The 57,671-nt window shown below is 30.5% G+C and carries 52 protein-coding genes; 43 read left to right on the top strand and 9 right to left on the bottom strand.

The features are described 5' to 3' along the window. Positions 1-100: 100 nt before the first annotated feature. From dnaA to ABXG81_RS00060, 12 genes are all read left to right on the top strand, one after another. Positions 101-1,501: a chromosomal replication initiator protein DnaA gene (dnaA, locus tag ABXG81_RS00005; RefSeq protein ID WP_209814290.1), complete on the top strand. Its 1,401-nt coding sequence runs from the start codon at positions 101-103 to the stop codon at positions 1,499-1,501. Positions 1,502-1,725: 224 nt separating this feature from the next. Further along, a complete protein-coding gene (gene dnaN, locus ABXG81_RS00010) occupies positions 1,726-2,838 on the top strand; it encodes a DNA polymerase III subunit beta (RefSeq protein WP_117520580.1) in 1,113 nt (370 codons plus the stop codon). 11 nt (positions 2,839-2,849) lie between these two features. Continuing rightward, the gene (locus ABXG81_RS00015; RefSeq protein ID WP_117520582.1) at positions 2,850-3,056 is read left to right on the top strand and encodes an RNA-binding S4 domain-containing protein; all 207 of its coding nucleotides are present in this window, start codon (positions 2,850-2,852) and stop codon (positions 3,054-3,056) included. 5 nt (positions 3,057-3,061) lie between these two features. Beyond that, on the top strand, positions 3,062-4,141 hold the full coding sequence (gene recF, locus ABXG81_RS00020; RefSeq protein WP_117520584.1) for a DNA replication/repair protein RecF: 1,080 nt from the start codon (positions 3,062-3,064) through the stop codon (positions 4,139-4,141). Between the two features lie 45 nt (positions 4,142-4,186). Next, positions 4,187-6,088, top strand: coding sequence for a DNA topoisomerase (ATP-hydrolyzing) subunit B (gene gyrB, locus ABXG81_RS00025; RefSeq protein WP_353528834.1), 1,902 nt, complete (start codon positions 4,187-4,189; stop codon positions 6,086-6,088). Positions 6,089-6,096: 8 nt separating this feature from the next. Further along, positions 6,097-8,559, top strand: coding sequence for a DNA gyrase subunit A (gene gyrA, locus ABXG81_RS00030; RefSeq protein WP_209814288.1), 2,463 nt, complete (start codon positions 6,097-6,099; stop codon positions 8,557-8,559). Further along, on the top strand, positions 8,552-8,854 hold the full coding sequence (locus tag ABXG81_RS00035; RefSeq protein ID WP_117520590.1) for an STAS domain-containing protein: 303 nt from the start codon (positions 8,552-8,554) through the stop codon (positions 8,852-8,854). Before gyrA ends, ABXG81_RS00035 begins: the two co-directional genes overlap by 8 nt. A gap of 3 nt (positions 8,855-8,857) precedes the next feature. Beyond that, positions 8,858-9,190 carry an anti-sigma regulatory factor gene (locus ABXG81_RS00040; protein WP_117520592.1) on the top strand — a complete coding sequence of 111 codons (333 nt, stop codon included), beginning with the start codon at positions 8,858-8,860 and terminating at the stop codon, positions 9,188-9,190. A gap of 2 nt (positions 9,191-9,192) precedes the next feature. Continuing rightward, on the top strand, positions 9,193-9,981 hold the full coding sequence (locus ABXG81_RS00045) for a SigB/SigF/SigG family RNA polymerase sigma factor (RefSeq protein WP_117520594.1): 789 nt from the start codon (positions 9,193-9,195) through the stop codon (positions 9,979-9,981). A 344-nt stretch (positions 9,982-10,325) separates the two neighbouring features. Next, positions 10,326-10,421, top strand: coding sequence for a hypothetical protein (locus ABXG81_RS00050; RefSeq protein ID WP_288222942.1), 96 nt, complete (start codon positions 10,326-10,328; stop codon positions 10,419-10,421). A gap of 191 nt (positions 10,422-10,612) precedes the next feature. Continuing rightward, a complete protein-coding gene (locus ABXG81_RS00055) occupies positions 10,613-11,002 on the top strand; it encodes a cytidine deaminase (protein ID WP_117521919.1) in 390 nt (129 codons plus the stop codon). 95 nt (positions 11,003-11,097) lie between these two features. Then, positions 11,098-11,682 carry an MBL fold metallo-hydrolase gene (locus ABXG81_RS00060; RefSeq protein ID WP_353529257.1) on the top strand — a complete coding sequence of 195 codons (585 nt, stop codon included), beginning with the start codon at positions 11,098-11,100 and terminating at the stop codon, positions 11,680-11,682. Positions 11,683-11,854: 172 nt separating this feature from the next. Here ABXG81_RS00060 and ABXG81_RS00065 read toward each other — a convergent pair whose 3' ends face one another. The 3 genes from ABXG81_RS00065 to ABXG81_RS00075 are packed head-to-tail and all read right to left on the bottom strand — an operon-like array spanning position 11,855 to position 12,599. Continuing rightward, positions 11,855-12,031: a hypothetical protein gene (locus ABXG81_RS00065; protein WP_209814284.1), complete on the bottom strand. Its 177-nt coding sequence runs from the start codon at positions 12,029-12,031 to the stop codon at positions 11,855-11,857. Between the two features lie 13 nt (positions 12,032-12,044). Continuing rightward, positions 12,045-12,179: a hypothetical protein gene (locus ABXG81_RS00070; RefSeq protein ID WP_281063103.1), complete on the bottom strand. Its 135-nt coding sequence runs from the start codon at positions 12,177-12,179 to the stop codon at positions 12,045-12,047. 18 nt (positions 12,180-12,197) lie between these two features. Next, entirely contained in the window at positions 12,198-12,599 is a 402-nt protein-coding gene (locus tag ABXG81_RS00075) for a hypothetical protein (protein WP_353528835.1), read from the bottom strand. A 980-nt stretch (positions 12,600-13,579) separates the two neighbouring features. Between ABXG81_RS00075 and ABXG81_RS00080 the strand changes: the two genes are divergently transcribed. The 12 genes from ABXG81_RS00080 (at position 13,580) to ABXG81_RS00135 (ending at position 26,187) form a co-directional block, all read left to right on the top strand. Next, the gene (locus ABXG81_RS00080; protein WP_147318535.1) at positions 13,580-13,708 is read left to right on the top strand and encodes a DUF1343 domain-containing protein; all 129 of its coding nucleotides are present in this window, start codon (positions 13,580-13,582) and stop codon (positions 13,706-13,708) included. Between the two features lie 92 nt (positions 13,709-13,800). Continuing rightward, positions 13,801-14,397 carry a hypothetical protein gene (locus ABXG81_RS00085; RefSeq protein ID WP_353528836.1) on the top strand — a complete coding sequence of 199 codons (597 nt, stop codon included), beginning with the start codon at positions 13,801-13,803 and terminating at the stop codon, positions 14,395-14,397. Next, entirely contained in the window at positions 14,381-15,319 is a 939-nt protein-coding gene (locus ABXG81_RS00090) for a hypothetical protein (RefSeq protein ID WP_353528837.1), read from the top strand. Before ABXG81_RS00085 ends, ABXG81_RS00090 begins: the two co-directional genes overlap by 17 nt. 236 nt (positions 15,320-15,555) lie before the next feature. Next, on the top strand, positions 15,556-15,918 hold the full coding sequence (locus tag ABXG81_RS00095) for a hypothetical protein (protein ID WP_353528838.1): 363 nt from the start codon (positions 15,556-15,558) through the stop codon (positions 15,916-15,918). After that, complete coding sequence (locus ABXG81_RS00100) at positions 15,890-16,561, top strand: ATP-binding cassette domain-containing protein (RefSeq protein ID WP_353528839.1); 672 nt, start codon at positions 15,890-15,892, stop codon at positions 16,559-16,561. The genes ABXG81_RS00095 and ABXG81_RS00100 overlap by 29 nt, the downstream gene beginning before the upstream one ends. Positions 16,562-17,136: 575 nt before the next feature. Then, positions 17,137-18,036, top strand: coding sequence for a helix-turn-helix domain-containing protein (locus ABXG81_RS00105; RefSeq protein ID WP_117521924.1), 900 nt, complete (start codon positions 17,137-17,139; stop codon positions 18,034-18,036). Positions 18,037-18,104: 68 nt separating this feature from the next. Further along, entirely contained in the window at positions 18,105-18,281 is a 177-nt protein-coding gene (locus tag ABXG81_RS00110) for a hypothetical protein (RefSeq protein WP_181965144.1), read from the top strand. Between the two features lie 262 nt (positions 18,282-18,543). Continuing rightward, positions 18,544-21,369, top strand: coding sequence for a lectin like domain-containing protein (locus ABXG81_RS00115; RefSeq protein ID WP_117521925.1), 2,826 nt, complete (start codon positions 18,544-18,546; stop codon positions 21,367-21,369). Between the two features lie 56 nt (positions 21,370-21,425). Beyond that, positions 21,426-23,189: a CAMP factor family pore-forming toxin gene (locus ABXG81_RS00120; RefSeq protein WP_117521926.1), complete on the top strand. Its 1,764-nt coding sequence runs from the start codon at positions 21,426-21,428 to the stop codon at positions 23,187-23,189. Positions 23,190-23,200: 11 nt separating this feature from the next. Further along, positions 23,201-24,166 carry a CAMP factor family pore-forming toxin gene (locus ABXG81_RS00125; protein WP_117521927.1) on the top strand — a complete coding sequence of 322 codons (966 nt, stop codon included), beginning with the start codon at positions 23,201-23,203 and terminating at the stop codon, positions 24,164-24,166. A 234-nt stretch (positions 24,167-24,400) separates the two neighbouring features. Further along, a complete protein-coding gene (locus ABXG81_RS00130; protein WP_353528840.1) occupies positions 24,401-25,873 on the top strand; it encodes an aldehyde dehydrogenase family protein in 1,473 nt (490 codons plus the stop codon). 149 nt (positions 25,874-26,022) lie between these two features. Further along, positions 26,023-26,187 (top strand): hypothetical protein, encoded by a 165-nt coding sequence (locus ABXG81_RS00135; protein ID WP_209814275.1) that lies wholly within the window; start codon positions 26,023-26,025, stop codon positions 26,185-26,187. A gap of 76 nt (positions 26,188-26,263) precedes the next feature. On the opposite strand, the gene ABXG81_RS00140 is transcribed toward ABXG81_RS00135, so the two are convergent. Continuing rightward, a complete protein-coding gene (locus ABXG81_RS00140) occupies positions 26,264-27,265 on the bottom strand; it encodes a hypothetical protein (RefSeq protein ID WP_117521929.1) in 1,002 nt (333 codons plus the stop codon). A gap of 225 nt (positions 27,266-27,490) precedes the next feature. On the opposite strand from ABXG81_RS00140, the gene ABXG81_RS00145 reads away from it, so the two are divergent. From ABXG81_RS00145 to ABXG81_RS00210, 14 genes are all read left to right on the top strand, one after another. Continuing rightward, positions 27,491-29,656 carry a peptidoglycan amidohydrolase family protein gene (locus ABXG81_RS00145; protein ID WP_316115736.1) on the top strand — a complete coding sequence of 722 codons (2,166 nt, stop codon included), beginning with the start codon at positions 27,491-27,493 and terminating at the stop codon, positions 29,654-29,656. A 270-nt stretch (positions 29,657-29,926) separates the two neighbouring features. Beyond that, complete coding sequence (locus ABXG81_RS00150) at positions 29,927-32,134, top strand: ABC transporter substrate-binding protein (RefSeq protein ID WP_316115735.1); 2,208 nt, start codon at positions 29,927-29,929, stop codon at positions 32,132-32,134. Positions 32,135-32,427: 293 nt separating this feature from the next. Then, on the top strand, positions 32,428-34,650 hold the full coding sequence (locus ABXG81_RS00155; RefSeq protein WP_353528841.1) for an ABC transporter substrate-binding protein: 2,223 nt from the start codon (positions 32,428-32,430) through the stop codon (positions 34,648-34,650). 272 nt (positions 34,651-34,922) lie between these two features. After that, positions 34,923-35,885 (top strand): ABC transporter permease, encoded by a 963-nt coding sequence (locus ABXG81_RS00160; protein ID WP_316115733.1) that lies wholly within the window; start codon positions 34,923-34,925, stop codon positions 35,883-35,885. Between the two features lie 9 nt (positions 35,886-35,894). Beyond that, the gene (locus ABXG81_RS00165) at positions 35,895-37,847 is read left to right on the top strand and encodes an ABC transporter permease subunit (RefSeq protein ID WP_316115732.1); all 1,953 of its coding nucleotides are present in this window, start codon (positions 35,895-35,897) and stop codon (positions 37,845-37,847) included. A 6-nt stretch (positions 37,848-37,853) separates the two neighbouring features. Then, complete coding sequence (locus ABXG81_RS00170; protein WP_353528842.1) at positions 37,854-38,861, top strand: ABC transporter ATP-binding protein; 1,008 nt, start codon at positions 37,854-37,856, stop codon at positions 38,859-38,861. After that, positions 38,842-40,461 (top strand): oligopeptide/dipeptide ABC transporter ATP-binding protein, encoded by a 1,620-nt coding sequence (locus ABXG81_RS00175; protein ID WP_353528843.1) that lies wholly within the window; start codon positions 38,842-38,844, stop codon positions 40,459-40,461. Before ABXG81_RS00170 ends, ABXG81_RS00175 begins: the two co-directional genes overlap by 20 nt. Continuing rightward, positions 40,458-40,646 carry a hypothetical protein gene (locus tag ABXG81_RS00180; protein WP_117521937.1) on the top strand — a complete coding sequence of 63 codons (189 nt, stop codon included), beginning with the start codon at positions 40,458-40,460 and terminating at the stop codon, positions 40,644-40,646. The genes ABXG81_RS00175 and ABXG81_RS00180 overlap by 4 nt, the downstream gene beginning before the upstream one ends. Positions 40,647-40,979: 333 nt before the next feature. Next, positions 40,980-44,198 (top strand): carbamoyl-phosphate synthase large subunit, encoded by a 3,219-nt coding sequence (carB, locus tag ABXG81_RS00185; protein ID WP_316122263.1) that lies wholly within the window; start codon positions 40,980-40,982, stop codon positions 44,196-44,198. A gap of 55 nt (positions 44,199-44,253) precedes the next feature. Beyond that, positions 44,254-44,469 (top strand): hypothetical protein, encoded by a 216-nt coding sequence (locus tag ABXG81_RS00190; RefSeq protein WP_353528844.1) that lies wholly within the window; start codon positions 44,254-44,256, stop codon positions 44,467-44,469. Positions 44,470-44,813: 344 nt separating this feature from the next. Next, positions 44,814-45,401 carry a hypothetical protein gene (locus ABXG81_RS00195; protein ID WP_353528845.1) on the top strand — a complete coding sequence of 196 codons (588 nt, stop codon included), beginning with the start codon at positions 44,814-44,816 and terminating at the stop codon, positions 45,399-45,401. A 180-nt stretch (positions 45,402-45,581) separates the two neighbouring features. Next, positions 45,582-46,466, top strand: coding sequence for a hypothetical protein (locus ABXG81_RS00200; RefSeq protein ID WP_353528846.1), 885 nt, complete (start codon positions 45,582-45,584; stop codon positions 46,464-46,466). Then, entirely contained in the window at positions 46,450-47,058 is a 609-nt protein-coding gene (locus tag ABXG81_RS00205; RefSeq protein WP_353528847.1) for an ATP-binding cassette domain-containing protein, read from the top strand. The genes ABXG81_RS00200 and ABXG81_RS00205 overlap by 17 nt, the downstream gene beginning before the upstream one ends. Continuing rightward, positions 47,048-48,193: a hypothetical protein gene (locus ABXG81_RS00210; protein ID WP_117521941.1), complete on the top strand. Its 1,146-nt coding sequence runs from the start codon at positions 47,048-47,050 to the stop codon at positions 48,191-48,193. Before ABXG81_RS00205 ends, ABXG81_RS00210 begins: the two co-directional genes overlap by 11 nt. Positions 48,194-48,412: 219 nt before the next feature. Here the strand turns inward: ABXG81_RS00210 and ABXG81_RS00215 are convergent, their stop codons facing one another. The 3 genes from ABXG81_RS00215 to ABXG81_RS00225 are packed head-to-tail and all read right to left on the bottom strand — an operon-like array spanning position 48,413 to position 50,846. Further along, on the bottom strand, positions 48,413-48,868 hold the full coding sequence (locus ABXG81_RS00215) for a hypothetical protein (protein WP_117521942.1): 456 nt from the start codon (positions 48,866-48,868) through the stop codon (positions 48,413-48,415). Then, positions 48,849-49,658 carry a DUF3100 domain-containing protein gene (locus ABXG81_RS00220; protein WP_117521943.1) on the bottom strand — a complete coding sequence of 270 codons (810 nt, stop codon included), beginning with the start codon at positions 49,656-49,658 and terminating at the stop codon, positions 48,849-48,851. Before ABXG81_RS00220 ends, ABXG81_RS00215 begins: the two co-directional genes overlap by 20 nt. A 9-nt stretch (positions 49,659-49,667) precedes the next feature. Further along, positions 49,668-50,846 carry a M20 family metallopeptidase gene (locus tag ABXG81_RS00225; RefSeq protein ID WP_316112024.1) on the bottom strand — a complete coding sequence of 393 codons (1,179 nt, stop codon included), beginning with the start codon at positions 50,844-50,846 and terminating at the stop codon, positions 49,668-49,670. Between the two features lie 157 nt (positions 50,847-51,003). Between ABXG81_RS00225 and ABXG81_RS00230 the strand changes: the two genes are divergently transcribed. Continuing rightward, positions 51,004-51,276 carry a glutaredoxin gene (locus ABXG81_RS00230; RefSeq protein WP_209814257.1) on the top strand — a complete coding sequence of 91 codons (273 nt, stop codon included), beginning with the start codon at positions 51,004-51,006 and terminating at the stop codon, positions 51,274-51,276. A gap of 197 nt (positions 51,277-51,473) precedes the next feature. Next, positions 51,474-52,856 (top strand): Na+/H+ antiporter NhaC family protein, encoded by a 1,383-nt coding sequence (locus ABXG81_RS00235; protein ID WP_353529259.1) that lies wholly within the window; start codon positions 51,474-51,476, stop codon positions 52,854-52,856. Here the strand turns inward: ABXG81_RS00235 and ABXG81_RS00240 are convergent. Continuing rightward, complete coding sequence (locus ABXG81_RS00240; RefSeq protein WP_353528848.1) at positions 52,819-53,751, bottom strand: LysR family transcriptional regulator; 933 nt, start codon at positions 53,749-53,751, stop codon at positions 52,819-52,821. The genes ABXG81_RS00235 and ABXG81_RS00240 overlap by 38 nt on opposite strands. 76 nt (positions 53,752-53,827) lie before the next feature. Between ABXG81_RS00240 and ABXG81_RS00245 the strand changes: the two genes are divergently transcribed. Continuing rightward, on the top strand, positions 53,828-55,024 hold the full coding sequence (locus tag ABXG81_RS00245; protein WP_117521947.1) for an aminotransferase class I/II-fold pyridoxal phosphate-dependent enzyme: 1,197 nt from the start codon (positions 53,828-53,830) through the stop codon (positions 55,022-55,024). Positions 55,025-55,107: 83 nt separating this feature from the next. Here ABXG81_RS00245 and ABXG81_RS00250 read toward each other — a convergent pair whose 3' ends face one another. Beyond that, positions 55,108-55,392, bottom strand: coding sequence for a DUF1232 domain-containing protein (locus ABXG81_RS00250; protein WP_117521948.1), 285 nt, complete (start codon positions 55,390-55,392; stop codon positions 55,108-55,110). 139 nt (positions 55,393-55,531) lie between these two features. Here ABXG81_RS00250 and ABXG81_RS00255 point away from each other — a divergent pair, with 139 nt between their 5' ends. Then, a complete protein-coding gene (locus tag ABXG81_RS00255) occupies positions 55,532-56,551 on the top strand; it encodes a DUF4236 domain-containing protein (RefSeq protein ID WP_353528849.1) in 1,020 nt (339 codons plus the stop codon). 9 nt (positions 56,552-56,560) lie between these two features. After that, positions 56,561-57,568 (top strand): ornithine carbamoyltransferase, encoded by a 1,008-nt coding sequence (gene argF / locus ABXG81_RS00260; protein WP_353528850.1) that lies wholly within the window; start codon positions 56,561-56,563, stop codon positions 57,566-57,568. Positions 57,569-57,671: the final 103 nt, after the last annotated feature.

Consider the following 57,671-nt stretch of genomic DNA (forward strand, 5'->3'; position numbering starts at 1 on the left):
ATTTAATCCACAATAGTGGATAAGTTTGAAAATCTTAACTAAATCCTATCGAAAAGCCTATTATAGCCTGTGGATAGATTTTGTGAAGAAAGGTGTAGTAATGATTAGTTTAGAATACATTACAGATGAATTAAAAAATGAAATGAAAATGAATATTGCTGATAGCCAACAATATTATACTTGGATAGATATATTAAAGCCTTTAAATCTCTATGAAAATACCCTTTATTTAGAGATTCCTAAGTCTGAGATGATGTTTGTCTATGAAAAAATATGGACTCCAGCATTACAAGAAAATCTAGATAAGATTACAAGAGACTATGACTATAATATAAAGGTAGTAATTATAGCTAAAGATTCAGATTCCTACAGTAAAATATTAACTCTAGGCAATAATTATGAAGAAGATGGACAAATGAGACTGAAGCAGGTGTCTAAGTTTCCAAAACCTTTACTAGATCGCAATTATACATTTGAAAATTTTGTACAAGGTAAATCAAATCAATATGCTCATGCCATAGCAAGTGCTGTAACTCAAAATATTATAAATAATGACCCTACCAAGGTATATAATCCTCTATTTATATATGGAGAATCTGGACTTGGTAAAACCCACTTAATGCAAGCAATAGCCCATAAAATTCTTGAAGAACGTGATGATTTATATGTCATGTATATATCAAGTGAAAGATTTACAAATGAACTAATTGCAAGCATTCAGCCAACTAGCAAGAATAAAAATCAAAATCTAAATCAAGAATTTCGAGATAAATATAGGTCAGCTGATATTTTATTAATAGATGACATACAATTTTTATCAAACAAAGAAGGGACACAAACAGAATTATTTCATACTTTCAACGACTTATACTACGCAGATAAGCAAATTGTCCTATCATCAGATAGACCACCCCTAGAAATCAAGGATTTAGAAGATAGATTACTTTCAAGATTTTCCTGGGGTATCACAGTAGATATAGGTAAGCCAGATTTTGAAACAAGAGTAGCAATACTTCAAAAAAAATCAGATGAACTAGGAGCTTATATTGATAGTGAAATATTAACTTACATAGCAGAAAATATAGATACAAATATAAGAGATCTAGAAGGAGCCTTATCTACTGCCATAGCCTATGCTAAAGGAGATAATAGAAATACTATAAGCATGGATGATGCCAAAAAAGGAGTAAATACTAGATCACTAAATAAGCAAAAACATGTAAGTATAGATGATATTCAACAAATAGTAGCTGATAAGTATTCTGTGAAATTATCAGATTTAAAAGGTAAATCTCGTAAAAAAGAAATAGTAAAACCAAGGCATATAGCTATGTATCTTGCTCGAGACATACTAGATGATAGTCTAGTAACTATATCAAATGCCTTTAGCAGAGACCATACAACAGTTATGCATGGTATAGATAAAGTTAAAGATGAGATGCTAATTGATGAAAATTTCAATGACGAAATAGAAAATATAAAGAAGTCGATTATGGAGTAAAATGTGCATAACTTAGGGGATTAATATGTGGATAAAATAGCATTTAATATTGTATCTTAATGATGAATTTAATATGTGGAAAACTATATAACTTATCCTAGACTTATTAAGAATTAATTTTGTAAAAATATTGGCTTAATAAAGCTACTTTGATCACTTATCCACATATTAATAACACCTACTACTAATACTACTAAATATATATAGTTATATGAGGAGATAACATGAAATTTGAAGTAAAACAAAATGAATTAATGAATGCTATTAACATAGCTAATAAAGCAGTAAGTAAAAATACCAATATACAAATACATGAATTAATATACTTTGAAGCTAAAGAAGATAGACTTTCACTGACTGCTTTTGATGGAGAAATTACAATAAAGACATCTATATCAGCTATAATTAAAGAAGAAGGTGAAATGGCAGTAAAAGCAAGTCTATTTACTAATATAATAAGAAAATTACCAAACGATACAGTAAAAATTGAAACAAAAGAAGGCAAAATAAATATAAGAAGTCAAAATTCTAACTTTAATCTTATAGCTTTTGAATACTTTGAGAAACAAGACTTGGATTTACCAGAAACAAAACCATTAGAGATAGGAAATGATAAGCTTAAAAGATCTATCTTACAAACAGAGTTTGCTACAAGTATGGATGAAACAAAGCTTGCTCTTACAGGTATTTTATTTGAACTAAAAGAAAACAAGCTTAATATGGTAGCTCTTGATGGATATAGAGTAGCTCTTAAGCAAAACAGCATAGACTATATTAGTGATTATGAAAATAGTGAATTTATAATTCCAAAAAGATCTCTTATAGAATGGTCTAGAATTATTTCTGATGACAATACTTCTTATATTTATAAAAATGAAAATGACATAGTATTTAAAAGTGATGCTACTACTATGTATTGCAGAGTAATAGATAAAAATTTCATAGATTATAGAAATATAATAAATGATATATCTGATACTACAGTAATACTTAATAGAGATGCTCTCGTTCGTGCTCTTGATCGTGCTCAAGTATTATCAGATCCAGGTAGGGCAAATCTTATAAGAATAGAAATATCAGAAGATCATATGGTTATAAAATCTAATTCAGAAGTAGGAGATGTAAAAGAAGTAGTAGAAACAGAACAAGAAGGAGAAGATTTAGATATAGCATTTAATGCAAGATATATGCAAGAAGGTGTTCGTGCATTTGATAGTGAAAAAATAAAATTAAGTTTTAAATCTTCATTAAATCCTTGTCTAATATATCCAGTAGATAGTAAATACGAAGATGAAGATTTTACTTATCTAGTACTTCCGGTAAGACTTGCAAATTAAGAGAGAGATTTATGGAAAATTTAGAATTTGAAACTGAAATGATCACCTTAAAAGATTTACTTAAAGTCACTCAAATAATTCCTTCAGGAGGTCTTGCTAAGGCTATTATAAAAGATGAGGGAGTCATTCTTAATGGAGAAGAGTGTTTTATTCCAGGTAAAAAACTTTATAAGGGTGATACAGTAATTTTTGATGATATAAGTATAACTATTATATAATTATAATGTGGATAGATAAGATAAATTTAAAATCTTTTAGAAATTATTCCAATAGTGAACTTAGCTTTAGTGATGGGATTAACATCTTTATTGGAGATAATGCCCAAGGTAAGACTAATCTGCTAGAATCACTTTATTATTTGGCCAATGCGACAAGCTTTAAGAAAAATAGAGATAAGGACATAATAAGCTTTAATAAGTCATCTATGAAATTATCTGGTCTTATTAGAAAAGGCATGTATTTTAAGGATGTAGTAATAGAAGTAGATGCTTATGGTAAGAAAATTTCTGTAAATGGAGTAAAATATGAGAGAAACAAGGATTTAAAGGCTTTATTTTCTGTGGTATTATTTACCCCTGAAGACTTGTTAATTATAAAGGAAGGTCCTAATTTAAGACGTGATCTTATAGATGATATAATAGTAAGCATAGATTTTTCCTATAAGAAAACAAAAAAAGAATACGATAAGCTTGTTTTTGAACGCAATAAGCTTTTAAAAAATCAAAATAGTCCTTACTTTAAAGAACAATTGGATGCTTTTGATAAATCTATAGTAAAATACGGCTATAAAATTTATAAAAGACGCAAAAAATTTATAAATCTTTTAAATGATTTTGCAAGGGACTATCATCTTAATTTATCAGAAGGAAAAGAAAATCTTAAGCTTACTTATAATCCAGATATAAATGCAGCAAGTATAGAAGACTATTATCAAAATTTTTTTAAAAAAAGAAGCGATGATTTAAGATATATGACAACTCAAAAAGGAATCCATAAGGATGATGTTGATATATTAATAAATGATAAGCTAATAAAAAACTTTGGATCTCAAGGCCAACAGAGGTCAGCAATATTAAATATAAAATTAGCCCAAGTTAAATTGATAAAAGAAGTGACAGGTGAAACATCTGTCATTTTATTTGATGATGTTTTTTCAGAATTAGATGAAAAAAGATCGAGGTTTCTTTTAGAAAACTTAGGAGGCTATCAGACAATTATTACAGCTACCAATACCAAGAGTTTGGATATGGTAGATAAATCAAGCATTAGATATATAAAAAATGGAATAATTTTTGATAATTAATAAAGATTAAATTAATAGCTAATCTTGATTTTAGAAAGGAAAATTATGACAGAAAACAATTATGATGCCGGTAATATCAGGGTCTTAGAAGGGCTTGAACCTGTTAGACTTAGACCTGGTATGTATATAGGCTCAACTAGCGAAAAGGGCTTACATCACCTAGTATATGAGGTTGTAGATAACTCTGTAGATGAGGCACTAGCTGGTCGTTGTGATTACATAAAAGTAACTGTATCAGAAGATAACATAATAACAGTAGAAGATGATGGATCAGGTATTCCTGTTAAAGAACACCCACAAACTCACAAATCTACCTTAGAAACAGTTCTTACAGTCTTACATGCAGGGGGTAAATTTGATTCATCTGCCTACCAATTTTCAGGAGGGCTTCACGGTGTAGGTGTTTCTGTAGTAAACGCTTTATCGGAGTATCTTATAGCTGAAGTAAAAAGAGATGGTCACCTTCATAGGATGACTTTTGAGCGTGGTGTAGCTACAAGTGATCTTGAAATTCTAGGCGAAACTAATGAGACTGGTACAACAATAACTTTTAAACCAGATTCTGAAATATTTGAAACAACTGTATTTGATAAAAAAACTTTGGAACGCAGATTCCGTGAAATGGCATTTTTAAATTCTGGTGTTCAAATTATATTAGAAGATAAAAGAGATGAATCTATAGATACCTTTAAATATGATGGTGGAGTTAGGGAATTTGTAGAATACTTAAACCGTAACAAAAATTCAATAATGACTACTATCCCACATTTTGTAGGTAGTCAAGAGGATACAGAAATAGAAATAGCTTTCCAATATACAGATTCTTATAGCGAAAATATCTTAACTTTTGCAAATAATATATTAACTCCAGAAGGAGGGACTCACCTATCAGGATTTAGATCAGCCTTAACTCGTGGAGTAAATGATTATGCTAGAAAATATAATTTTATAAAAGAAAATGAAGATAATCTACAAGGTGAAGATGTTCGTGAAGGGATGACTGCTATAGTATCTGTAAAGATATCTGAGCCACAATTTGAAGGACAAACTAAGGCAAAACTTGGTAATTCAGAAGTGCGTGGAGCAGTAGATTCATTTTTTTCATCAAAACTTGAAGCATTCTTAGAAGAAAATCCAAAAGTAGCAGCAGTAATCTTAGATAAAGCCTTATCATCTAGAAGAGCTCGTGAAGCAGCTCGCAAGGCTCGTGATTTAACTCGTAAAAGATCAATTCTAGATTCTGCAACACTTCCAGGAAAACTTGCCGATTGTCAATCAACAGATATAAATGAAAATGAAATATTTATAGTCGAAGGTAACTCAGCTGGTGGTTCTGCAAAGGGAGGACGTGATAATAAAATTCAAGCTATCCTTCCTCTAAGAGGAAAAATCCTTAATGTAGAAAAAGCAAAACTTGATCGTATCTTAAATTCGGAAGAAATTAAGGCTATGATTACAGCATTTGGTACAGGTATAGGTAAAGATTTTGATATATCAAAACTCCGTTATGGAAAAATTATAATCATGACAGATGCCGATGTCGATGGTGCTCATATTAGAACACTATTGCTTACATTCTTTTATAGATACATGAGAGAATTAGTAGACGATGGACATATTTACGTAGCTCAACCGCCCTTATATAAAATTAGTCATGGCAAAACCGAACGCTATGTATACTCAGATCAAGAACGTGATAGGGTCCTAAAAGATCTTGATGGTGCTAATTATAAAATAAACCGTTATAAGGGACTTGGTGAAATGAACGCTGAGCAACTTTGGGAAACTACTATGAATCCAGATAATAGAGTACTTCTAAGAGTATTAGCAGATTCTGAATCAACTACTACAGATAATATCTTTAGTCTACTTATGGGAGAAAAAGTAGAACCAAGACGTGAATTCATAGAAGAAAACGCCAAATACGCAAGCAATATTGACGTATAGGAGGCAAGATGATAGAAATTAATAATGATAATAATATTATAAATGTAGATCTAGAAGATAAAATGAAAGATGCTTATCTAGACTATTCCATGTCCGTAATAGTATCTCGTGCTTTACCCGATGTTAGGGATGGGTTAAAACCCGTACATAGAAGGATTCTTTATGGAATGGATGGCTTAGGACTAGATCCAAGCAAGCCAACCCGTAAATCAGCAAGAGTAGTCGGAGAAGTAATGGGTAAATATCATCCTCATGGTGACTCTGCCATATATGATGCTCTTGTAAGACTTGCTCAAGATTTCTCAACTAGATATCCTTTAGCCCAAGGTCAAGGTAACTTTGGTTCTATAGACGGGGATGACCCAGCCGCTATGCGTTATACAGAAGTTAAGATGAGTAAAATTGCCAAAGAAATGCTACGCGATATCAACAAAGATACAGTAGATTTTATGCCAAACTTCGATGAAGAAGAAAAAGAACCAATAGTTCTACCGTCCAGATTTCCAAATTTACTTGTAAATGGTTCTAATGGTATAGCTGTAGGTATGGCAACAAATATGGCACCGCATAATCTAAATGAAGCCATAGATGCATCAATTGCCTATATGAAAAATCCTGAGATTAACATCCAAGAATTAAATAAAATCATAAAAGGTCCAGATTTTCCAACAGGTGCAAAGATTTTAGGAAAATCAGGTATTAAAGAAGCCTATGAAACTGGACGTGGCAAGGTTAAGCTACGTGGTATTGCAGAGATTGAGCCATTTAAGAAAAATCGTGAACGCATAATAGTTTCAGAGATTCCTTATCAAGTTAATAAGGCAAGACTTATAGAAAAAATTGCAGATCTTGTAAAAGATAAGAGAATAGACGGCATATCTGATATACGTGATGAATCAGATAGAAAAGGTATGCGTATAGTTATTGAAATTAAACGTGATGCAAATGCTAATATAGTTTTAAATAACTTATACAAATATACTCAATTAGAAACAACATTTGGAATAATAAATCTAGCTTTAGTAGATGGTGTTCCAAAGATATTAAATCTTAAAGAACTAATAAAATATTATATTGATCATCAAAAAGATGTAGTAACTAGAAGAACAGAATTTGACTTGGCACGTGCAAATGCCCGCAAGCATATAGTGGAAGGATTGATAATTGCTATAGATAATATAGATGAAATTATCAAAATTATCAGATCTTCTTATGATGATGAGCAAATTAAAGGGATTTTCTTAGAGAGATTTGGACTTACAGATCTCCAATCTCAAGCTATCTTAGATATGAGATTAAAACGTCTATCAGGACTCGAAATTGAAAAGCTTAATGCTGAAAATAAAGAGCTTGAAGAAACAATTTCTTATTTAAGATCTATTCTAGATTCTGAGGAGAAATTAATCGAACTTATAGAAGATGAGCTTAATGAAATCAAAGAAAAATACGGAGATAAACGTCGTACTAAAATAGTAGCTGACGAGGGTGAGATTGATATAGAAGAACTAATCGAAAAAGAAGATATACTAATTACTCTTACAAATGATGGATATATTAAAAGACTTCCAGTAGATACCTACAAAGTACAAAATAGAGGTGGTAAAGGTATATCTGCGGCAAATACTAAAGAAGATGACTTTATTAAACGCATAATGACAACAAATACTCATGAAGATTTACTATTCTTTACGTCATTTGGTAGAGTTTATTCCTTAAAGGGATATCAAATCCCAGAAGGGAGTCGCACAAGCCGTGGTCAAGCTATTATAAACATTCTAAGCCTAAATACTGGAGAAAAGATAACAGAAATTATGAGTCTATCAGAACTAAATGAAGATGATCAGATAGTTTTACAAACAAAAAATGGTAAAATAAAGAAAACTGATGCAATTAATTTCACATCTATACAAAGAAATGGAATAATAGCTATAGGTCTAGAAGAAGATGACAAACTAATTTCAGCACGTCATATTGAAAAAGAAGAAGAACTAATAATATCAACTAAAGATGGTATGACTATCCAATTTAATACAGAGGATGTAAGAAGTATGGGTCGTCAAGCTCGTGGTGTTCGTGCTATAAAACTTAGCGATAACGATGAAGTAGTAGCAATGAATATCAGAGGAGATGAAACTTACTTACTAGTAGTGACAGAAAATGGCTTTGGTAAAAAGACTTCCTTTAACAATTTCAACAACCAAAACAGAGGTGGTAAAGGAATCAGATGTCATAAGGTCACAGAAAAAACAGGCTGTGTAGTAGATACTCTTCCGGTAGATCTAGATGATGATGTCTTGATGGTATCCCTAAATGGTGATATGATTAGGATTAAAGCAAAAGATATATCAACAACAGGTAGAAATACCATGGGTGTGACACTTAAAAATCTTAAGGATGAAACAGATAAGATAGTTTCTGTTGCAAAGTATGATGGTACTATTGAAGTAGAAGCAGAGGAAGAAAATGTTTGATAAAAAATTAGAAACAAATGGTAATACTCAAACTATTAAATTAATAGGCGATTTAGATGTATACTCTGAAGATGACTTTAAGTCATTCATTGATGAGCAAATAGATGTAAATAAAGATATAGTATTAGATCTTTCCGACCTAGAATATTTGGATTCCACAGGTCTTGGTATGTTTATGAATATATACAAAATGTTAGATGCAAATGGTAAGAGTATAAAAATCATAAATGCTAAAGAAAACATCAAAAAATTATTCAAAATAACAGATCTTACTGCTCTTTTTGATATGGAGTAAAGAATGGAAAATATAAGTATTAAAATTCCACCAAATAAAATATATATAAAGTCAATCAGACTATTTACAGCTTCATTAGCTAGTGATTTAGGATTTAATATAGAAAAGGTAGAGGATTTAAGAGTAGTAGTAAGCGAAGCTATAAATTATAAGCTCAGTGATGAGGCTATAACAGTTGAATTTTTACCAGAAGATGAAAGTCTATCTATAAAAGTTATAGGTAAAGATAAATCCCTAGATGAACGAGCACTAAAAATGCGTGATCTAATCCTTAAAGAATTAGCAGATGAAGTTAATATAAGTGAGGATGCTATCGAAATCACACAAAAGGCATAGTTATGACAGATAAGAAAGACAAAGATAAAACTGAACAAGAGCATAAAGAAGAGATCAAAAGAAAGTTTGAAGAGTTTTATCAAACCCGTGATAAGGATCTTCGTGATGAGCTTATAGAAGAGCATATGTATATAGTTGATATTTTATCAAATAAATACGTTGGAAAGGGCATAGAAAAAGATGATCTTTATCAAGTAGCAAGCCTTGGCCTAATCTATGCTATCGACAGATATGATCCGACCAAAGGTTACGAATTCTCTTCATTTGCTACTCCAACTATAATGGGAGAACTCAAAAGATATTTTAGAGATAAGGGTTGGGTAATAAGAGTACCAAGAAGGATTCAAAACTTATATAAAAAGATAAACTCTGCCAAAAAAACTCTCCCCCAGGAGCTTCAAAGAACTCCAACAGTAAAAGATATAGCAGACTATCTTGGGGAAGATGAAGAAACTATTCTAGAAACTATGGAAGCAAGCAAAGTATATTCTCCACAAAGCTTAGATATGAAATATCAAGTTCAAAAAGGAGAAAATTCCATAGACCTTGCAGAGATGATAGGAGAAGAAGATAGGAACTTCGATTCAGTAGAACTATCAGATCTTATAGAAAAGTCAACAGCGAGGCTAAATGATCTAGAAAAAGAAATACTTGAACTAAGGTATTACGAGGGACGTACACAAATAGATATAGCTAGTACCTTAGATATATCTCAAATGACAGTAAGTAGAATAGAAAAGAAGATACTCCAAAAGTTCACACTAGAACTAGAAAAAATGGAGGAAGTTTAAGGAACTATTACAAATCAATAGTTATCTATTGTTATATCATTGGACACCCTATTAGAAAGCTTGAGATCTAGTATTTCGATTCTCATATAGACTAAACTTTCTAATAGGGTATTTTAATAATTTTAGAACGATTTATCTATTTTTAATAGATTTTTTAATTACATAAATTTTTTATAAAAAGTATTTCACATGAAATACTATTTATATCTTGTTATATTATTATTCAATTGTTTCAATTCAAATGGTATCTATAGGATTATGAAATGAGGGTTGGAATAGTATAGTTAAATACCTACAACTAATTTCTAGCAGGATCATCATTCGGTGGCTACAAAGAATCAGGAATCGATCGTGAAACAGATAAACTTGCTCTAGATGAATATACCCAAGTTAAAAACATCATGGTAGATGCATACCAAGATAAATTGGGTATGTTTTAACTAATAGAATAAATAAAAAAATTAGACTTCAATTGAGGTCTAATTTTTTAAAAATTAATAACCATTTATAAATTTTGATCTAATTTTACATAATTATTTTTATAATTGTATAGTAAAACTAGATATTTAATGATTGAAGTAAAGATCAATATATTTATATATTAATAATTATAATTAAAAAAGGAAAAATAATGACTAATAAAGAATTGTATAAAATTGCATATAATCATATAAATCATATTGATTTAAAGCAGTTTGGAACTGCAGGTCATGTTGCATGTGCCCTAGAAAGTAAAGAAGGAAATATATTTACAGGTATTTGCATTGATTTACCATGTTCAATTGGTCTTTGTGCAGAACAATCAGCTATTGCTGAAATGATAAAAAATAATGAGACTGTAATTAATAAAATAATTGCCGTGTATGAAGATGGAAGCATTTTACCTCCATGTGGAAGATGCAGAGAATTTATTTCGCAAATAGATAATAAAAATATAGAAACTATAATAGTGCTTCCAGAACTAGAAGAGGTACTACTTAAAGACTTATTACCAGAAAGTTGGGATTACAAATGGAATTAGTGAAATTTAGTGATAGAATATTTTATCTACCTCATGAAACTCAGACTGACAGGCCCCTATTAGCTTATGTAAAAGGTTAGAAGTTTTCTCTTGCCATAGACGCAGGAAATTCTGCTGACCATGTTAATAAATTCTACAAATCTTTAGAAGCAGAAAATTTAAAAAAACCAGAAGTGACAATTATTACCCATTGGCATTGGGATCATACTTTTGGTATGCACAATATAAATGGATTATCCATTGCTCATAAAAAAACCAATGAATTTTTAAAAGAAGAAAAGAATAAACTTAGAGATTCTTCTTATTTAGATAATATAAAAAAAGAAAATATTTATCTTGCTAGAGAATATGCAAATAATGAGGATATTATTGTCACTTTATCAGATATTGAATTCGATAAGAAACTTGTAATTAATCTTGGAGGTATTAAAGCAAAAATTTTCCATACCAAAGCGCCTCATTCTGAAGATACAGTTTTAATTTATATCCCTGAAGAAAAAATCTTATTTTTAGGAGATTCTACAAGTGAAGATTTCTTTAATAACAATTATATGGATATAGATAAATTAAATTCATTAATAAAAACTATAGAGAGAATAGATTGTAACACTTGCATTTTAGGACATACGTCCCCCTTAGAAAAAAATGATTTACTTAATTATTTAAGATCTATCTTATAAGTTGCTTTAAAAAGCCTAGCAAAACTAAAATAAAACCATAGCTGTACTAACCCCAAAAGTCAGAATAAAAACTGACTTCCTTAAGTTTGATTTTAGATCTAACTTTTGAAGATAAGTTCATTACGTAAAATCTACTCGTTAAAAATCTTTTTACAAGTAATATATAGCATTTTTATTTTTTTATAATATTCTTAACTATATTAATAATACCTGTAAACATTATAACTCCTGATATTATAGTCATACCATCATAAACTGAGTTACTTATATTTTTAAAAAATAAAATTGCTGCCAAAATTACAGCTACTAACTGTAATACAGTTAAGTATGTGTTATTACTTCTATCCATTTTTAAATCTCCCTTAATATCGGCCAACCGATAAATTAACTGGATACCATCCTTCTTCATAATTACCTGTATAATAGGAATATACTTTCTTATACTCTAAATCAATAGCTAAAGTTATACCAGATTTTCCAGTTAATCCATTAATCAAAGCTCCTGTTCCTAACATTCAAGATATAATATTAAGTCCAGGTAAAAATTTAGATCCTAATTTTTTTGCTATAGCATCTGCTGCAATCTTAACGGCTTTAGTTCCAGATGCTAGACCTATAGTACTAGCAACACCAGAAGGTAATCCCATCGCTTCATTAGAAATTTTAACCGTATATTTTCGTTTGTCACCAACTTTAGGAGCTGAAGAATAATTCATTAAGAATTTTGAATTATTTTTTATATTACTATAATATATATTTTCAGTGATCTCTACACCCCAAGTAATACCATTTTCATCGGTAACATCTATTACTTGAGTATCTTGTCTTAATTCTTTACTCCCTAAAGACATATCAGATGCATATGAAAGATTTGGTAAAAATGAACTAATTGTCATTACCATTGCTAAAATTAACATAACAAACTTATTATTTTTCTTCACTACTTTTCCTACGTTTTAATTACTTTAAAATATTCTCCTAATAAATAACCAACTAATATAATATTATTTAATTTATATCTTCATCTCCTATGATTTGTTATTTAATATAATAATATTTTTTATATATAATTACAATACACATAAATGTGGATTATTATAATTTATATTTAGTTTACTATAGAATATAAGATTTTAGATGAGGTATGATTTTTGTTGTTAACTTAAGTGAGTTGATCGAACAAAAAATATTGAAATAAAAATCCACCTTCTATGTAGGTAGAGGGATTAAGCTTTAGCTTCAAGCACCAAGAAAACCTTTGTAAAGTATAGTTGTGATAATCACACGGAGTTATTCATGGATAAAAATACTTTATAACATACAAGCTGGAGATGTAAATATTATATAGTTATTTAATTAAGATACAGAAGTTAAGCAATACATAGATAACTAAGAAAATACATAGGGATTATACTTAGGGAACCATGTTCAAGAAAAAGAATAAAAATAATAGAAGTAGAGCTTTGTATATCATGTTCACATTTTGATAGAAATTGCGTCAAAATACATAATATCACATATTATAGTGTCTAAAAGTAAAAAGTTCATTAATAATATTAGAGGCACAACAGCTTGAAATATAAATATGGAAATAGATATTTTTGGTATAGGGGATATTATGTATATATAGTGGGAAGAAATGAAAAAAATAAAAAAATATATACTAAATCAATTATAAATAAGATTATTACATTGACTGAATAAGTATAAAGGAATACTATTACCCTTTTACAGGAAAGTCAGTAAATAAAACAAATGGAAAAACTGATTAAGCAGTAGTTTGAAAAGTGGTGCATATGATTAAAATACTCGGCAATCATAATAGTTAGTATTGATATTTGCGCCTTATAGGTGCTGTACAAAATACAAGCGATTAAAAAATTAGGATTTTGATAAATTGATTGATCAATATAATGGTCCACTTCAAACTGGAGTCAATTCTGATAATTATGAATTAATTGATTTATTAATTAAGAATGGTTTTTCTTTAAAGAAAAAATGTTATGCGGTAGAAGTTAGCAAATAAGATTTAAAATTTGCCCTAGAAAGTATATTTGGGGATATTTTAAAAACTAAAAATGGTCAATTGGAGTATAAGTATTGTTGTAAAATTCTCTATTGGATTTCTTTTTACCACTCTTAGTAACCATTCCATTTTCTTTCTATACATATCATATAGTTAAGAATGGATTTATAGATTATGCTGGAGTGAGGATTGCAAAGAGAAAGTATCTAACTTATTATATACTATCAGCTTTAATAAGCTGTTTTGTAATGGTATTTGTGGTTAATATATTGGCGATAGTATTTTCTTATAATGTAGCAAGTATCACATCAGAGGTCAGCAAACCATCTTATATTGGATATTTTCTAGGAAATTTACAGATGAATAACCCAATTATCTTTGGAATAATATGGTCCATATACAAAGCCTTTTTGGCCACACTTATTTGCTTATTTGGACAAATAATTTCTATTTATGTGGGAAATTTGTTTTTGGTTTTACTAGCCCCTTTTATATATAGTGTGCTGGAAAACTTTATAACTGGTGTTCTTAGAATACCGCAATTTAGTTTTACAACAGCACTAATATTAGATAGATTAGAAGAAAATCTTATGAGACCTATAAATATAATTATTGGAATATTGATATTTGCAATAGTTATATATTTAACTTACCGACTACTAAGGTCAAAGTATGAGAAAGATAAATAAAAACATTTTATTAGCAAAAATAAAAGAAAATTACCGTATATTACTTTTAAATTTCATAGTACTATGCTTTATAGCAGGATCTAATATTCCTACATACCAGCAATATGATATAAGCATGTGGGATTTTATACTTTTGAATTTGACAGATCATTATTATGTTTTGTATTGTATGATAATTTCGCTTATTGTAATAATTTCAAAAGATATAAAGGACATAAATTATACTCAACAGCTTAGGTATAAAAATATATTTGCCTATAACTTAAGTAGGATAAGATATTTTTTAGCTTTTTTAAACTTATATTTTTTAGCTCATATACTTATACTCTTGCTAATAGGCGCTTTAAATTTTAAAAATACCACATCTATAAGTCCTATAAGGCTAGAAGGATACAGTGAAATAGTCGATTTATATAATAGATATATAAATATATTTGATAATATAATTTTAGCTAATTTTGCTGTTATTATATATTTTATATTTGGTTTTACTGTATTATATGCCTTATTAACCAAGATTAATCAAAATAAGGGATATAAAAATACAATTGTATCTGCTATTATCATATATATTCTTACATATATAGGGTTTAAAACTGATTTAAAAACGAAGCTTCCAGTTTTATTTTTCAACAACTATATATTGCTACACCATGGGCTAATTGTAAATGGTTTGTTTAAATTTATATTAGTAATTGCTATTGGAATTTTAATCATACTTTTTTCTGTAGTTAAGCCCAAAACAATAGCAAAGACTAATAGATCGTTTAATGAATTAATAATAAATAGAAAAGATATAACTATAAGTCTTCTAGTAGTTTTAATCTTATACATACTTACATATATAAAGAATGTAGATAATATAGACTTTGGTATTAGAGAGCTAGGTCTTCTTACTTTGTTTGGTAGTTCTACTAAGTAGAAATCTTTTATATCTTTCTTAAGTTTAACTATAATAAATACTACTCCTATATTTATAGTTGGCTTATCTAAGAGTAGGCTTAAGAATTATTTTAACGAACCGTTGCTTATAAGATTTAAGAATATTGAGGACTTTAAATACAATGTAAGAAAAATTCATTTTTTTATATTGTTATCTATATATTAATAGTAATTTTGATAAATTATATAACCTTTTTCATAGGAAAGACATCTGATTTGAGTTCTACTTTTCTTAAAGAAGCATATGGGATGATTTACGATCTAGGTATATTAAGTAAATATAATGTAGGATTTGCTATAAGTCTTATGTTCTATTTTGGAATATTTTATATCCTATCATCATTTATTGGAGAAGTATTCGCTATAGTTATAATCTTACTAAGTAAGTTTATTCTTTTTTTCCTAGCTTCTTATGATGTATTAAAAATAAATTATGGGATAGTGAATTTATTAGAAGATGGACAAATCAGTTCAGTGATTTTTGTTAAATTATTAGTAGTTTTACTATATTTAATTATAGTAATTTTAAAATATAATAGAGGTTATAATTATGAAGGCAATACAAGTAGAAAATATTAGTAAAAAATTTGGCACAAAAATCCTTTATGAAGATGTATCATTTACTATAAATAAAGGAGAATGTGTAGGCATAGTAGGAAGTAATGGTACAGGAAAGAGTGTACTATTTAAGATGCTGGCAGGTATTGAAGATTATGATAGTGGTAAGATAATTGTTAAGGGCAAAAAAGTAGGTAAAAACTTAGACTTTCCAGAAGATATAGGTTACTTTGTAAATCAGCCAGGATATATAGAATTTTATGATGGTTTTACAAATCTAAAAATGCTGGCAGATATAAAAAACTTAATTACGGATGATCAGGTTATAGAAACTATGATAAGTGTGGGATTAAATCCTGATGATAAAACTAAAGTTAAGAATTATTCCCAAGGTATGAAACAAAAGCTTGGTATATGTCAAGCTATAATGGAGGGTCAAGATTTAATATTCTTAGATGAACCTTTCAACGCTCTTGACTTTCAATCAAATATTGATGTAGTTAATATAATAAAAAATCTTAAGTCACAAGATAAAACTATATTAATAAGCTCTCATCAACATGAATATTTAGAAAAACTCTGTGATAGAATGTATATTATTATAAACAATAATATAAAATTATTAGATGAAAATCTTAAAAAGACATATTTTGGAATATTTTAATAAAATATCTCGAAATCAAAAAAATATATAATTGTTTATATACAAGACTTTAATTAAGATTTTTTGATCTAATATTTTAGAGAATGAAATCCAATGGAACAAAATTTGTACTAAATAATAACATTGAATATGTAACTATTTTAGCAGAGAATTATTCAAGATATTAAAAAAAGAATTTGAATGAGTTTTGCTATATAAAATCACACCAAGAATAAATTTGGTGTGATTTTTATTGTTCAATTTAGTGAGTTTAGCGGGATGAAAGTAAAAACACTTGTTATTTAGATATATAATAGAACATTATCTGCAGAGGTAAAAAATCCTTATTAAAAAGTAATCGTTATTATTATGTATATGATTATAACATTAACTATTGTTTCACATGAAACAATGATTTTTTAATAGTATACAATAGCTGAAAAATTTATCATAATACTACGTTATTGTAAAAATGTAACAATTCGTTATAAGAAATTAAAAACTTTTATAGATTATTTGTAAAATCGTTTATTGTTGGTAAGATAATTATGATTAAAATCCTATACTATAAGATATAGCATGTAAAGGAGGAGCAAATGTCTTATGACTATAGCTTTATAGGTAGTGAAATTAGAAGAATTAGGAAAAGTAGAAATATTTCTCAAAAGGATTTATCTCTTATGGTTGGAATTTCTGAAGAGAGTCTTAGAAGAATCGAAAACAACCATAATAATCCACGAGTAGATAATTTTTTAGAAATTCTTGATGTTTTGGGTATAGATTTTGAGATTATTTTAATGGATGATAGTGGTTCTTCATGGAATTTGATTAACAAACAGATCAAGATCATAGACAATGATTTAGAAAATCTTTCTTTAGATAATTTGCATACCAATATTGATAAGCTTAAAAAATTAAAAGATTTTATTCCCTCATCATATGAAAAAAAACTTATGCAATATATATTATATTATGAAGGTATATATGAGAAGGATATAAAGAAAGATTATCTAACTTTTCGTAACTGTTTATTAAAAGCCTTAGAGATTAATGGTAAATCTCTAGAAAAAGGATTTAAAAATTCCTATAGTGATATAGAGAAAAGAATATTAATAAAATTATCAGAATATTACTTTTATAATAATTTTGAAGCTAATTCAAAACTTATTTTAGATTATTTAGCTGAGAACATAGAGGTTACAGATATAAATTATATAGATATATTATATAATTTATCTAAATACAATTACATACAAAAAAATTATAAAGAATCAATAAATATTTGCCAAAAAGCTATAGATATAAGTTCTAAAACTAATAATTATAGGAGAATAATATTGGTTTACTACTTAATTGGGATTAGTAAATTTAAACTAAATGAAACTTCTTTTAGTGAAGATATAGAAAAATCTTTAGTCCTATGTGACTTGTTAGCTAAGCCTGAATTGAAACTTATTATAAGAAAAAATGTATCCTCAATATTAGAAGAAAAGTAACCCCACAAAACTGTGGGGTTACTTTTTTTTGTTAGTAATATATAATTATAGTTGAAAGGATGATAGATATGAGAAGAAAAAATATAAAAAAATTATGTACCTTATTAATTTTTACTCTTACTATATTTTCAAGTGCAAAATTACAAGCTAAAGATAATATGATAACTTATTCTAGAAATCCAGAGACTGAACCTATATCAATTTATAGGATTACTTCAGAAGTTGAGCCTATATCTATTTATTAAAACTAAGTTTTATAAACTTTACATTATAAAGACCATTGTGTCTTTATTTCTTTTTAACAATATATCGTAGTGATTTGCTAGGATATGCACTTATATTCATAGATAATTTGATATTAAAATTCTATCACTATGTATATATCATCTGAATAAATTTTAACTTCTGTAGATAAATTATAAATTTAATCTATCAATAACTATAAAGTATATGGCCTTATCGGCAGTCTATATCAAACCCTAAACAACAAATTGAAAGAAGGAAATCGTGAAAAAGAAGTACTTAAAAAATCTATTCGCTCTATTGGTTATGGGATCACTAATATTCCAAGCCGATCCAGCCTTAGCTACGGATCAAAAAGCTGATAGTTCAGTTAGCACACAAGAAAAGCAAGAAGCAGAACTTATTCCTCAGCTAGAAATAGCTCCAGATCCTACAGATATCTACCAAGACTCAAAAGATGAGAATGAAATACTAGAAGTAAGCCCGATATCAGATGAATTTAAGGCAGCTCAAAAGTCTGGTAATAAGGTATCTCCATTAGATGTAAATTTTGATTATATAAAGACAAGGACAAGATCCAAATCTTCAAATTTACCAGAAAAATATGATCTTAGAGATCATAATAGAGTATCACCTGTTAAGAACCAAGGAAAAAATGGTTCATGTTGGGCTTTTGCTACATATGGTTCTATGGAGTCAGTTTTAAGTAAATATGGAAAATTTGATTTTTCAGAAAAGCATCTTAGAAATACCCATGGATTTGACTGGGGTCCAAATGATGGTGGAAATAGGGATATAGCTGCAGCATATATGGCTAGATGGTCAGGTCCTGTTGATGAAAAAGACGATATGTATGATCCAGTAATATCAGTATCTCCAACAGATGTAGATAGGGTCTTAGACATTGATAAAGTTTTATATCTACCAGATGTGTACAATTTTGTAGATACTACGGATATCAAACAAACTATTATGAAATACGGTGGTGTTTATACAACTATCAATAGTTCAAAGTACTACGAAAATGCTAAAAATAATAGCTACTTTAACCCAGGTGGGGGCAGCGATGATCATGCAGTTACTATAGTTGGTTGGGATGATACCTTCCCAAAAGAATTATTCTCAATCAAGCCAAAGGCGAATGGTGCATGGATTTGTAAGAATTCATGGGGATCTTCCTATATGGATAATGGATACTATTATGTATCCTATGAAGATGTTTATGCAGGTAAATCTAATGCTTGTTTTATACCCAAGAAAAAAGATCCTAATGGGCATATTTACCAATATGATCCACTAGGTGCTACTAGATCTGTAGGCTATAATAAACAAGGATATATGTGTAATATCTTTAAGTCAGATGGTAAAGAAACTCTTCACGAAATTGGAATTTTCAATGTAAGTATGTATACAGATTATAAACTATATGTAGTAAGAAATATTGAAAGGACTAGCCAATTAGATAGTGAAAAAGTAGAAGTGGCTTCAGGAACTTTACAATATCCAGGATATTATACAATTGATATTAGTCAAATGGAATTAGAGGAAGGTGAACAATTTGCTGTGATGGCATATCTAGATTCATCAAAGGCAAATTACAAATATCCTCTAGCAGTTGAAGCAAGAATAAATAATTTTTCATCCAAAGCAGATTCGGAACCTGGTCAATCTTTTGTATCAAGTGATGGTAAAAAATGGACTGATCTTTCAAGCGAACTAAAAGGAGCAAATGTATGCCTAAAGGCTATTACTACAACAGGTGAAGTTATAGGAGATGATGAATTACCAGTAGATCCTAACACTCCAGAACCTGTTAAAGAGGTTAAAAATATAAGTGTTGCAGAAGGAGCTGGTGGTTATCTAAGAATAAATAAAAAAGGAAAACTAACTCCAATAATTGAACCTAAAGATATAGAAAACGTAGCCATAAAGATCTACACTTTAGATACAGATATAGTAGATGTAAAAGCAGATGGAGTGATAGTTCCTAAAAAAGTTGGAACAGCAAATATATTAGTAGAAACAAGAGTTTCTCGTGGAATTCTAAGATCTAGATTTAACCTTGAAATAATTCCAGAAAATTTACGTTATGACAAATTAAGTGAAATACCTGTGGTAGGGGATAACGAATTGTATGAGAATGGAGAAATAGATAATGGGGAAAAATTCCCGGATCCTCCAAAGCCATATGAAGATCCTTACATTATAAGAAATATGTCTATAAAAATTCCTCAAGCAAGCCTAAGGGAAGGTGAAACTTTAGACCTATCAGAAAAGATTACAGTTTATCCAGATACTGCTAAAAGAGAATTCACTTATGAATCAAAAAATCCAGAAATAGCAAATATCGATAAAAATGGTCTAGTTACAGCAAAATCTGTAGGAAAAACTACATTAACTGTTAAAACAAATAACAATATAAAAAAATCAGTAAACGTAAGGGTACTACCAAACTTTGAAAATTATCCGGTTGAATTAGATGGATTTGATGTATCACAAAGAAAAAGTGGATATTTCACTATAAGCCTTAAAGCCAGTCAAAATGGAGTGGGATATCAAGGTCCTGCAACTATTACAACTAGGGCTGGCAATAAAGAAGATAAGCTAGTAGAAAAAACGTCAACACTTTACTTTAAAAATGGAGAAGCTAGTATCACATATAATGGTGGACAATTTGGTGTTTGGAGAACTAACTTTCAAACAGATCTAAAACTACGTGATATAGAGGATCATATATCTTATGAATTCTCTAAGGATAATAAGTCAGAAGCTTTTATAAGAGAATATCCTAAAAAAGTTGTTGGTCTTACTCAAAAACAATATGAACTTGGTGATATAAAAGTGGGACAACGAGAAAATGGATTTTTTACTTTATCGTTTGAAGCTTTTGAAGATGGAAATCTTTATAATGGCATGGGTATTGTAGAAACAATATCTGAAGGGACAACAAGAATAAATACTGTGAATTTTAAAGATGGCAAAGCTAGTATTAGATATTCTGGAGGTGATTTTGGAGTTTGGAAAAAAGATTTTGTAACTAGCTTAAAAGTTGTCAATACTCAATCAAGTGTTGCTTATAGTATGAACTAATAATAATTGTGGTATTTAGTAAGGCTAAATATAAATAAATCCAATGGGAGGGAAATATGAAAAAGAGCAAAAATGTTGCCATAGCTCTTGTACTTCTAATGTCAAGTTTGGCAGTAGCTCCAGGTATCAGTTCTATTGCTTATGCAAATAATCTTGAAATCAATGAGGATACATTGATTAGAGAAAGAAAACCAGGCATAACAGTAGATACTAATATCGGATCAGACCAACAAAAGCTAGAAATTGCAGAAGTTAGAGAAGAACTAACTAAAGCACAAAAGTCAGTAGAAGGAGTAGAAGCTGCCGATGAAAAGTATGAAGAATGCTTAAAACAATTTAATGAGGCAGTAAGAACAGTGGGTCTAGAAATAGACGATTATGAACAAGGTGTAGAAAACGGAACGCTATCTCGTCAAGGTGGACTAGCAGAAGGAAGCATCTATGATTTAACAACTATTCCAGTTAGAGTTCAACTTTTAATAAGAATAGGTAGAGCAATAAGGTTTGGTAGTACTGAATTATCAAATAAGATTATAGCAGCTCATACAAAGCTGACTGAATATATACTAACAGGAATAGTATATGCTGCTAATCCATTTGCGAGTGAAAGTCAAATCATGGAATACATAGAAAAATTTGAAGCTTTAGAGCAAGAACTTCTATCATATCCTGATCTATCACCAGAAGATATAGCAACCATTTATAAAAAGGCTGCTTATCATAGAACTATAAGAGAAGCTCGCAAGGTAAGAAATGATGCTAATAGAACAGGTAGAAAATTTCAAGCTAGAGAATTGGATAAGGAAATATCCAAAGCAGCAGGATTATGGTGGAGAATCACCGTCACTTGTGGAGAGCTTGATGAAGAAGAGGAAAAATTAATATTAGCTATAGAAAAAGTTGCTGGACCTAAAATTAGAGCAGAAAAAATCGAATTTATGGAAGGTGGAGCAGGAGCTATCAACATAGATAATAAAACAAAGATAAGACCTGTAATCATGCCAGCAGAGGTAAAAAATAAAGATTATATAATTTACTCATCAAACCCATATGTAGCTCGTGTTATAGGCAATGAAATCATTCCTCTAAAAACAGGTAATGTAATTATCACTGTTATGGCTTTAGATAACGGAATAACAAAAGATTTTGAATTACAAATCCTAAATCCAGGTGAACCAACAAGCCTACCAATGCTAGAACCAACTGGTGCAAATGATCAATATTTAAGTGCAAAAAAAGATACAGATAAACAGGAAAAATTAGTTAAAAATAATTCCGATGAAGTAAATGATATATCATTTACAGTAGGATCTGTTGAAATGAAATTAGGTGAAACTTATCCACTAGGACAAAAGGTTCTAGTATTTCCAGAAAGAGTAAGTGATAAGACTCTTACTTATGATATTTCTAATCCAGATATAGCAAGTATAGATGAAAATGGAAATATAACAGCCCTTAACCCTGGTAATACAGAAGTAACAGCAACAAGTGTAAATGGTATAAAAAAATCTATAAAAGTAAACATAGCCGAAAAAGAAGTGGAAAAAACTTATTCTATTACAAATATTGAGATTTCACCAAGGAATGCAGGAGTATTTACTATTAGTGTAGAAGCTATGGAAAATGACAAGGCTTACAATGGTCCATGCGATATTACACTTTTTTACGGAAATAAAACTATAAACAATAGAATATATCTAAAAAATGGGAAGGCAGTTAAAAAATATACAGGCTTTGATATACCAACATGGCAAAAAGAATTATCAGGCACAGTCAATATAAAAGATATCAGTCAAGATATAGAATTAGCTTTTAATTAAAGGAGAAATAAATGAAACTTAATAAAATTTTTGCATCAGCCCTAGCAATAACACTAACATTTGGACATATTGCTCCAACATTTGCTTCAAATATTATAGTAGATACACCAGAAGAAACAAATAGTCTTACAATGGATGAGGCAGAAGTATATAAACAACAAATTAGGTCAATGAGAGATGAAGTTAATTCACTAAATATCACAGATGACCAAGATAAAGAAATGGTAGATGAATTTAACTCAAAAACATTAGAAATTGAAGATAATATAGAAAAATCTTCACAAGGATTTAGTGCTGCTGACCTATATGACCCAGCATCAATTCCGCAAAGATTATTAGTATTAGGTAGAGTTGGTAGAGCAATTAGATTTGCAACAACACAACTAAGATACAAAGTTGATGATGCCCATGCAGAAATAGCTGAATACGTATTTGAAGGCTTAGTCATAGCAGCATCACCATTTCATACAGTAGAAGATATGAAAGCTTACATGGCAAAATTTGAAGTATTAAAGGCAAAACTATTATCTTATCCAGAAATGGGCCTAAATGATACAGCAAATATGTATGTAAGAAGTGATCTAGATGTTAAACTTCACAAGGCAAGATTCATGAAATATAATGAATTAAAAAATAAACCAACTTATGTAATTAAAGAATTGGATAAGGAAGTAGCTGAGATTACAAATGGTAGATTACGTCCACAAGCAACAGTTCTAGAAATTTATCAATTATCAGATAGACTAGATCAAGCTGTAGCAGTAGCTCTAAGTAATGAAGATGAAAGAGCAATGCCAAATGAAATTGATAAATTGAAAGAACTTTTAGCAGATCTAAAGAAGGCAAAAAGACGTGGAGATAGCAGACCAGAAGTAGCAGAAGCTATTGATAGAGCAAAAGAAGAATTAGGATACATTCGTCCTTCAAAAATGAATGTAAATGGCCTAATACAAACAATGGAGGCATTAAAATACTAGGATAGTATTGTATAAAACTTATTAATTTAAAATTTTCCTTCTAAATAGAAAATCACACCAATTTAAGTTGATCCTAAAAAAGTTGTAGATATTAATACAACTTAAGGAGTCGATCAGTTCAATTATGGTGTGATTTTTTATTGTACAAATTTTATTTTAGTTTTAAATACATAATTTTAAGGGTAAATTGATATTAAATATCAATTGATTAAATTATAATACTTAGGAGGATATATGAATACTTTAGATAGATATGAACTTTTTATAGATGGCGAATGGGTTAAGCCGGAAAGTGGCGAATATATAGATATTATTAACCCATCCACTGGGGAAAAGCTTGGTGAATTTGCTGCTGCAAATAGTGCTGATGTGGATAAGGCTGTTGTTGCAGCTCGCGAAGCTTTCGATGGAGAATATGGTTTATGGTCAAAAGAGAAGAGAGTAGAACTTCTATTAGATATAGCAGCTAAGGTTGATGAAAATAGAGAATATTTAGCAAAACTAGAATCAATGGATAATGGTAAGCCAATTCGCGAAACACTTAATGGAGATATTCCGCTAGTTTCTGATCATTTCAAATATTTTGCAGCCATTCTAAGAGCAGATGAAGATGAGATTACAAAGCTCGGTGAAAGATTTATATCAATTAGAAAACGTGAACCATGGGGAGTAGTTGGACAAATGATACCTTGGAACTTTCCTCTACTAATGGCAGCTTGGAAGCTTGCTCCAGCAATAGCAGGAGGAAATACTATAGTAATTTCTCCATCAAGTCATACATCACTTTCTATTCTTGAGTTTATACGTATTATCGAAGATATACTTCCAAAAGGTCTTATTAATCTTGTAACAGGAAAAGGATCAGTAACTGGAGAATATCTACAACACCATCATGGATTTGATAAATTGGCCTTTACTGGATCTACAGCGATAGGCCGTCATATAGGAGTATCAGCAGCCGAAAATATAATACCAGCAACTCTAGAGCTAGGAGGTAAGTCAGCTCATGTCATATTTGATGATTGCGATATTGATAAAGCTATAGAAGGCACTCAATTAGGTATATTATTTAATCAAGGTGAAGTATGCTCAGCAGGTTCAAGATTATTTATTCAAGAAACAATTTATGATGAATTTGTAGAAAAACTTGTAAAAGCATTTGAACATGTAAAGGTAGGCGATCCGTTAGATCTAGAAACTCAAATGGGAGCTTTGAGAGATAAAGAAAGATTTGCAGTACTTGAAAAATTTATTGAAAAAGCTAAAGCTGCTGGTGGAAAAGTTCTTACAGGTGGTCATCCACTTACAGAAAATGGACTAGATAAAGGGGCTTTCTTTGCACCAACCATACTTGCAAATGTTCCAGAGGATAATGATGCAGTAAAGGAAGAAATTTTTGGTCCTGTAATAGTTGTAGATAAATTTAAAGATGAAGAAGATGTAATCGAAAAAGCCAACGATAGTAGATATGGCCTAGCAGGTGGAATATACTCCAATGATATATATAGAATAATGAAAGTAGCAAATGGAATGAGAACAGGAAGAGTTTGGGTAAATACTTACAATCAATTCCCAGCAGGATCCTCATTTGGTGGCTATAAAGAATCAGGTATAGGTCGTGAAACAGATAAACTTGCTTATGAAGCCTATACACAGGTTAAAAATATTATGATAGATGGTTCAAAAGATAAGATTGGTATGTTTTAAGTAAATATAAACGAAATCAGATTTAACTTGAAGTTCAATTTTTTATTTAATAAATTTTACTATATATAGTTTATAGGATTCCAAAAAAATTGTGCAGTGGTTTAGGGATTTATAGAAATTTTTTATTTAATAAATTTATGAGTTAGAATATGAATAAAACATTAAAAATAGTACAAATAATAGCTATAATATTTGCAATTATATTACTTATAAAAAATTTAAGTACCGGTAATTACGATTTTATGACTATATTAGCAGCTATTATAGCTATAACAGGAGTCATTAATATAGTTAATGATTTAAAGAATAAATAGAAAATAAAATAAGGATAATTTATAAAAAATGAACTGGAATGCATTATAAAAATACACAAAACAGTTCATTTTTTTATTAATTATTTGATTCGGAATTCTCGCTTGCATCTCCTGGATACATTGTTGATGAGCCTGGATACATCTTACCTAATTCTTCAAATATTACTCCTATATCACCAAAGCCTGTTTCATCTAATCTTTTTAAAGCGCGTGTATAGGCTATATCTATATCTTCGTTGGTCATTTGATTTACACTTGAAGGACTAAATTCATAGTATTGCACTAGAGCTGATTTTATAGCATCATAGTCTGTTTGGCTTGATCCATATTTTTTAAGTTTATTTTTGTCACTATTATTAGAAGTATTATTATCTGTTTCTTCTACATTTTCTTCACTTGTTTTTTCTTTATCATCTTCTGCATTTTCGGTTGCTTTATTTTCTTCTTGATCATCTATTTTTTCAAAGAGTAAATCGGCTGCATTTTTAACATAATCATCATAATAAAGTTTTGGATCATTTTCATAAGCTGTATGGAAGGCATCTTCAATTAGCTTATCATCTATAGACCAAACAGAATTTGATGGATATCCCAAATCTGCCATGACTTGTCTTTCATAGTTAAATTTATCAGTAACTTCACCTTTTTTAGATGCAGTCCAATTTTCTCTTCTTCCTATAGTATCTAAAGGAAATTTATTAGATAATTCTGGATATTGTCTGGATAATTCTTGAAATACAAAATCTTTTACATCCCAATATCCAGTTTCTTTTGATTTTTTAGTAGCATCATCTACTAGTTCTTGAATTTGATCATCTGTAAGATTTTTTGCAAGTGTTTGGGAAAAATCTCCCATATCTACTATTATATCTCTCCAGTCATCGGCACCTAATTTTTTTGATTTTTTTTCTTTATCATCTGAATCTAAGATTTCATTAGATTTTTTTTCTTTTTCTCCATCTAAGGCTTGGGCTATGGTTTCTTCTGACACTGAATTTTTATTTTGGTTATTTGTTTGATTGCAAGATGTAAGAAGTAATCCTAAAGATAAGCTTATAATAATTTTATTTTTTTTCATAAGGCCTCCTTAATTGCTTTTATTTTACCATATATAGCTAAATTTAAATAGCTTTAGACCTAATTGTAATTAATTTTTAACTAATTTTGTAAGAAGTCTTGATATTTTTTAATAAAACTGTAACCTTTTTGTTGCAATTATCAGAAAGATATATTATAATAGGGGCAGTGATTAGCGAAAGAATTAAATTTGTAATAATATTGTAATATAGAGTGAGGGAGAATAATGAAAAAATTAAATAAAACATTGTTACTTGCCTCAACATTATTTGTATCCTCAACTGTTAGCTTAGCTGATAAATCTTATGCGGATGAGGGGTATGACCTAAATGTTGAACCGAGCAAGTCGACTAATTTAGATAATAACGAAACTCAAACAAATAACGAAGCAGAAAATTCAAGCACAACTGAAGCTAGTGAAGATGAATCTAGCTTTATTTCTGATGGAACAAATGAATCTTCCGAAACTAATAATGATTCTATAGATAAAACAGATGAAACTACTAGTCTTACACCACAAGAAAATACTTTAGAACAACAAGATGAAGAATCAGAACAATCAAAAGAAATAAAAGAAACACCAGAAGTAAATGAATCTTTAGAAAATCCTGAAGCTAATAAAGATTTTGAAGATGAAGCTGATAAGGACGATATTAGCAAAGATGATGATAAACAGCAAGATAAAAAAGAAGAAGATTCTGATGGTATAGAGAATGACTATAAAGAAGATGAAGATAAAGAAACTATATCTAAGGAAAATTTAGATGATGTAGTTTATTATAACAACAAAAATCTCGATGAAATCTTTAATCCTAATTATAAGCCAGCAAAAACTACTAACAAAAATGAAAATCAAACTCTAGATACAAATCAAAATACTACTTCTGATAATAAAGCTGATGAAGAAAAATCAGATTCCAGCAATGATAAATCAAAAAAATTAGATGATGATGAATCTAAAGAAGAAGAAACAAAATTAGAAAAAACAAATTATTACTCACAAAAAGGTACTGGCTACCTTGTTAATGAAAATGGTAATGTTAAATACTATGAAGATAATAAATTAGTTAAGAATGCTCGTATTCTTATAGAAGATAAAATTTATGATATAGATCAAAATGGTATTGCTACAAATCCAAAATCTATGTGGTCAAGCATTAATAAGAATATTTTCTATCTGAATGAAGAAGGAAATATTATAAGAGGTATCAAGGAGATTAATGGCAGCAAGTATTATTTCAATAAGCAAGGTCATTTACAAAGAAATAAAATTATAGTAACGAATAAATCATTTTACAATGTATCCAATGATGGTTCTATGATAAATCCTAAGAATCAATGGATAAATATTAATAATCGTAAATACTATAATGATAACAATGGTAAATTATTAAAAGGTATTGCAACTATCAAGAATAAGTCATATTATTTTGATAGTAAAGGTGCACTTTCAACAAATAAAAAGCTAATAGCTGCTGACAAGTATTATTTAGTTGATAGAAATGGTGTGGTTAAAAACCCTAAAAATGCTTGGTTTAGCATGGGTGGTAAGACATATAGATCTGATCAAAATGGTAAACTTGCAAAAGGTGCCAAGACAATAAATAATAATACATATGTGTTTGAAAGCAATGGTGTAATGATCCAAAATAGATCTGTAATATCTGCTGGAAAATACTACAGAATTGATAATAGAGGTGTAGCAACTGTTGTTAGAAACTCTTGGGTAAATCTTGATGGAAAAAAATATCATACTAATTCAAATGGATATGTTAAAGAAGGTGTTTGGAAAATAGATAATCAATACTACTATTTCACTCAAAATGGATTGACACCAAATAAGAAAATTACTCAAAGAGGAGTAGTATATACAGTTGATAAAAATGGAATAGCAACAAAAGAAGATAATAATATCCCAGGAAGTAAGAGTTTAGATAAAGCTCTTGAATGGATGTTCAATGCAAGAGATAGAAGAATGACTTATAATATGGGAGCTGGAAGAAACTCTTCAACTCAAGCCGATTGTTCTTCAGCTGTTTATAGATCATTAATATATGGTGGTTTCCTAAGTAAAAATGCTTGGGTGGGTAATACAGAAACTTTATTCCAACTAGGAGCAGAGGGTAAGGTTATGTATGAAATCAAAGAAAATGAACTTCAATATGGTGATATATTCGTATCAGGAAGACCAGGAGGCTCAGCAGGAGCAGCAGGTCATACAGGATTTATATTAAACCCACATAAAGATACAATTATCCATATGACATATAGCAAAAATGGAGTAGCTGTAACACCTAGAAAAGGATATATGGGAGACTCTAGAGGTTTACCAGTTAGGTACTATAGACTAGTAGGCTCAAACTCTAAGGGAGAATATCTAAATAGAAAATAAATTAAAATATAAAAAAAGGAACTATTGCAGAATAAATTAATCGTTTTAAGCTTATCAAAGTAATATTTATAAGAAGTCTTTGATAATAAAATGGTTAAATTATAATTGCAATAGTTCCTTTTTATTTTTATATTTAATAATAATGTTTTTTATAAATTATTATTAGATTGCATTATTATTAACACAAATATTGACTTCTATCGAAATGTATTTTATAATTATTATAATATAAATATATTTTTATTTTGTAATAATTGAAAGGAAAAGGTTATGGAAATTAAGAGAGTATTTTCTTCTGCCATGGCACTAGCTTTATCTATGACACTAGCTGCATGCGGCAATAATAATAATGATACAAATAAAAATGATGATACTAGTAATAAAACAAAGGAAGAAACTAGTACAACAGATGAGAAGTCTTCAACTGACTCAGATAAGGATAGTAGTGATACTGACAAAAATGAAGGCGATGAAGAAGCTATTAAGGATTTTGAAAACGTTACAGATGATGACACACTAGTAATTGGTGTTGACAATTTAGGCGGAGATTTTATCCAAGGTTATGCTAATAATGAAAATGATGTAAAAGCGCGTAGATTCATGGGTATTGAAGGAAATAATGGATTTACATCTCACTATGTAGATGAAGCAGGACAGTGGCATTGGAATCCTGCAACTCTTGAAAAAGAACCTAAAATTGTAAATAATGAAGATGGTTCAGCAACTGTTGAATATAAATTAAAGAAAGACCTAAAATGGTCTGATGGTGAGCCTATTACAGCTGATGATTATTTATTTGGAACTCTTTTAGAATCTGATTCTAACTTTAATACTTTGACAGGTTCTATAAACATAGGGGCTGATTCATTAGTAGGATATGATGAATTTAAAGAAGGTACTACTGATGAATTTGATGGTTTAGAAAAACTAGATGACTATTCATTTAAAATAACTATCAAAGCAGATGAATTACCATATTTCGAATTGCCACAGCTTACAGCAGTAGGTCCAAGTCCTATGCACTATATTGCTCCAAACTTAGCTATTGCAGATAATGGTAAGTCTTTGAAAGTAAAAGAGGGCTATAAAGTAACTGATGATGATAAGAAAGATTTTGCTGAAAGCGTTGATAATAAGATTGAAAAAATAAAAGAAGATTTTGATGAATCTTATCCAGAGGAACCGAAAGAGGGTTCTGATGAAAGAAAAGAATATGACGAAGCTTTAAAAGAAAAAGATGATCAAGTTAAAGAACTTGAAGATTCAAAACAAGGGGATATAGATCCAACAAGACTTTTAATTGATAAGGCATCCTTGTTTGAAACTGAGGATTATAGATTGAATCCAGCTGTGGTATGCGGACCATATAAATTTGATGAATACAAAAATAATATGGTTAAATTATCATTAAATGAAAATTATGTAGGTAATTTCAATGGGGATAAGGCAACTATACCACATATCATTATCCAGGTAATTAACCCTAATATAGCTGTAGACTTGCTTGAAAATGGTGATATAGATATTTGGGAAGATGAGATGAAAGGTGGTAGAATAGATCAAATGAAGGCAGCTGAACAAGCTGGTAAGATTGGTCTTGGTCAATTTGAAAGAAATGGCTTTGGTAATATTACTTTCTTAACAGATAGAGGAACTACTAAATATAAAGAGGTAAGACAAGCTATAGCTTATTTATTAGATAGAAATGAATTTGTAACAAATTATGCGGGTGGATATGGTGTAGTAACTAATGGTTATTATGGTTTAAGTCAATGGATGTATAAGGAAAGAGGAGCAGACTTAGAAACCAAGTTAACTAACTATACTTTAAATACTGATAAAGCTAATGAATTATTGGATAAAACTCCATATAAATATGAAAAAGATGGTAAAACACCTTGGTCTATAGATAAAGCTAATGAACAATTCAAAGGCGATGTAGAAGGGTTTGACTATTATAGATATGATGAAAATGGAAATAAACTTGTTGTAAATCAATTTGGTGGTGATGATTCAGAAATTACAACATTAATCTCTAACCAACTTCCAGTAAATGCTGCTCAGGTAGGTATGGAATATAATGTACAATCAGGATCTTTCCAAACACTTTTAGATTATTATAATTTCCCTAAGGATGATCCAGATTATACAGCATTTAATATGGGAAGTGGCTTTGCTCATCCATTTGATCCATGGCTATACTTCTCTACTGAAGGACCATTTAATAAGACCAAAGTAAATGATCCAAAGGCTGATGAAGTAACAGAAGCTTTAAGAAGGACTGATCCAGATGATAAAGAAGGATATTTAGATAAATGGGAAGAATTTAACGAATGGTACAATGACTACCTTCCAGAAATCCCACTTTATGCTAATCAATACCATACTGGATATACAAATAGGGTTAAAGGATTTGATACAATGACACCAGAATGGCATGCAAACGATCAAATTAACGCTATGACTCTTGAAAAATAATATTTTATAAAAAATTAGAATTTAAGCTGGAGTTCATAAGTTATCTTTAAAAATAACTTATGAACTCCAGCTTATTATTATTCTTTTTTTAAAATTAATCCTGATTTATTTAGTTAATTGTATATCTAGATAAAGATTTATGAAATAAATTGCAAACTATTATCAAAGTAATTGCAAATATAACAATTAAATGTATAAAAATAGAATAATATAAATAAAAAAATATTTGATCTATTGACAAATAAAAAAATAAGTATTAAAATAGCATAAATTACAAAAAATGGAGGATGACTATGAAACTTAAAAAAGTCTTTTCTTCTCTCATGGCTTTGGGCCTTGCGACAAGCTTAGTAGCTTGTGGTGAAGAAAGTGATAAAGATAATAATTCTGATAGTAAGAATGAATCAAATGTTTCTGATAAGAAAGACGAAAAAGATGATGATTCTTCAAAAGAAGATTCTAATTCAAGTGATTCCCAATCAAAAGATGATCAAGGAGATGAACTTTCTGATAAAGATAAGGCTGATCTTGCAGATTTTGATAATTTGACAGGAGATGACACTCTTGTAATTGGTACATCTGAGATGAGCGGAGACTTTTTTGAAGGATGGTCTAATAACTCTTACGATGTTGTAGTTAGAAGGTTAATCGGTACAGAGGGAACTAATGCTTATAATACAGCAGTCGTAGATGAATCTGGTCAATGGGTTGATAATGATGCAGTTCTTTCAGAAAAACCAAAAAAAGTAGATAATGAAGATGGTTCAAAAACTATAACATATAAACTTAATAAAGATTTGAAATGGTCAGATGGAGAAGATGTTACAGCAGATGATTATTTATTCTATAGCTTATTATTCTCTGATTCATCATACATACCAGTGACTGGTGCTACTATGGCAGTTGGCAAGGATGCTTTAAAAGGATATGAGGGTTTCCATGACCCTAGTAAAAATATAGATGAGTTTGAAGGGCTAGAAAAAATTGATGATTATACTTTTTCAGTAACGATTGATTCTTCTTTTTTACCATACTATGAAGAAGCTTATCTATCTCAACAAACTCCATTCCCAATGCATGCAGTTAGTGAGAACTTAGCTATTAGCAAGGATGGAAAAAAACTTGTAGCTAAAGATGGCTACGAAGTAACTGAAGAAGATAAAAAAGCATATAAAGATTCTATTCAAGCTCAAATTGATAATTTGAATAAACAATTCAAAGAAGATAATGAAGGCTCAAAGATAGATGAGGAAACTCAAAAAGCCCACGATGAATCTATTTCTGAACTTGAAGAAAGATTAAATGGAGAAGTAGATCCGACCCAACAACTTAAAGAGCAAGCTATGTTAAAAATAGCTGATGAATATAGAAGAAATCCATCAGTAGTATGTGGACCATATAAATTTGATAGCTTTTCAAATAATATGGCAAAACTATCTTTAAATGAAAATTATAAGGGTAACTTCAAGGGTGAAAAAGCAAGCATTCCTAAAGTTATAGTACAAACTGTAAACCAAAATATAGCAGTAGACCTTATAGAAAATGGAGATATAGATATCTGGCAAGATGAAACAGAGGGTGGCAAAATTGAGCAAATTAGAAATGCAGCTGATGAAGGAAAAATTAAATATAATAGCTATGATAGAAATGGTTATGGAAATGTTACCTTCCTTACAGATAGAGGATCAACAAAATATAAACAAGTAAGACAAGCTATAGCACATTTAATGGATAGAAACTCATTTGTTCAGCAATTTGCAGGTGGTTATGGAGTTGTAACAAATGGTATGTATGGTACAAGCCAATGGATGTATCAAGAAAAAGGAGCAGATCTAGAAAGTAATCCAGACCTTATAAACTATCAGTTAAATCTAGACGAAGCTAATAAATTGTTGGATGATACACCTTATAAATTTGAAAAAGATGGTAAGACGTCTTGGGATAAAGAAAAGGCTGAAGAAGCATTTAATAAGGATCCGGATGGATATGATTATTATAGATATGATGAAAATGGAGAAAAATTAGTTGTAAATCAATACGGTTCTGATGAATCTCCACTTACAACATTAATATCAAATCAAGTCCCTAATAATGCTAAGCAAGTAGGTATGGAATATAATGTAACAGCTGGAAGCTTTGCTACTTTACTTGATTATTACTATACACCAAAAGAAGATGCGGAATACACAGTGTTTAATATGGGCACTTCTTTTGAACACCCATTTGATCCATACTATCAATATAACTCAAAGGGATATGATAACCATACAAAGGCAAATGATCCAAAGGCTGATGAAGTAACAGAAGCTTTAAGAAAGACGGATCCAGATGATAAAAAAGGATATTTAGATAAATGGTTAGATTTCCAATTATGGTACAATGATTATTTACCAGAAATCCCACTTTATTCTAATCAATATCACACAGCTTATACAAATAGAGTACAAGGATTTGATACAAATACTCCTGAATGGCCAGTATCATATCAAATTAATGCAATGACATTATCAAAATAATTTGTTGTAAAAAAAGCTCACCTAGGTGAGCTTTTTTACTTATAAGATAAACTGATTATACATAAAGTTGCATAGAAATACAATATTTAACAAAAAAATCGAAAAAAATATAAATCGTTTACATCCCATGATTTAGGGGTGTGTACAGATATTTCATTTGACAAAATTTATTTATTATTATAATATATAGATAATAAAATTTATAATCTAATAGTTTACATATCTTTTATTTCAATTAAATGAAAACTATTACTTAAATAGGAAGGGAAACTATGCTTCGTTATATAGTAAAGAGAATTTTTAATTTGATACCAGTAGCTTTAATAATTTCTATATTGCTTTTTACTTTTTCAAAAGCTATGCCAGGAGATCCAATCCAAGCTATGATGCCTCAAAATACTCGTATGACTAAGGCTCAACAAGAGGAACTTTATAAGAGTTTATCAGCTCGTTATGGATATGATAAGCCACTGCCAGAGCAATATATAAGATGGCTTGGCAGAACCTTAAAAGGAGACTTTGGAGAATCAACTAGGGTAAGACGTAATGTAAAAGAATATCTAAGAGAGCCACTTAAAAACACAATATACTTAAACTTAGGCTCAACAATTATATCTTTTATTTTGTCTATACTTATAGGAATAAGATCAGCCACCCATAGGGGAGGGGTTTTTGATAGGACATTTCAAACCCTGACCTTAGTTGGTTTATCCATACCTGTATTTTTTATAGGTCTTATATTAATATTTTTCTTTTCATTTAGATTAGGATGGTTCCCAGCTAATGGTATGCCTAGGACTAATGAATTTGGGGAATGGGTCAAGTATTTAGTGCTACCAACTATAACTCTTACTATAGGTTCACTTGCATCTTTATCTAGATATGTAAGAAATTCTATGCTAGATGCATTAAATCAGGATTACATAAGAACAGCAAGGGCAAAGGGACTTAAAGAAAAAACTGTTATTTATTCTCATGCCTTTAGAAATGCACTTATACCAGTAGTAACAGCTCTTACATGGGCAATACTTGGGATGTTCTCAGGTTCAGCTATTACAGAAAGAATATTTTCTTATAGAGGTATAGGTAATGAACTTATAACTGCTGTTATGGCACAAGATTATAACGTTATTTTAGCTTTATCAATGTTTTATGCTATATTGACCTTACTTGGAAATCTACTTATGGATGTGGCATACGCCCTAGTAGATCCTAGAGTTAAATTGGATGCGTAGAGGTATATTATGAATAAAACTTTAAATAAATCAATAAAGTCATATGCTAAGTTTTTAAAATCATACTTTATACGTGGGTTCACTTTTAAAAGTGATATGGATAATGAAGCTAAAGTAACTGACGATAGAATATATGGTGAAAATGATGTTTTAGATTTAGATCCTGGGATGAATAACAATCCTGAGAATGATAATTTAAAAGAAGAAGCAATACTTTCTCCAGGTAAGGTAGCTACTAGAAATTTCTTTAGAAATCCACTTGGCGTTATAGGTCTTATAATGTTTGTATCTATTATATTAATAGTATTTGTAGGTAGTGCTATTCTTCCATTTAATCAATACTATTCTCAAGGTAATCTTACAAATGTAGCTCCGGGTGGAGCCTATATGAACTTTCCTAAGGAAATGGAAAAAGAAGGAACTAGTAGAATTTCTATAGGTAATACCTTTTCTGTTGGTCTAAGCAAAGAAAATAATGTTTATGTATGGGGCAGTGATAACTCAGATAAGGTCTTAACTATTCCTGAAAAAGTACAAGAAGCCTTAGATAATAAAAAAGTTACAGATGTGGCAGCAGGCGATAGGCATATAATAGTAGCAACCGACGATAATCAAATCTACGGTTGGGGTAATAATTCTTTTCAACAAACTCAAATGCCAGCAATGCAAGAATCTCAAATAAAGCAAGAAGGAATCGCTAAACTTGGTGCAGGAGTTCAATATTCTGTAGTTCTTACTAAAAATAAGAATTTAGTAGTATGGGGCTCAACACTTGCAAGTAGGTTAAACTTAATACCATCTACAGTTCAAGGCAAAGTTGAAGATTTTGATACATCAGCAATTAATATGCTAGTTCGTAAAACTGACGGTTCTATAGAACTACTAGGTGTTCGTGGTGCTGAAAATGATACAAATATGCCAGAAGAGCTAAAGGATGGTTCAGTGAAAGTAGCAGATGTTGCTCTTACATCAAACTCTGCTGCGGCAATAGACGAAGATGGAAAACTATATGTATGGGGACCATCAAGATCTAAACTATCAGGCGATAATATACCCAAATTTTCCGCACCTTTGGTAAAGATTGAAGGAGGGGATACGACCTTAACTGCTCTAGATGAAGAAGGTAATATATACACTTGGGGTGTTGATAATTATGGAGAATTGAAATCACCAGAAGGTAAATTTAATCAGATATATGCTTCATATTTTAATCAATATGCTGTAAATGATGAAGATAGTAAAATTGAAACTTGGGGTCTTAATGGGTTTAGATTTGGATCTGATGATCAAGGTAGAGATATATTTACAAGATTAATTCATGGTGGAAGAATGACTATGATAATTTCTTTGATATCAACTATTATTCAAGTAGTCTTAGGTGTATTAATTGGTATGATAGCAGGATTTGCAGGTGGACGAGTAGACAATGTACTTATGAGAATTACTGAGATTATTTCATCATTCCCATTTTATCCTATGCTTATATCCCTATCAGCTCTTTTACCTCCAGGAGCAAGCCAGACTAAGAGAATCACCATGGTAATGGTACTTTTAGGTTTACTAGGTTGGACAAGTCTTGCTCGTTTAGTACGTGGACAAATCCTTGCCGAACGTGAACGTGACTATATAACAGCAGCTCGTGCTCTAGGTGTTAAGAATAAATCTATAATGAATAAGCACATATTGCCAAATATATTATCCATAGTAATAGTAAATGCAACATTGGGGTATGCAGGTAACTTGCTATCAGAATCAGGTTTATCATTCTTAGGATTTGGAGTTCAAGAACCTACACCATCTTGGGGTAATATGCTAACAGCAGCTCAAACATCAGATGTATTAAATATCTATTGGTGGAGATGGGTATTCCCAGCTTTAGCAGTATTTTTAGTATCATTCTCAGTAAATCTTATAGGTGATGCTGTAAGAGATGCTATAGATCCAAGGGCAAATGAGAGGTAGAGAAAGATGAGATTACTAGAAATTAACAAGCTTCATACATATTTCTCCACAAGAAAAGGTCTTATTAAGGCAGTTAATGGGGTTTCTTTCACTATAGATGAGGGAAAGACCCTAGGTCTTGTAGGTGAGTCTGGTTCAGGTAAGAGTCAAACTGCTATGAGTATTTTGCAATTATTTGAACCTAATCAAAAGATATATGAAGGGGAAATCATCTATAAAGGTGAAGATATAACTAAATATACTCGTAGTCAAATGGAAAAGATTAGAGGTAATGAAATTTCTATGATTTTCCAAGAGCCTATGAGTTCCCTAAATCCTGTATTTACAGTTGAAAAACAGATTTCAGAAGTACTTATGCTACATAAAAAGATGAGTAAAAAAGAAGCAGCAAAAAGATGCGAAGAACTTCTAGCTTCTGTAAAGATACCTAATCCGCATGTAGTAGCTAAACAATATCCATTTGAGCTATCAGGTGGTATGAATCAAAGGGTAATGATTGCCATGGCTCTTGCTTGTGAACCAAAACTTCTTATAGCAGATGAGCCTACAACAGCCCTAGATGTAACTATACAAGCTCAAATCCTAAGACTTATGAATGATTTAAAGAATAGGCTTAATACCTCTATACTTTTTATCACCCATGACCTTGGTGTAATTAACCAAATGGCAGATGAAGTTGCAGTAATGTATTCAGGGCAGATAGTAGAGCAATCACCAGTAGAATTTATATTTAAACATGATATAACAGACTATAACCATCCATATACGGTAGCTTTATTAAACTCAATACCATCTATAACAAGTGATAAGAACCAAAGACTTGATATAATCCCTGGTTCTGTACCACATCCACTAAACTTACCAGCAGGATGTAAATTTGCAGATAGATGTAGCTTTGCCACAGAAAAATGTGTAAATCAAATGCCTGAGCTAGTTGCACTTAATGAACATCAAAAAATCAGATGCCATTATCCAAATAGAAAGGAAAGAGATGATGGAACATACACAAGATAAAAAGGTCTTATTTAAGATAAAAAATCTTAAAAAATATTTTCCATTAAAGAAAAAAGGTCTTTTCGATAAGGGGCCAGGATCTTATGTTCACGCTAATGAATCAATTACCGTAGATATTTACCAAGGGGAAACTCTAGGTCTTGTAGGAGAATCAGGATGTGGAAAGTCAACCTTTGGCAGAACACTTCTTCAAATATATGATCAAACAGAGGGAACAACCCTATATTATGGAAAAACTTTAGAGGATATAGCTCCTGAATATATGGGAAAAATGATTAAAAATATTCCAAGTCAATTCCCTCATTATGCCAATGCTCAAAAAGAGCTAGAAGAAATCTATGCTAATCTAGATAAAGCTGATACAGATCAGGCTCGTGCAGAATTTAATGAAAAGGCTATGTTTAAACGACGTGAGATAGAAGAAAAATATCTTAATATGATAAGAATTGCTGGAGGCCTTTTAACCAGCAAAGATCTAGCTAAGGTATCTAATCTATTAGCTGATTATTACAAGCTTCTTAAAGAACGTGCAGCTATCTTAGAATCTATAGAAATATTTGAGTATAAGCTCCAAATGAGAACTAGACAATTGGATCAGTATCATAAAGCACTTGAAAATGATTCAAAATACCAGGATTTATTGGATAAAAGAGCTACACTTTCTAAAAAAGTTGGCGAAAAATACAACAAAATCGAAGAATATAGGCAGAGCCTTGCTGGTAATGAAGGCTTTAAAGAACTAGAAAGTCAAAGAGATAGTGGTATCGACTTATCAGAATTAAATGATGAAGAAATGAGAGCTATGAGAAAAGACCTACAAATGATCTTCCAAGATCCATATGGATCTCTCGACACTAAGATGACAGTAGGTAATATCATAGGTGAGGGCGTCCTAGGTCACGATTTATTTAAATCTAGAAAAGATAAGGGATACAATGAATATATTCAAGAAATTATGGAAGAATGTGGTCTAGCACCATATTTCTTGCATAGATATCCTCATCAATTTTCAGGTGGGCAAAGACAAAGAATAGGGATTGCAAGAGCCCTTGCCCTTAAACCAAGCTTTATAGTATGTGATGAAGCGGTATCAGCTCTTGACGTATCAATACAATCACAAATTATAAATTTACTTCAAGACTTAAAAGAGGAAAATAATTTAACTTATTTATTTATTACTCATGACCTATCAGTCGTAAAATATATATCTGATAGAATAGGTGTAATGTATCTTGGAGTTCTTGTAGAATTAGCAAGTACAGAACAAATCTTCGATAGTCCATACCATCCATATACTAAGGCCTTACTTCAAGCTATACCAAGAACAGACGTAGACCAAGGGCAAGAACTGCAAACTATTGAGGGAGATATACCATCAGCAGTAAATCCACCAAAAGGATGCCGTTTCCATACTAGATGTAAATATGCTATGGATATTTGTAAAACATATGTTCCAGAGCTTAAAGACTATGGTAATGGCCATTATGTATCTTGTCACTTGATGGAAGTAAGTGAAAAGGAGAAGCAAAAAGCTTTCGAAAAGAATAGGAAGGCCAAAAAAGAATTAGACCATGAATTAGAAGAGATGAGTGCTATATGAAAAAGCCTATAGATAGATTTGAAGGAAAAAGTGAAGAAGAAATCTATCAAAAAGAGCTGCTACTAGATGAGGATAATTTGGAAAAAAACGACCGTCTAGCTATGTTTTTAGCAGCACTTAAGGTATTTCTACCAGGTCTATTAATAGTAGTAGGTCCTCTATTACTATTTGCTATATTATTATGAAATTTAAAGGGTCTGTTGCAGAATGAATAAATTGTCCTAAAATAATCAGAAGAACCTCTACGGAAGTTTTGCCTATACGATCTGGCAGGTTATGTAAAAAGATTCCTAAGAGATTCTTCTGATGATGAGATGATAGTTATTTACAGTTTTGCAACGGCCCCATTTTTATTTATATAGATTAAAATTTATAAGAAAACTTGTAATTTTTTCTAAAAAGTGTTTTAATGATAAGGATAAAAAATTTCTAGGAAGATTTTTCTACAAATTTTTTTTGTCCATTTTTAGTGATTTCAAAGACAAATTTTTTTTGCCTATTTTTAAGAAAGGATACTTATGACATTTGATAATTCTATTAAAAAGACACTTGTAATTGGATCTGGTCCTATAGTTATAGGACAAGCAGCAGAGTTTGACTATTCTGGAACTCAAGCTATAGAAACTTTTAAATCTTTAGGAATTGAAACTATTTTAGTAAACTCAAATCCAGCAACAATAATGACTGATAAAGGTGTAGCTGACAAGACTTACATAGAGCCAATTACCATTGATGTAGTAGAAGAAATAATCAAAAAAGAAAGACCGGACTCAGTTATAGCCTCTATGGGTGGTCAAACAGGGCTAAATATGACCCTTGACTTACAAGAGTCGGGTATACTTGATAAATATAATGTAAGGCTTATAGGAACAGATATTAATGCTATTAAAAAGGGTGAAGACCGTGATCTTTTCCGTCAAACTATGAGAGAAATTGGTCAACCTATTATAGAATCAGAGATTGCAACAAGTCTTGAAGAAGGTAAAAAAGCAGCAGAGAAAATTGGATACCCACTTGTTATTAGACCTGCATATACCTTAGGAGGTACTGGCGGCGGATTTGCAGCTAACGAAAAGGAATTAATAGAAACTCTAAGCCTTGGGCTTTCCTTATCACCAGTTAATGAATGTCTTATAGAAAAATCTATAAAAGGTTGGTCTGAAATAGAATTTGAAGTTCTAAGAGATAATAATGGTGGCAAAGTCATAGTTTGCGATATGGAGAATGTGGACCCAGTAGGAGTTCATACAGGAGATTCAATAGTAGTGGCTCCATGTCAAACTCTTAAAAAAGAAACTGTTGATAGGTTAAAACAAGCTTCCTTTGATATAGTAGAGGCAATCGGTGTAAAGGGTGCTTGTAATGTTCAACTTGCTTACAACAAAGAAAATGATGAATATGCAGTTATAGAGATTAATCCAAGGGTATCTCGTTCATCAGCCCTAGCAAGTAAGGCAACAGGTTATCCTATAGCAAGAATTGCTACAAAGATTGCCACAGGACTTAACTTTGATGATATTCTTAATGAAACTACGGGAGAATCTCTTGGTACAGCAAGTCCTACTGTGGATTACACAGTAGTAAAAATACCAAAATGGCCTTTTGATAAGTTTAAAAATGCTAACAGAAAACTTGGCACTAAGATGATGGCTACAGGGGAAGTTATGGCTATAGGTGATAACTTTGAGGAAGCTCTCTTAAAAGGCATTAGATCTCTAGAAATAGGTAAGTTTGGTTTAGAGTCTAAGTTTTCTAAGACTAAATCTGATCAAGAACTAGAAAAAAGAATGGAGTATCCAGATGATGAGAGACTTTTTGATATAGCTGAGTTTATAAGACGTGGCAATTCTATAAAAAGAGTTCATGAGATTACAAAAATAGATATATTCTTCCTTGAAAAAATCGAAGATCTTGTAAAAACTGAACAAGGATTAAAAGAAAAATCTTTCTTTGACCTTGATAAGGAAACTTTCCTAAATTTAAAACAAAAAGGGTTTGCTGATAAGCTCATAGCAGATTCTACTAATGCTAGTTTAAAAGAAGTTATAGCAAAGAGAAAAGATTTTGATATTCGTCCTTCTTACAAAAAAGTAGATACATCAGCATTTAGAAAGAATGGTGCCTATTATTATTCAACCTATAATGATAATATCAGTGTACAAGTAGATGATAAGAAGAAAGTTATAGTTATAGGGTCAGGTCCAATTAGGATAGGTCAAGGTATAGAGTTTGACTATTGCTCAGTACATTCTATAAAATCTCTTATAAATATGGGTATTGAAACTATAACTATCAACAATAACCCAGAAACAGTAAGTACAGACTTTGACACATCTGATAAGTTATACTTTGAACCACTTACTGAAGAAGATGTAAAAGAGATTATAGATATAGAAAAACCATATGGAATTATCCTAGCCTTTGGTGGACAAACAGCTATCAAGCTTGCCAAATCTTTAGACGAGTATGGAGTAAATATACTAGGAACTGGATTTGATGCTATAGATAGGGCAGAAGATCGTGAAAGATTTGAAGAGATGCTTAAGAAACTAGATATAAACCATCCACAAGGAGTAGGCGTTACTAGTGTAGAGGATGGTATAAAGGCTTTAGACAAGCTAGGTTATCCAGTACTCGTAAGACCTTCCTATGTTCTAGGTGGACAAGGTATGGAAATCACTTATGAAGAAGAAAAACTTAGATCTTACTTAGAGTCAGCTTTTGATCGTGATAGTGAAAATCCAGTCCTTATAGATAAGTACCTCATAGGTCGTGAGATAGAAGTAGATGCTATAGCAGACGGAGAGAATGTACTAATTCCTGGTATCATGGAACACTTAGAACGTGCAGGAGTTCACTCAGGAGATTCAACGTCAATTTATCCACCTATAAATATTAGCGATAAAATCAAAGAAAAAATATTAGACTATACTACAAAACTTGCCCTAGAACTTGGAATCAACGGTATGATTAATATTCAATTTATAGAATACGAGGATGATTTATATGTCATAGAGGTAAATCCTAGGGCATCCCGTACAGTTCCATATATCTCAAAGGTAACAGGTCTTCCAATAGTTGATATAGCAACAAAGCTTATGATGGGAGAAAAACTAAAAGACATGGGATATGGAACAGAAATATACAAAGAAGCAAAGATGACTTGTGTAAAAGTTCCAGTATTTTCCTTAAATAAACTTGCACGTGTAGAAGTATCCTTAGGACCAGAAATGAAATCTACAGGAGAAGTACTAGGCATAGGTAATAGCTTAGAAGAAGCACTCTATAAAGGATTTTTTGCAAGCGGAGAACCTATATCTAAAAACCACAAAAAAGTCTTAGCAACAATAAATGACACAGATAAGGAAGAATTCTTAGAAATAGCTAAGGATATGAAAGATCTAGGCTACGAATTTATAGCAACCTATGGAACAAGTGATATGCTAAAAGCAAATGGTATAGACTCAACTAGAGTTTCAAAAATAGGTAATAACGAAAATCAAGATATAGATATATTAGAACTAATAGAAAGTGGGAAAATAGATCTAGTAGTTAATACACCAACCAAGGCAGGAGATAGCGAACGTGACGGATTTAAGATCAGACGTAAGGCTATAGAATATGGTGTAGAGATTATTACGAGCCTAGATACCCTAAGAGCAAGGATAGATATAGCAAGTTCAAACTTTAACGACTTAGATCTAAATATATATGAATTAGGAGAAGTATCTGAGTAAATTATATATATGAAGTATCCTTGGGAATAAAGAGATCAAATTTTAGGAGATTAATATGGCAAATTTAAATATAAAAGATTTATGGACTGAGCATAGAGAATCAGCAATAGCCCACTGGGGCAATCTAAAAACAGAACCCCTAGAAGCAGACTTTACAAGTGTAGAAAACTTCAAAGAGTTTTTAATAGGCCAATATGGTTGGGACGATCATACAGCAAAAGAAGAACTAAAGTGGTTTTCAGACTTTTCCAGAACTTTTGAAAGTAAATAAAAAAATTTAATTGGAGCTGTTGCAAAACTATGAATAATGTTGGAAGGATTTATTCATTTTGCAACAGTCTTTTTCTTTTTTCTACTTGTTTATATTCATACCTTCTCTAAAACTAATTTTAAGGTTCAAGTTTATGGTCTTACACTATTTATTTACAATTCATAATTTATAAAAAAATGATATTATATTGACAAGCAGAAAATGAAGATTTATAATTATTTTGAAATAAAGCTAGCCTATATTTCATATAATAATCTTATTATTTGATATGTGGAGTTTAGCTAAAAGTGCACTTTTTAAGCTGAATTTGGGAAAGTAGAAATTTATTATTTAGGAGGTTGAAATTGAATAAGAAAAATTTTAGAAAAATTTTAGTATCAGCTTTAATAGTTCAAGGATTATTAATACCGACATCACATGCATCAAACTTTTTGGATTTTGATAAATCTAAAAGTTTAAATAATAGTAAAATTATTCCAACGATAACCTTATGGAGTCAAGAGAAAAAATTTAAAATTCCTGCTAATCAAGGAGTACTAACTTCAAATGCTTGGAGATCTAGTGTGGGAAGTAAAATTGGAAATACCATACAATGGGATTATCAAGTATCTGCTGTATATAAAGGAAATAAAAAAGTTGAGTCTATTAGTACTTCTTGGTATGCATCAGCTTCATTGAAGAACTCTGCAACAATGAATTTAGGCATGTCAAAATCAAGTGTGCAAGCGTCCTCAGCAAGTTCTTGGCAAAATAAATCAACAAAGACAAAATCTTGGACAAATACAAATGGATCAAAGAGTGCTGATTATAAAAGCAATATTGTAATTTCACCTAGTTCAGATTATCGTTCAAATACTATAAGTTTAATAAATACTGCAAAAGTTAAGTTAAAAGGTGATCCAAAACCTTATTCAATTAGTTCAGGAATTTGATAAAAAAGATTGTTGCAAATTAATAAATAATTATCGTTCCATTATTTGAGTTATCTTTAGATAATTTGAAACTAGTTTGTCATCTAGTAGAGACTAAATTATCGTAGAGTATGCTCAAATGGCATTGGAACGATTTATTTATTTTTCAATAGTCACTTAATTTTTATTAAGGAGTTTATAATGAAAAAAAGAATATTTTTTTACTTAACTTTACTATGTGTTATTTTTACAGCTGGCTGTTCAAATAAGCTATCTAATATAAAAGATGGAGATATGATTTTTTATAATCCTATAGATATGAATTTTATAGATTATAATCCTGAGACTAACAATCATGAAGTTATAAGAAATACTGATGACAAGTATCAGTTTTATGTTGTAGGATCTTTAGGACTTTATATAGATACTGATACTAAAAATAATGAATCTAGATTAATAGAAATTAAAGATAATAAGGTAAAAGAGATTTTTAGATTTGGAGAAGGAGAAGGAATTTATCCTATAGAAGTCTTTAATAATAATCTCTACTTCATTCACACCTTTTATAATGAGTCTGGAAAAGAAGATCTAGATAAGAGAAGGATAGCCCTTATGAACTTAGATGATTTGACTATAAGAGATTTTACTAAAACTCAAGGTGCTTCTTCTTATGGAGCTGTTAATAAAGACTTTCTATACTACACGCTTTATGAGAAAGCAAGTGATACATATAAACTAATGAGGCTAGATCTAGCAGATGAGGATTATCAAGTAGCTCCAGAAAAGATAAAAGATAATTTATCTGATGGGGAAGTTTTATTAGATGGAAATACTTTTTTTTATGCTAATAAAAGTAAACTTATATCAGATAAGGGTACTTTTGATAAGAAGTACTTTAACTATATTACTAAAGGTTATTTGATTCAGTTATATACCAATGAGAATGGTGATTTAAGTTTAGAGATAAGTAATTTATCTAATTTGAAAAGCTTTAAAGCAGAAAATATTATAGGAATTAAACAAAATCAGGATTCCATAGAATATTTGACCGATAAGGGAGTGAAAAGTTATGAGCTTAAGTATTGAGGCTAAGAATATAACAAAGAGATATGGCAATAGGCTTATATTAGATGATATTAATTTTTGTTTAGATGATGAATATATTTATATTTTAAGAGGAGAAAATGGTTGTGGTAAGAGTACTCTTTTAAATATATTATCCTCCTATGACCAAGACTATGAAGGAGAAGTTAACTTAAATAATTTATCCATAGGATATTTATATCAAGATGATCTTTTGCTAAAAAACCTAACTGTAAGAGATAATCTGAAGCTTGAAGAATATGCTCAAAATAAAATAATAGATCAAAAAGAAATCAATATTATATCTACTAAACTTGGGATAGATGAGTTATTAGATAAAAAAGTTTCTGATTTATCTGGTGGTGAAAGAAAAAAACTATCAATTGCTCAGTTAATAATAAAAGATAAGGATGTAATATTTCTAGATGAGCCAACAGCAAATATAGAAAAGACCTACGCCAAGGATCTTATGCAATATTTACTGGATACTTTTAAAGAAAAAATAGTACTTATAGCTACTCATGATCAAATGCCTATATTTAATAGAGGTATTAAGGAATTGACTCTAAAGGGGGCTAAAATATATGGACTATAATATTATCAAGATAGTAAATAATAAAAGAAAGAAGATTCTTAATATTCTTTTTATAATTTTCATTTTGGTATCTATAATTTTATCATTTGTATTGTCTTATTCATTAGGTCAATATAAAATGACAAAGTCAAATTTTACCGATAATGACTATGCTAAAATAGTAGAAGTTTCTATGGCAAGATCTTCTAATAATGAGAATAGATCTTTAGAAGAAAAAGATATAGAAGAAATCCAAAAAATTATGGAGGATTCACCTTATAAGGTAGATATATATCCTTCCTATGCTATAAATTTTGGAATATCTGCTAATGATGGAAATGTATATTATTTAAAATCTTTTTCTGATAATCTTTTTAAAGACAATTCTATTGATGTAACAAATAGTGCAATTACAAAGTTTAATAGTAGTCTAAAAAATATAAGATTAGATATACCAATAGTAAAAGAAAAGGATGGAAATTATAGCTCTGATAAGTTATTTCATAAGGATTTTAAATTAATTAGCATAGATTCGAATTCTATTTTATCTAAATATTTTTCAGATAATGAACTTTTAATAAGCCAAGAAGATTTTCAAAAAATAAGTGAAAAGATGTCTGAAAACTATAAGAATCAAGATTTAAAGAAAATTTTAGTAAAGACTAGTGATATATCTAATGTAAGAAAAGTAGCTAAATTATTGACCAAGCAAGGTTATGAAGAAACAGATGCTTTTATGTACTATAATGATTTGGATAGCAGTATATCTTCTACTCTTAAGATTAGTAAGCTAGTTATTGTAATTTTATTTATCTTTACTTTAATAGTATTGCCATTAATATATGAGATTAGTCTAAAAAGTTCAGTAGGAGATATTGCTGTTTTAAAACATATGGGTTTTTGCCAAAAACAGATTGAAAAGATATATATGGATCCTATTATTAAAGGAATTGGTATTTCATGTATCATAGTTATAGTAATTAATTTTATTTTATATAAGTTTGGTATAATAAAAGGATTTACAGACTTTTTAAATATCATTATATCAATAGGGATATTAGCCGTATTATTGATTATAATAATACATTTGAGATTAAAAGAATACTCTAAAGAGAATATATTAAATTTAATGAAAAAATTAAAGATTCAAGAGTAGGATAAATTATTAACACATATGAAAAGAAAATAATAATAATGCAAATCGCTAAGCTTATTAAGCATGGGGTAATTAATATAGAAATTAATTTTTAAAACAGCTTTTTAATAAAACTTAGCGATTTTTCATTATCTATTTTATTAAGTTTAGTAAGTAAATGTTAGTTCTATATAGACTAAATAATTAACCATAAATACATTAAGTGAGTTAATACTTTTATTAGTTAAATATTCCCATAAAGAAGTCACCTAGAAGTGATGATATTAGGAAAGTTCCTACTATTACAAATATAGCCACTATTATACCCTTGATTCCAACTGACTTGAAAGCTCCCCAGTCTTTGCCTATTATAACTCCTGCATAGGCGAGTATTGGGGTAATTATCGCATTTATATTAACCCCTTCTACGCTTTTTATAACAAAGTCTGAAACTGGGGATATTGGACTTGCAAGCAAAATTGCTATTATAGAAATCCATAGCACAGATGATATCTTTTTAAGAGGGACTACATAGGATAGGAAGTAGCCAGCAAGAGTAATAGCTGATAGAACTACTATACCAGGTAGGGAATTACCAAATGTATCATATCCTATCATATTTGAAACTGTGCAGGCTATTATAGTAAATAATAGAGCTATTAATATTGATGGAAAATCAGTTTTGAACTTTTGCATCTTTTCCTCCTCTAAGCCTATTTAGCTTTTTATATAAAAATTCTGTCAGTGGTAATCCCAAAAATATACCTAGTGGCAAGGCTATTACACTCGAGATTAGATTTGAAAGTCCTGCAAATGCTGTCATCTCTGCTTCTAGGTTAGGATAATTAGCAATCAAAGCAGAAAGCCCAGCTGTCATCATAGATGCTGAGCCTGCACCAGTTCCCATAGCTGCTGCTTGAGGGCTTACTATACCTAAACTAATAGTGATTGATGTTAGTATGCTTAAAATTATAGGTCCAAGGATAGTTCCTATAATATAAACGGCCATTACACCCCTAAATTCAGGAGACTCTGCTCCATAATTATCTTGGATAAGTCCAACATTGGCCTCTCTACTTAAGGCATGGCACATGCCTATTGATTCTCTTTTTAAACCTAGAAGTATGGCGATTGGTAAAGAAATAATTATAGTTCCAAGATTACCAAAATTTTGAAGTACAAGGGCAAGTCCAGCTTCTTTGATAGCTTCAAGCTGTGATCCACTTGCGACTCCAAGCTTTGCAATTAGTATTGCAAGCATTAAGCTCATCATAGAATTTGCTGACGGTGCATCCTTTTCACTCATTGCTTTTATAGGAGACATGTATAAAGCAAATGCTAATATCATAGCCCATATTAATGGAGAAAAGACTATGGTAATCCCTCCTATATTTAAGTTTTTAGGCCCTATGAGGATACTTATAATAGCTATAATAATTACTGATATATGTAGCCTTAGATCTTCTTTTAATTTAAATTTATGCATAATTCATTCCTATTGTAGTATTTCAAAAGCAGAAGCCACAAATGTAGCAACTCCCTTATAGAATAGTGATTCGTCAAGGTTAAATCTAGGGCTATGATTAGGATAGCATATACCATCAGAATGTTCTTTTAGATTTGACAAGAACATAAAGCAACCAGGTACTTCTTTTTGATAAAACGCCATATCTTCTCCGCCCATTACTGGTTTTCTCATTTCAAATACATCTTCTGGGATCATTTTGGAAACTATACTTTTAATTTGATTTGTAAATTCTGGATCATTATCTAGCACAGGATAAAATCTTTGATAATTTACTTTAGCGGAGCCACCATAAGTTCTAGCAATACCATCTGATATTTCACTGATTCTTTTTTCAACAATATCTCTTACGTCCTCATCTAATGCTCTAGATGTACCCATCATATTAACCTTATCTGGGATAATATTTTGTGTAAATCCACCATCAATTTTGCAAACGGAAACTACCGCACTATCTACGGGTGCTATTTCTCTTGATATAATTTTTTGCAAACCTAGTAATATTTCCGCAGAAATTATAATTGGGTCTACTGCAGCATGAGGACTTGCTCCATGTCCACCTTTTCCATTGACTTCTATAGTAAACTTATCCATAGCAGCCATCATCTCATTTTCTTTAAAGGCAATGCTTCCTCTAGGCACATCAGCAAGATGACCACCGTGCATACCGACTATGAAATCGACCTTAGGATTTTCAAGGACTCCTTCTTCTATCATAGGTTTTGCACCACCAGGGATTTCTTCGCCTGGTTGGAAGATAAATTTAACAGATCCTTTTAGTTTATCCTTGTTTTCGTTGATAATTTTTGCAGCAGTTAGGGCTATGGCTGTATGAGAGTCATGTCCACATGCGTGCATCTTGCCAGGATGAGTAGATGCAAAATCTAACCCAGTTTCTTCTGTAACTGGAAGGGCATCCATGTCAGCTCTGATAGCAAGACATTTGCCTGGCAGGCTTCCTTCTATTAAGGCTGATAGGCCGTTGCCATTTACGTATTCTTTGTACTTAATGCCAAATTCATCAAGCTTTGATTTAACAAAGGCAACAGTTTTTGGTAAGTTTAGTTCCAATTCTGGGATCTTATGTAGTTCACGTCTCATTTCTATGCAAAGATCTTCGTTATCTTTAGCAAGTTTGATATAATCCATATTTATTCTCCTTTATGATTTAGATTATAATTTATTTATTTTACTAATTATATGAAGATGCAAAATGCTTGTCAACTAAATTCTTCTATCGAACGAACTTAAAAATTGGGTATGTATAAACTATAAGAGATATTAGATAAAATAAAAAGGAGTAAATATGACTAAGGAAATAGTAAGAAAACAAGATTTTGAATTATATTTTAAACCAGATTGTCCTTTTTGCTTAAAAGTATTAAATTACTTTAAAGATAATGGTATTATAAAATTTATTTCATATAATATAGAAGATGAAACAGCAGGATATGAAAATCAAGAAAAGCTTGAAAAAGTTGGAGGCAAGATCCAAGTACCATGCCTAGTAGTAGATGGCAAAGCTATGTATGAATCTGATGATATTATAGAATATGCTAAGGAAAACCTTGTAAAATAATTACATTTAGAGTAAACTCTCAGGGAATCTTCCCTGAGAGTTTTTGTGTGTATTAATTGAAAGTTACACATTTGGAAAAGTTTATATTTGTTGGCTATAAGTAACTCTTATAACAGATATAATTTATAGATATTTAACATTGCTGGAGTTTAATGTTAATATTTAATTAGAAAACGTTATCATGAATGGAGGTGAGAATAATGAATACCGAAAGAAAATCAGCAAAAGCTTTGATACCTATGCTAGTTTTTATTATTCTATATTTGTTAACAGGGCTTGTATTACAAGCTTCAGGAGCAGAGATGGCCTTTTACCAGCTTCCCCCACCTGTAGCTGCATTTGTAGGCATAATAGTAGCCTTTATTATTTTTAAAGGTAGTATCGAACAAAAAGCAGATACTTTTATAGAGGGTTGTGGAGACTCAAACATAATTATAATGTGTTTAATTTATTTACTAGCCGGTGCCTTTTCAACTTTAGCAAAAGCATCAGGAGGAGTTGAGTCTGTAGTAGGTATAGGACTAAGCTTAGTGCCAGTAAGATTTCTTACAGGGGGAGTATTTTTAATATCTTCCTTTTTATCACTGGCAACAGGTTCATCAGTAGGTGCTATCACAGCTCTAGGTCCTATAGCAATAGGTCTTTCATCTACAGGAGGAACAAATCCTGCTATGATGTTAGGCGCTCTAGTGGGTGGGGCTATGTTTGGTGACAATCTATCAATCATATCAGATACTAACATAGCAGCAACTAGAACTCAAAAAATAGATATGAAGGATAAATTTAAATTAAATATTAGAATGGCACTTCCAAGTGCTATAATAACGTTTTTTCTATTTTTATTCTTAGCAAAACCCGATGGTACTCCTCAAATAAGCAATATTTCATACAATATAGTAGATATACTACCATATGTATTTGTATTTATAGCAGCCCTTGCTGGAGTAAATGTATTAGTAGTCTTAACTGGTGGAGTATTTTTTTCAACTATTCTATTGTTAACTAAGACAAGTTTTGATTTATTAAATGCTGGACAGCTCATATGGGAAGGATTTACTGGTATGTTTGAAATATTCCTTTTATCCATGTTTATAGGTGGTCTCTCTCATATGGTTGAGAAGGAGGGTGGTATAAACTGGATTATTTCAAAGATTGAGAAGTCTATAAAAAGCAAGAGGTCCGCAGAAGTAGGAATAATAACTCTGGTATCTATAGCTGATATAGCTGTAGCAAATAATACAGTGGCTATCATAATTTCTGGGCCTATAGCAAAAAATATGTGCAGTAAATATAAAATTGACCCTCGAAGATCAGCCTCCTTATTAGATACCTTTGCTTGTATTTTCCAAGGTATTATACCTTACTCTGCACAGGTTTTAATAGCAGCTGGATTTACGAATGGATCTGTATGTCCCTTAGATATAATGCCATATTTATGGTATCAGTTCATTTTGTTAATATTTGCTGTAGCATCAGTATATATACCATATGCTAACCCGAAAGGAGAATGGGACTACGAGAAAGATCTCCCAAAGGATAGCGCTAATTCACAGAAGAATCTTCAGGCAAACAATTTATAAGTTCAGTTTTAGTAAGTTTAATAAATTCTTTTGAAATAGGACTTAATTTATTGGATGACTTATATATGTATCCTATATCCATAGAAAGTTTTTCTGGATTATATAGCTTTATAGATTTTATATTAGGAAATCCAGAGTAAGGATCAATACAACCAGTTCCTATATTGAAAGCATTAGAATTTGCAATAAGACTTAAGGTAGTTCCTTTATCTTTAGTGTATATAATTTGTTTGTGGTCAGGTAAGTTAGTAAATTCTTCAGGTAATATTGTAGTTTCATTTTGCTCATATATAATCATAGGATAATTGTAAAGGCTTTCGGATTTTATCATATCTTCAGCTGCTAGGGGATGAGTATCTCTTAAGAATATATGGGGGTTAACGTTTGCTAATGATCTATAAGTTAATTTCTTATCTTTAAATAAGCTAAATATTGCTTTTTCATAAGATGAATTAACATATATGAAAGCTAAATCGCTGTAGTCTTTTTCTACATGTTCTATGGCTTCTAAGGAAGTGCTTTCTTTAAGAAAGAATTTAAAGTTATCTTCCTTATATTTATTAATCAATTTTATAAAGGAGGATACTATAAAGTTGTAATGTTGGCTAGAAACTCTTAGTGAAAGCTCATCCTCTTTGGGGTTATGTATGTATTCTCTTTTTAGAGCGCTGTATGAATTTACTAATTTGTTGCATTTGAGCAGAAACTCCAAGCCCTTTGGAGTGGTTTGACAGCCAGAATTTGTCCTTATAAATATCTCGAATCCTAGCTCGTTTTCTAAATCTGCTATGGCTTGAGATATAGCGGGCTGAGAGATATATAGTTTTGATGCTGCTTTAGAAAAGGATCCAGTTTTAGAAACTTCTACAGCATATAATATTTTATTTAAGTCCATAAGTAACTCCTTAAAGTATTTATATATTCAATTATAGATTTTAAGGTTAACAATGTAAAATTTAGGAGGGTAAATAATGATAAAAGATTTTAATGATAAAAGATTTTCAACAAAGACAATCCATGGAGGAGATTATAGCAACGAATTTGGAAGTTTGGGTATACCGATATACCAGACTTCAACATTTATATTTAAAGATGCAGATGAAGGAGCAAGAAGATTTGCCCTTGAGGAAGATGGATTTATATACTCAAGATTAGGTAACCCAACCAACCAAGCAGTTGAAAATAAACTTGCTTTACTTGAACATGCTGAGGCAGCAGTATCATTTTCATCTGGTATGGGGGCTATTACCTCATCCATATGGCCATTTGTTAAAGCAGGAGATCATATATTAGCTTGTAAGACTCTTTATGGATGTACATTTGCCTTTTTAAATGAAATTCAAAAATTTAATATCGAAGTAGACTTTATCGATATGACAGATCTTGATAATGTAAGAAACTCTATAAGGGAGAACACTAGGTTAGTTTACTTAGAAACTCCAGCTAATCCAACCCTTGATGTTATTGATATAAAGGCTATATCAGAGATTGCCAAGGCAAATAGTAAAGATACTATGGTTATAACAGATAATACATTTGCAACACCATTTTTACAAAATCCACTTAAACTTGGAGCTGATATTGTAGTTCACTCAGCAACTAAGTACCTAAATGGCCATGGAGATGTAATAGCAGGATTCTCAGCAGGAAAAAAAGATTTAATGACTCAAGTTAGATTTATAGGTCAAAAAGACTTTACTGGATCAGTGCTTAGCCCAAATGATGCTTTTATGATTTATAGAGGAATGAAAACTCTAGGAATCCGAATGGAAAAGCATATAGCAAATGCCAAAGAGATAGTTAATTTTTTAGTAGATCATCCAAAGGTAAAGAAAGTAAACTATCCTGGCTTAGAAGACTTTGTAAATCATGAAGTAGCAAAAGAGCAGATGAATGACTACGGAGCTATGATATCATTTGAAGTTGAAGGTGGCTTAGAAGCAGGAAAGACTATAATGAACAATGTTAAGTTATGTTCATTAGCCGTTTCTTTAGGAGATGCAGAAACATTGATCGAACATCCAGCTAGCATGACTCATTCGACTTATAGTCCAGAAGATTTGAAAGAAGCAGGTATAGATCCAGGTTTAGTAAGACTTTCACCTGGACTTGAAGATGCAGAAGATATAATAGAAGATCTAAGAGAAGCTATGGATAAAATTAAGTAAAAAATAAACTAAAAATTTTGTATATAAAAAAGAGTTATCGCACAAACTCATGTGTAATAACTCTTTTTCTTTAATAATTAACCTTAATCTACCATTTCATAGTCAATATCATCTATTACTTCAGATTTTTTGGCATCCATTATATAATCTGGGATCATTTTATTTGCTATAGAAAATAAGACTGTCATGACGATGGCATCATCAAACCAACCTAAAAATGGAATAGCATCTACTACTAGGTCAGCTGGCAATATTGCATAAGCAATTGCAGCGACTACAGCAAGTTTAGCTATAATTGGTGTATTTTTATTTGTTAGAGCCTTAAAAAAAGCTGGAATTGAAGTTCTAATTGTATTGAATTTATTCATAAAAACTCCTTTCTTAAAATGAGTTTAAATATAATTTATTTACATTATCATTATACTTCAAATATTTGAAAGTCAAGTTTAATTATTTTAAGTTTATTAAAATGTTTTATCTTTGGTATAATATCTATAAGGAGTTAATATGGGAATTAGATATAGAAAAAGTATAAATCTCGGTAAGGGTTTTCGTGTAAATATGAGTAAGACAGGCCCTGGTTTTAGTTGGGGTGGCAAGGGATACAGGATAACTCGTACTGCAAATGGTAACATCAGGGGTACAGCCTATATACCTGGAACAGGCATTTCATATCAAAAAGATTTTGGAAATCCTCATAAAAAAATTAATACAGCTGGCAAGGAAAAGTCATCCTCAAAAAATACAAAGTCAAGGTCAAGTGAGCCAACAAGTGTAAATATGAGAAGATTTGAGAATGACCTTTCTGCTATAAATCCAGGATCAATGGCAGATGTTATAGAGATTAGTCAAAAAAATAGGAGCAAAAAAATCCTGGCTATTTTACTAATGGTAGTCGGTATAGGTCTTGCTATTGTCAATCCCTTGTTTTTGATCCTAGCTATTGTAGGGCTTATTTTGTTATTTTATAACAAATCAAATGACAAAATTGCTATAGATTATGACATGACAGAAGATGCTAAGAAAGAGCTAGATGCTAGCAATGATTTCCTTGCAGGAATCATGGAATCTGATCAAGTTTGGCTTGTAAGATCAGTAGAGGAATTACCAGAAACAAGTGAAGCTGATATGAAGATTAGCCAGCGTATATCAATGAAATTTAGTAAGGATAATGATGAAATAGAAACTAATGCAGAAACATTTACTCTGTCTAATGACCAAACTAAACTAATATTTTTACCAGATGCATTGTTTATTAAAGAAGGATCCAAAATGTCTGCTTTAAGCTTTAATGATATGGAAATAAGTTTGCATAAGCTTATATTTTTGGAAGAAGATAGACCTCCAGCTGATGCTACACTACTAGGTAAAACATATGAGCATACCAATAAGGATGGTAGCCCTGATAAAAGATTTAAGGAGAATAGAGAGTTAAATATTGTAGAATATGGAGTTCTTTCCCTATATAAAGAACCAGGACTTAATAGCTTTATAGTATTTTCAGACACAGTTCTAGATGGAGAATAGGAGGAAATTATGGGAATCAATTTAAGAGGTAGAAGTGTACTAAAAATAGCTGATTTTAGTGAAGAAGAGATACTTTATTTATTAGATCTAGCAGAAGAATTCAAAAGATTAAAACTAACGGGGACAGATCATAAATACCTTACAGGAAAAAATATTGTTTTGCTATTTGAAAAAACCTCAACAAGAACACGTTCATCATTTGAAGTAGCAGGTTTTGATTTAGGAATAGGGGTTACATTTTTAAATAAGTCAGATAGTCAAATGAGCAAAAAGGAATCCATAGAAGATACAGCAAGAGTTCTAGGACGATATTATGATGCCATAGAATATAGGGGATTTGGACAAGAAATCGTAGAAGAAATATCTAAATACGCTGGTGTACCAGTATATAATGGACTTACAGATCAGTGGCATCCAACTCAAATGTTAGCAGATATGCTGACTATAAGAGAGAATTTTGGTAAAATACATGGTTTAAACTTTGTTTATATGGGAGATGCAAGAAATAATATGGCGAACTCCCTTGCCGTAACATGTGCTAAGCTAGGCGTAAATTTCACAGCCCTAGCTCCAAAAGACCTATGGCCAGAAAAAGAAGTTATAGACCTAGCAAAAGATTTTTCTAGAAATCATCATACAGAAGTAAACTTTAGCGAAGAGATAGAGGATACTGTCAAGAATGCAGATATTATTTATACAGACACTTGGGTTTCTATGGGAGAAGCACCAGAAGTGTGGGATGCTCGTATCAGAAAACTTTATCCATATCAAGTAAATCAAAAGATAATGAATATGACAAATGATGATGCTATATTTATGCACTGTTTACCAGCCTTTCACGATACAAATACAGAAATAGGCAGAGATGTAGCAGAAAGGTTTAAGGGAGAGTTTGACCTATCAAATGGTATGGAAGTTACAGATGAGGTCTTTAGATCAGGCAAAGCAAAATCTATTGACCAAGTAGAAAATAGGATTCATACTATAAAGGCAATGATGTATGCTACATTAAAATAATTAATGAGTTATAATTGAGACTTTTGACAACATATATCCTATGATTTTTCAATTCATTAAAGTATATTATTACCTATAAATAAGTAGATAAGAAAACATTAAG

Source organism: Anaerococcus nagyae, assembly GCF_040364225.1.
GTDB classification, from domain to species: Bacteria; Bacillota; Clostridia; order Tissierellales; family Peptoniphilaceae; genus Anaerococcus; species Anaerococcus nagyae.

Bases quoted from the DNA above. Each gene is read 5' to 3' on its own strand.
- dnaA (WP_209814290.1), top strand. From the start codon at position 101: ATGATTAGTTTAGAATACATTACAGATGAATTAAAAAATGAAATGAAA.
- dnaN (WP_117520580.1), top strand. From the start codon at position 1,726: ATGAAATTTGAAGTAAAACAAAATGAATTAATGAATGCTATTAACATA.
- ABXG81_RS00015 (WP_117520582.1), top strand. From the start codon at position 2,850: ATGGAAAATTTAGAATTTGAAACTGAAATGATCACCTTAAAAGATTTA.
- recF (WP_117520584.1), top strand. From the start codon at position 3,062: ATGTGGATAGATAAGATAAATTTAAAATCTTTTAGAAATTATTCCAAT.
- gyrB (WP_353528834.1), top strand. From the start codon at position 4,187: ATGACAGAAAACAATTATGATGCCGGTAATATCAGGGTCTTAGAAGGG.
- gyrA (WP_209814288.1), top strand. From the start codon at position 6,097: ATGATAGAAATTAATAATGATAATAATATTATAAATGTAGATCTAGAA.
- ABXG81_RS00035 (WP_117520590.1), top strand. From the start codon at position 8,552: ATGTTTGATAAAAAATTAGAAACAAATGGTAATACTCAAACTATTAAA.
- ABXG81_RS00040 (WP_117520592.1), top strand. From the start codon at position 8,858: ATGGAAAATATAAGTATTAAAATTCCACCAAATAAAATATATATAAAG.
- ABXG81_RS00045 (WP_117520594.1), top strand. From the start codon at position 9,193: ATGACAGATAAGAAAGACAAAGATAAAACTGAACAAGAGCATAAAGAA.
- ABXG81_RS00055 (WP_117521919.1), top strand. From the start codon at position 10,613: ATGACTAATAAAGAATTGTATAAAATTGCATATAATCATATAAATCAT.
- ABXG81_RS00065 (WP_209814284.1), bottom strand. From the start codon at position 12,031: ATGGATAGAAGTAATAACACATACTTAACTGTATTACAGTTAGTAGCT.
- ABXG81_RS00075 (WP_353528835.1), bottom strand. From the start codon at position 12,599: ATGTTAATTTTAGCAATGGTAATGACAATTAGTTCATTTTTACCAAAT.
- ABXG81_RS00090 (WP_353528837.1), top strand. From the start codon at position 14,381: ATGAGAAAGATAAATAAAAACATTTTATTAGCAAAAATAAAAGAAAAT.
- ABXG81_RS00100 (WP_353528839.1), top strand. From the start codon at position 15,890: ATGAAGGCAATACAAGTAGAAAATATTAGTAAAAAATTTGGCACAAAA.
- ABXG81_RS00105 (WP_117521924.1), top strand. From the start codon at position 17,137: ATGTCTTATGACTATAGCTTTATAGGTAGTGAAATTAGAAGAATTAGG.
- ABXG81_RS00110 (WP_181965144.1), top strand. From the start codon at position 18,105: ATGAGAAGAAAAAATATAAAAAAATTATGTACCTTATTAATTTTTACT.
- ABXG81_RS00120 (WP_117521926.1), top strand. From the start codon at position 21,426: ATGAAAAAGAGCAAAAATGTTGCCATAGCTCTTGTACTTCTAATGTCA.
- ABXG81_RS00125 (WP_117521927.1), top strand. From the start codon at position 23,201: ATGAAACTTAATAAAATTTTTGCATCAGCCCTAGCAATAACACTAACA.
- ABXG81_RS00130 (WP_353528840.1), top strand. From the start codon at position 24,401: ATGAATACTTTAGATAGATATGAACTTTTTATAGATGGCGAATGGGTT.
- ABXG81_RS00135 (WP_209814275.1), top strand. From the start codon at position 26,023: ATGAATAAAACATTAAAAATAGTACAAATAATAGCTATAATATTTGCA.
- ABXG81_RS00140 (WP_117521929.1), bottom strand. From the start codon at position 27,265: ATGAAAAAAAATAAAATTATTATAAGCTTATCTTTAGGATTACTTCTT.
- ABXG81_RS00145 (WP_316115736.1), top strand. From the start codon at position 27,491: ATGAAAAAATTAAATAAAACATTGTTACTTGCCTCAACATTATTTGTA.
- ABXG81_RS00150 (WP_316115735.1), top strand. From the start codon at position 29,927: ATGGAAATTAAGAGAGTATTTTCTTCTGCCATGGCACTAGCTTTATCT.
- ABXG81_RS00155 (WP_353528841.1), top strand. From the start codon at position 32,428: ATGAAACTTAAAAAAGTCTTTTCTTCTCTCATGGCTTTGGGCCTTGCG.
- ABXG81_RS00160 (WP_316115733.1), top strand. From the start codon at position 34,923: ATGCTTCGTTATATAGTAAAGAGAATTTTTAATTTGATACCAGTAGCT.
- ABXG81_RS00165 (WP_316115732.1), top strand. From the start codon at position 35,895: ATGAATAAAACTTTAAATAAATCAATAAAGTCATATGCTAAGTTTTTA.
- ABXG81_RS00170 (WP_353528842.1), top strand. From the start codon at position 37,854: ATGAGATTACTAGAAATTAACAAGCTTCATACATATTTCTCCACAAGA.
- ABXG81_RS00175 (WP_353528843.1), top strand. From the start codon at position 38,842: ATGGAACATACACAAGATAAAAAGGTCTTATTTAAGATAAAAAATCTT.
- ABXG81_RS00180 (WP_117521937.1), top strand. From the start codon at position 40,458: ATGAAAAAGCCTATAGATAGATTTGAAGGAAAAAGTGAAGAAGAAATC.
- carB (WP_316122263.1), top strand. From the start codon at position 40,980: ATGACATTTGATAATTCTATTAAAAAGACACTTGTAATTGGATCTGGT.
- ABXG81_RS00190 (WP_353528844.1), top strand. From the start codon at position 44,254: ATGGCAAATTTAAATATAAAAGATTTATGGACTGAGCATAGAGAATCA.
- ABXG81_RS00200 (WP_353528846.1), top strand. From the start codon at position 45,582: ATGAAAAAAAGAATATTTTTTTACTTAACTTTACTATGTGTTATTTTT.
- ABXG81_RS00205 (WP_353528847.1), top strand. From the start codon at position 46,450: ATGAGCTTAAGTATTGAGGCTAAGAATATAACAAAGAGATATGGCAAT.
- ABXG81_RS00210 (WP_117521941.1), top strand. From the start codon at position 47,048: ATGGACTATAATATTATCAAGATAGTAAATAATAAAAGAAAGAAGATT.
- ABXG81_RS00215 (WP_117521942.1), bottom strand. From the start codon at position 48,868: ATGCAAAAGTTCAAAACTGATTTTCCATCAATATTAATAGCTCTATTA.
- ABXG81_RS00220 (WP_117521943.1), bottom strand. From the start codon at position 49,658: ATGCATAAATTTAAATTAAAAGAAGATCTAAGGCTACATATATCAGTA.
- ABXG81_RS00225 (WP_316112024.1), bottom strand. From the start codon at position 50,846: ATGGATTATATCAAACTTGCTAAAGATAACGAAGATCTTTGCATAGAA.
- ABXG81_RS00230 (WP_209814257.1), top strand. From the start codon at position 51,004: ATGACTAAGGAAATAGTAAGAAAACAAGATTTTGAATTATATTTTAAA.
- ABXG81_RS00240 (WP_353528848.1), bottom strand. From the start codon at position 53,751: ATGGACTTAAATAAAATATTATATGCTGTAGAAGTTTCTAAAACTGGA.
- ABXG81_RS00245 (WP_117521947.1), top strand. From the start codon at position 53,828: ATGATAAAAGATTTTAATGATAAAAGATTTTCAACAAAGACAATCCAT.
- ABXG81_RS00250 (WP_117521948.1), bottom strand. From the start codon at position 55,392: ATGAATAAATTCAATACAATTAGAACTTCAATTCCAGCTTTTTTTAAG.
- ABXG81_RS00255 (WP_353528849.1), top strand. From the start codon at position 55,532: ATGGGAATTAGATATAGAAAAAGTATAAATCTCGGTAAGGGTTTTCGT.
- argF (WP_353528850.1), top strand. From the start codon at position 56,561: ATGGGAATCAATTTAAGAGGTAGAAGTGTACTAAAAATAGCTGATTTT.